Source organism: Neopusillimonas maritima, assembly GCF_003576595.1.
GTDB lineage: Bacteria > Pseudomonadota > Gammaproteobacteria > Burkholderiales > Burkholderiaceae_B > Neopusillimonas > Neopusillimonas maritima.
Window position 1 is genome coordinate 472,364 of the sequence record NZ_NQOU01000001.1, and the last position, 57,671, is coordinate 530,034.

55 protein-coding genes (2 of these 55 running past the window's edge) are annotated in these 57,671 nt (G+C 53.6%); 19 read left to right on the forward strand and 36 right to left on the reverse strand.

The window, feature by feature from the left end; all coding sequences use genetic code 11:
* The 17 genes from era to CJO09_RS02415 form a co-directional block, all read right to left on the reverse strand.
* Window positions 1-211 carry the 5' end (the start) of a GTPase Era gene (gene era / locus CJO09_RS02335; protein ID WP_119440907.1) on the reverse strand. 677 nt of this gene lie to the left of the window's left edge, so the window shows 211 of its 888 coding nt (coding positions 1-211); the start codon lies at window positions 209-211; its stop codon lies off the left edge, out of view.
* Window positions 208-969, reverse strand: a complete 762-nt coding sequence (gene rnc, locus CJO09_RS02340) for a ribonuclease III (RefSeq protein ID WP_119440908.1) — start codon at window positions 967-969, stop codon at window positions 208-210. Before rnc ends, era begins: the two co-directional genes overlap by 4 nt.
* The gene (gene lepB / locus CJO09_RS02345; RefSeq protein WP_119440909.1) at window positions 969-1,856 is read right to left on the reverse strand and encodes a signal peptidase I; all 888 of its coding nucleotides are present in this window, start codon (window positions 1,854-1,856) and stop codon (window positions 969-971) included. The genes rnc and lepB overlap by 1 nt, the downstream gene beginning before the upstream one ends.
* A 33-nt stretch (window positions 1,857-1,889) precedes the next feature.
* On the reverse strand, window positions 1,890-3,683 hold the full coding sequence (lepA, locus tag CJO09_RS02350; RefSeq protein ID WP_119440910.1) for a translation elongation factor 4: 1,794 nt from the start codon (window positions 3,681-3,683) through the stop codon (window positions 1,890-1,892).
* A gap of 120 nt (window positions 3,684-3,803) precedes the next feature.
* Window positions 3,804-5,282, reverse strand: coding sequence for a DegQ family serine endoprotease (locus tag CJO09_RS02355; RefSeq protein ID WP_119441354.1), 1,479 nt, complete (start codon window positions 5,280-5,282; stop codon window positions 3,804-3,806).
* A 23-nt stretch (window positions 5,283-5,305) separates the two neighbouring features.
* On the reverse strand, window positions 5,306-6,304 hold the full coding sequence (locus CJO09_RS02360) for a MucB/RseB C-terminal domain-containing protein (protein WP_158582697.1): 999 nt from the start codon (window positions 6,302-6,304) through the stop codon (window positions 5,306-5,308).
* Between the two features lie 17 nt (window positions 6,305-6,321).
* On the reverse strand, window positions 6,322-6,810 hold the full coding sequence (locus tag CJO09_RS02365; protein ID WP_119440912.1) for a sigma-E factor negative regulatory protein: 489 nt from the start codon (window positions 6,808-6,810) through the stop codon (window positions 6,322-6,324).
* A gap of 12 nt (window positions 6,811-6,822) precedes the next feature.
* Window positions 6,823-7,425 (reverse strand): RNA polymerase sigma factor RpoE, encoded by a 603-nt coding sequence (gene rpoE, locus CJO09_RS02370; protein WP_114419765.1) that lies wholly within the window; start codon window positions 7,423-7,425, stop codon window positions 6,823-6,825.
* A complete protein-coding gene (locus tag CJO09_RS02375) occupies window positions 7,412-7,846 on the reverse strand; it encodes a hypothetical protein (RefSeq protein WP_119440913.1) in 435 nt (144 codons plus the stop codon). The genes rpoE and CJO09_RS02375 overlap by 14 nt, the downstream gene beginning before the upstream one ends.
* Before the next feature lie 12 nt (window positions 7,847-7,858).
* Complete coding sequence (gene fabF / locus CJO09_RS02380; RefSeq protein ID WP_119440914.1) at window positions 7,859-9,088, reverse strand: beta-ketoacyl-ACP synthase II; 1,230 nt, start codon at window positions 9,086-9,088, stop codon at window positions 7,859-7,861.
* A 140-nt stretch (window positions 9,089-9,228) separates the two neighbouring features.
* Window positions 9,229-9,468 (reverse strand): acyl carrier protein, encoded by a 240-nt coding sequence (gene acpP, locus CJO09_RS02385; RefSeq protein ID WP_114419768.1) that lies wholly within the window; start codon window positions 9,466-9,468, stop codon window positions 9,229-9,231.
* A gap of 172 nt (window positions 9,469-9,640) precedes the next feature.
* A complete protein-coding gene (gene fabG, locus CJO09_RS02390; RefSeq protein WP_114419769.1) occupies window positions 9,641-10,381 on the reverse strand; it encodes a 3-oxoacyl-ACP reductase FabG in 741 nt (246 codons plus the stop codon).
* Entirely contained in the window at window positions 10,378-11,316 is a 939-nt protein-coding gene (gene fabD / locus CJO09_RS02395; RefSeq protein WP_119440915.1) for an ACP S-malonyltransferase, read from the reverse strand. The genes fabG and fabD overlap by 4 nt, the downstream gene beginning before the upstream one ends.
* Before the next feature lie 51 nt (window positions 11,317-11,367).
* Window positions 11,368-12,342: a beta-ketoacyl-ACP synthase III gene (locus CJO09_RS02400; protein ID WP_119440916.1), complete on the reverse strand. Its 975-nt coding sequence runs from the start codon at window positions 12,340-12,342 to the stop codon at window positions 11,368-11,370.
* Window positions 12,343-12,370: 28 nt separating this feature from the next.
* On the reverse strand, window positions 12,371-13,453 hold the full coding sequence (plsX, locus tag CJO09_RS02405; protein WP_119440917.1) for a phosphate acyltransferase PlsX: 1,083 nt from the start codon (window positions 13,451-13,453) through the stop codon (window positions 12,371-12,373).
* Between the two features lie 39 nt (window positions 13,454-13,492).
* Window positions 13,493-13,675, reverse strand: coding sequence for a 50S ribosomal protein L32 (gene rpmF / locus CJO09_RS02410; RefSeq protein WP_114419776.1), 183 nt, complete (start codon window positions 13,673-13,675; stop codon window positions 13,493-13,495).
* A gap of 50 nt (window positions 13,676-13,725) precedes the next feature.
* Window positions 13,726-14,256, reverse strand: coding sequence for a YceD family protein (locus tag CJO09_RS02415; protein WP_158582698.1), 531 nt, complete (start codon window positions 14,254-14,256; stop codon window positions 13,726-13,728).
* A gap of 86 nt (window positions 14,257-14,342) precedes the next feature.
* On the opposite strand from CJO09_RS02415, the gene CJO09_RS02420 reads away from it, so the two are divergent.
* Window positions 14,343-14,927, forward strand: coding sequence for a Maf family nucleotide pyrophosphatase (locus CJO09_RS02420; protein WP_119440919.1), 585 nt, complete (start codon window positions 14,343-14,345; stop codon window positions 14,925-14,927).
* A 2-nt stretch (window positions 14,928-14,929) separates the two neighbouring features.
* The gene (locus CJO09_RS02425; protein WP_119440920.1) at window positions 14,930-15,637 is read left to right on the forward strand and encodes an SAM-dependent methyltransferase; all 708 of its coding nucleotides are present in this window, start codon (window positions 14,930-14,932) and stop codon (window positions 15,635-15,637) included.
* A 47-nt stretch (window positions 15,638-15,684) separates the two neighbouring features.
* Here the strand turns inward: CJO09_RS02425 and CJO09_RS02430 are convergent, their stop codons facing one another.
* The 4 genes from CJO09_RS02430 to CJO09_RS02445 are packed head-to-tail and all read right to left on the reverse strand — an operon-like array spanning window position 15,685 to window position 18,909.
* The gene (locus CJO09_RS02430) at window positions 15,685-16,257 is read right to left on the reverse strand and encodes a protein-methionine-sulfoxide reductase heme-binding subunit MsrQ (protein ID WP_119440921.1); all 573 of its coding nucleotides are present in this window, start codon (window positions 16,255-16,257) and stop codon (window positions 15,685-15,687) included.
* A 14-nt stretch (window positions 16,258-16,271) separates the two neighbouring features.
* Window positions 16,272-17,228, reverse strand: a complete 957-nt coding sequence (gene msrP, locus CJO09_RS02435) for a protein-methionine-sulfoxide reductase catalytic subunit MsrP (protein ID WP_119441355.1) — start codon at window positions 17,226-17,228, stop codon at window positions 16,272-16,274.
* A 44-nt stretch (window positions 17,229-17,272) separates the two neighbouring features.
* A complete protein-coding gene (locus tag CJO09_RS02440) occupies window positions 17,273-17,941 on the reverse strand; it encodes an HAD family hydrolase (RefSeq protein WP_119440922.1) in 669 nt (222 codons plus the stop codon).
* A complete protein-coding gene (locus tag CJO09_RS02445) occupies window positions 17,938-18,909 on the reverse strand; it encodes an RluA family pseudouridine synthase (RefSeq protein WP_119440923.1) in 972 nt (323 codons plus the stop codon). The genes CJO09_RS02440 and CJO09_RS02445 overlap by 4 nt, the downstream gene beginning before the upstream one ends.
* Before the next feature lie 501 nt (window positions 18,910-19,410).
* Between CJO09_RS02445 and CJO09_RS02450 the strand changes: the two genes are divergently transcribed.
* Complete coding sequence (locus tag CJO09_RS02450; protein WP_119440924.1) at window positions 19,411-22,365, forward strand: Rne/Rng family ribonuclease; 2,955 nt, start codon at window positions 19,411-19,413, stop codon at window positions 22,363-22,365.
* Window positions 22,366-22,441: 76 nt separating this feature from the next.
* On the opposite strand, the gene accD is transcribed toward CJO09_RS02450, so the two are convergent.
* The 5 genes from accD to pncB form a co-directional block, all read right to left on the reverse strand.
* Window positions 22,442-23,323: an acetyl-CoA carboxylase, carboxyltransferase subunit beta gene (gene accD, locus CJO09_RS02455; RefSeq protein WP_119440925.1), complete on the reverse strand. Its 882-nt coding sequence runs from the start codon at window positions 23,321-23,323 to the stop codon at window positions 22,442-22,444.
* A gap of 29 nt (window positions 23,324-23,352) precedes the next feature.
* The gene (gene trpA, locus CJO09_RS02460) at window positions 23,353-24,189 is read right to left on the reverse strand and encodes a tryptophan synthase subunit alpha (RefSeq protein WP_119440926.1); all 837 of its coding nucleotides are present in this window, start codon (window positions 24,187-24,189) and stop codon (window positions 23,353-23,355) included.
* Complete coding sequence (trpB, locus tag CJO09_RS02465; protein WP_119440927.1) at window positions 24,186-25,385, reverse strand: tryptophan synthase subunit beta; 1,200 nt, start codon at window positions 25,383-25,385, stop codon at window positions 24,186-24,188. The genes trpA and trpB overlap by 4 nt, the downstream gene beginning before the upstream one ends.
* A gap of 93 nt (window positions 25,386-25,478) precedes the next feature.
* Entirely contained in the window at window positions 25,479-27,740 is a 2,262-nt protein-coding gene (locus tag CJO09_RS02470) for a RelA/SpoT family protein (protein ID WP_245961202.1), read from the reverse strand.
* Between the two features lie 14 nt (window positions 27,741-27,754).
* Window positions 27,755-28,930, reverse strand: coding sequence for a nicotinate phosphoribosyltransferase (gene pncB, locus CJO09_RS02475; RefSeq protein ID WP_119440928.1), 1,176 nt, complete (start codon window positions 28,928-28,930; stop codon window positions 27,755-27,757).
* A gap of 187 nt (window positions 28,931-29,117) precedes the next feature.
* On the opposite strand from pncB, the gene fdxA reads away from it, so the two are divergent.
* The 6 genes from fdxA to CJO09_RS02505 all read left to right on the forward strand — a co-directional run bounded on the left by fdxA (window position 29,118) and on the right by CJO09_RS02505 (window position 33,634).
* On the forward strand, window positions 29,118-29,441 hold the full coding sequence (gene fdxA, locus CJO09_RS02480) for a ferredoxin FdxA (RefSeq protein WP_119440929.1): 324 nt from the start codon (window positions 29,118-29,120) through the stop codon (window positions 29,439-29,441).
* A gap of 3 nt (window positions 29,442-29,444) precedes the next feature.
* Window positions 29,445-30,230 (forward strand): ferredoxin--NADP reductase, encoded by a 786-nt coding sequence (locus tag CJO09_RS02485; protein WP_119440930.1) that lies wholly within the window; start codon window positions 29,445-29,447, stop codon window positions 30,228-30,230.
* Window positions 30,231-30,265: 35 nt separating this feature from the next.
* Window positions 30,266-31,498, forward strand: a complete 1,233-nt coding sequence (locus CJO09_RS02490) for a polyhydroxyalkanoate depolymerase (protein ID WP_119440931.1) — start codon at window positions 30,266-30,268, stop codon at window positions 31,496-31,498.
* A complete protein-coding gene (locus CJO09_RS02495; protein ID WP_119440932.1) occupies window positions 31,495-32,130 on the forward strand; it encodes an RnfABCDGE type electron transport complex subunit B in 636 nt (211 codons plus the stop codon). The genes CJO09_RS02490 and CJO09_RS02495 overlap by 4 nt, the downstream gene beginning before the upstream one ends.
* On the forward strand, window positions 32,127-32,771 hold the full coding sequence (gene nth, locus CJO09_RS02500) for an endonuclease III (protein ID WP_119440933.1): 645 nt from the start codon (window positions 32,127-32,129) through the stop codon (window positions 32,769-32,771). Before CJO09_RS02495 ends, nth begins: the two co-directional genes overlap by 4 nt.
* A 92-nt stretch (window positions 32,772-32,863) precedes the next feature.
* Window positions 32,864-33,634, forward strand: a complete 771-nt coding sequence (locus tag CJO09_RS02505; RefSeq protein WP_119440934.1) for an ATP-binding cassette domain-containing protein — start codon at window positions 32,864-32,866, stop codon at window positions 33,632-33,634.
* On the opposite strand, the gene CJO09_RS02510 is transcribed toward CJO09_RS02505, so the two are convergent.
* The 3 genes from CJO09_RS02510 to CJO09_RS02520 are packed head-to-tail and all read right to left on the reverse strand — an operon-like array spanning window position 33,585 to window position 37,232.
* Entirely contained in the window at window positions 33,585-34,349 is a 765-nt protein-coding gene (locus CJO09_RS02510; protein WP_119440935.1) for an ABC transporter ATP-binding protein, read from the reverse strand. The genes CJO09_RS02505 and CJO09_RS02510 overlap by 50 nt on opposite strands.
* On the reverse strand, window positions 34,346-36,190 hold the full coding sequence (locus CJO09_RS02515; RefSeq protein ID WP_119440936.1) for a branched-chain amino acid ABC transporter ATP-binding protein/permease: 1,845 nt from the start codon (window positions 36,188-36,190) through the stop codon (window positions 34,346-34,348). Before CJO09_RS02515 ends, CJO09_RS02510 begins: the two co-directional genes overlap by 4 nt.
* A 4-nt stretch (window positions 36,191-36,194) precedes the next feature.
* The gene (locus CJO09_RS02520; RefSeq protein WP_119440937.1) at window positions 36,195-37,232 is read right to left on the reverse strand and encodes a branched-chain amino acid ABC transporter permease; all 1,038 of its coding nucleotides are present in this window, start codon (window positions 37,230-37,232) and stop codon (window positions 36,195-36,197) included.
* A 222-nt stretch (window positions 37,233-37,454) separates the two neighbouring features.
* On the opposite strand from CJO09_RS02520, the gene msrB reads away from it, so the two are divergent.
* The 4 genes from msrB to CJO09_RS02540 are packed head-to-tail and all read left to right on the forward strand — an operon-like array spanning window position 37,455 to window position 39,455.
* Entirely contained in the window at window positions 37,455-37,850 is a 396-nt protein-coding gene (gene msrB, locus CJO09_RS02525) for a peptide-methionine (R)-S-oxide reductase MsrB (RefSeq protein ID WP_119440938.1), read from the forward strand.
* Window positions 37,847-38,389: a septation protein A gene (locus CJO09_RS02530; RefSeq protein ID WP_119440939.1), complete on the forward strand. Its 543-nt coding sequence runs from the start codon at window positions 37,847-37,849 to the stop codon at window positions 38,387-38,389. The genes msrB and CJO09_RS02530 overlap by 4 nt, the downstream gene beginning before the upstream one ends.
* Window positions 38,386-38,670: a BolA family protein gene (locus tag CJO09_RS02535; RefSeq protein ID WP_119440940.1), complete on the forward strand. Its 285-nt coding sequence runs from the start codon at window positions 38,386-38,388 to the stop codon at window positions 38,668-38,670. The genes CJO09_RS02530 and CJO09_RS02535 overlap by 4 nt, the downstream gene beginning before the upstream one ends.
* 8 nt (window positions 38,671-38,678) lie before the next feature.
* Complete coding sequence (locus CJO09_RS02540; RefSeq protein WP_119440941.1) at window positions 38,679-39,455, forward strand: peptidylprolyl isomerase; 777 nt, start codon at window positions 38,679-38,681, stop codon at window positions 39,453-39,455.
* A 45-nt stretch (window positions 39,456-39,500) separates the two neighbouring features.
* On the opposite strand, the gene ligA is transcribed toward CJO09_RS02540, so the two are convergent.
* Genes ligA through smc form a run of 3 tightly spaced genes read right to left on the reverse strand, consistent with a single transcriptional unit; the run spans window position 39,501 to window position 46,145 of the window.
* The gene (gene ligA / locus CJO09_RS02545) at window positions 39,501-41,543 is read right to left on the reverse strand and encodes an NAD-dependent DNA ligase LigA (protein WP_119440942.1); all 2,043 of its coding nucleotides are present in this window, start codon (window positions 41,541-41,543) and stop codon (window positions 39,501-39,503) included.
* Entirely contained in the window at window positions 41,540-42,571 is a 1,032-nt protein-coding gene (locus tag CJO09_RS02550) for a cell division protein ZipA C-terminal FtsZ-binding domain-containing protein (protein WP_119440943.1), read from the reverse strand. Before CJO09_RS02550 ends, ligA begins: the two co-directional genes overlap by 4 nt.
* 46 nt (window positions 42,572-42,617) lie before the next feature.
* Window positions 42,618-46,145 carry a chromosome segregation protein SMC gene (gene smc / locus CJO09_RS02555; protein WP_119441357.1) on the reverse strand — a complete coding sequence of 1,176 codons (3,528 nt, stop codon included), beginning with the start codon at window positions 46,143-46,145 and terminating at the stop codon, window positions 42,618-42,620.
* A gap of 194 nt (window positions 46,146-46,339) precedes the next feature.
* Between smc and lplT the strand changes: the two genes are divergently transcribed.
* Window positions 46,340-47,644, forward strand: coding sequence for a lysophospholipid transporter LplT (gene lplT / locus CJO09_RS02560; RefSeq protein ID WP_119440944.1), 1,305 nt, complete (start codon window positions 46,340-46,342; stop codon window positions 47,642-47,644).
* Window positions 47,645-47,648: 4 nt separating this feature from the next.
* On the opposite strand, the gene CJO09_RS02565 is transcribed toward lplT, so the two are convergent.
* Together CJO09_RS02565 and tsaB are read right to left on the reverse strand one after the other, a co-directional pair.
* The gene (locus CJO09_RS02565; RefSeq protein WP_119440945.1) at window positions 47,649-48,488 is read right to left on the reverse strand and encodes a uracil-DNA glycosylase; all 840 of its coding nucleotides are present in this window, start codon (window positions 48,486-48,488) and stop codon (window positions 47,649-47,651) included.
* On the reverse strand, window positions 48,485-49,786 hold the full coding sequence (gene tsaB / locus CJO09_RS02570) for a tRNA (adenosine(37)-N6)-threonylcarbamoyltransferase complex dimerization subunit type 1 TsaB (protein ID WP_245961203.1): 1,302 nt from the start codon (window positions 49,784-49,786) through the stop codon (window positions 48,485-48,487). The genes CJO09_RS02565 and tsaB overlap by 4 nt, the downstream gene beginning before the upstream one ends.
* A gap of 144 nt (window positions 49,787-49,930) precedes the next feature.
* On the opposite strand from tsaB, the gene ompR reads away from it, so the two are divergent.
* From ompR to CJO09_RS02585, 3 genes are all read left to right on the forward strand, one after another.
* Window positions 49,931-50,665, forward strand: coding sequence for an osmolarity response regulator transcription factor OmpR (ompR, locus tag CJO09_RS02575; protein ID WP_114419823.1), 735 nt, complete (start codon window positions 49,931-49,933; stop codon window positions 50,663-50,665).
* A 6-nt stretch (window positions 50,666-50,671) separates the two neighbouring features.
* The gene (locus CJO09_RS02580) at window positions 50,672-52,039 is read left to right on the forward strand and encodes a sensor histidine kinase (RefSeq protein ID WP_119440946.1); all 1,368 of its coding nucleotides are present in this window, start codon (window positions 50,672-50,674) and stop codon (window positions 52,037-52,039) included.
* Window positions 52,040-52,111: 72 nt separating this feature from the next.
* Window positions 52,112-52,660, forward strand: a complete 549-nt coding sequence (locus CJO09_RS02585) for a peroxiredoxin (RefSeq protein ID WP_119440947.1) — start codon at window positions 52,112-52,114, stop codon at window positions 52,658-52,660.
* 4 nt (window positions 52,661-52,664) lie between these two features.
* On the opposite strand, the gene ispF is transcribed toward CJO09_RS02585, so the two are convergent.
* Window positions 52,665-53,150, reverse strand: coding sequence for a 2-C-methyl-D-erythritol 2,4-cyclodiphosphate synthase (ispF, locus tag CJO09_RS02590; protein WP_119440948.1), 486 nt, complete (start codon window positions 53,148-53,150; stop codon window positions 52,665-52,667).
* On the reverse strand, window positions 53,147-53,905 hold the full coding sequence (gene ispD, locus CJO09_RS02595) for a 2-C-methyl-D-erythritol 4-phosphate cytidylyltransferase (protein WP_119440949.1): 759 nt from the start codon (window positions 53,903-53,905) through the stop codon (window positions 53,147-53,149). The genes ispF and ispD overlap by 4 nt, the downstream gene beginning before the upstream one ends.
* Window positions 53,906-53,934: 29 nt before the next feature.
* Between ispD and mfd the strand changes: the two genes are divergently transcribed.
* Both mfd and serB read left to right on the forward strand, forming a co-directional pair.
* Window positions 53,935-57,426, forward strand: a complete 3,492-nt coding sequence (gene mfd / locus CJO09_RS02600; protein ID WP_119440950.1) for a transcription-repair coupling factor — start codon at window positions 53,935-53,937, stop codon at window positions 57,424-57,426.
* 61 nt (window positions 57,427-57,487) lie between these two features.
* Window positions 57,488-57,671 carry the 5' end (the start) of a phosphoserine phosphatase SerB gene (serB, locus tag CJO09_RS02605; RefSeq protein ID WP_119440951.1) on the forward strand. The gene runs 662 nt beyond the window's last position, so only the first 184 of its 846 coding nucleotides appear in the window; it begins with the start codon at window positions 57,488-57,490; the stop codon falls past the right edge of the window.

Here is a 57,671-nt window from a genome sequence, read left to right on the forward strand (position 1 = left end):
CGCCATGCCGCGTTTGAAACCCCGGCGTATCGACGAAAACAAACTGTTCGTGCTCGCGCGTTAGCACCCCATTAATACGATGCCGGGTTGTTTGCGCCTTACGTGACACAATGGATATTTTGGAACCGATTAACGCATTGGTTAGCGTCGACTTACCCACATTGGGTCGCCCCACTACTGCAACAAAACCGCATCGAAAGGCTGAACTCATTTATTTTCCTGGGATACGGCGACCGGTAACGTCAGTTGCGCGTTCTTTCGCGCGCGTGCACGCCCTGCCGCCCCTTTAGCCGGCGCCATTTGCTGAATTAAAGCAATAACCTGTGTCGCGGCCAGTTGCTCCGCCGCCCGGCGGCTTGACCCGGACGCAGTCACTTTTATATCAAGCTTGGGTACCGAACACTCAACATCGAACATTTGATTATGCGCAGCTCCGTGCGTGCCGACAACGGTATATTGTGGCAATTCAAGCTTGCGACCTTGGAGTACTTCCTGCAAAAGGGTTTTGGGGTCTTTACCAAGTGTCTTTGGATCAACATTCTCCAGCTTGGGTGCATACAAACCGCCAATAACCTTACGCGCCGCGTCAAAACCCTGATCGAGAAAAACGGCACCAAAAACCGCTTCAAGCGCATCCGCCAAAATAGAAGGACGACGAAACCCCCCACTTTTCAGCTCCCCTTCCCCCAAGCGAAGAAAATTCGACAAGTTAAGGTTTTGAGCGATCTCAGCCAACGACGCCTGTTTAACCAAATTAGCCCGCAGCCTGGATAAATCGCCCTCATCGACCTTTGGAAACTGATGAAACAATAAAGACGCCACCACAAAATTGAGTATGGCATCACCCAAAAACTCAAATCGCTCGTTGTGACGGGCATTATGGCTTCGGTGCGTTAAGGCTTGCTCAAGCAAAGAAGGGTCGGAAAAGGTGTAACCCAGCGCTTTCTCAAGATTTGCAAGTTTTTCCATTAGTTAAACCGACCTATTCGGCCCAGATCACCGAAATTCATCCAGATAAAGAACGCACGACCGACGATATTCTCATCGGGCACAAAGCCCCAATAACGGCTATCGAGGCTATTGTCGCGATTATCACCCATGACAAAGTAATGCGCTTCGGGTACAACACACCGGACACCACCTGAAAAATAGTTGCAGTTCTTTCGGTAGGGGTAGTCGGTAATGGGCATGAGGTCCTGGCGCCGTTGACGGTCGAGAAGAATTCGATGTGTATCCGCCCCCAGCGTTTCAATGAACTCACCCACATATGATGAACGATCAGGCTCGTAAAACTCACCTGCCCGCTCAAGGGGTACCTCTTGCCCATTCAAATAAAGCACTTTATTTCGATAGACCACCTCATCACCGGGTATGCCCACCACACGCTTGATATAGTCTACATCGGTATCAACCGGATAACGAAATACAATTACATCGCCCCGATCCGGATTTCCCAAAGGCACCACTTTGCGGTCGATAACGGGCAAGCGAATACCGTAATCAAACTTGTTTACCAGAATCAAATCACCATTTTGCAAAGTTGGCAGCATGGAGCCCGAAGGAATGCGAAAGGGTTCGACAATAAATGAACGCAGAACAAACACAAACAGAATGACCGGGAAAAAGCTTACGCAGTACTCAATAAACCACGGCACTTTATGTGCTTTCTCGTATGCCTCGCGCCTTAATTTTGCCGCCTCCGCCGATCCAACGCCCGTAGGGGCTGCGTCGTAACGCGCCATTTCCGCAGCAGCACGTTGGCGCCGGCGGGATCGCAAGAAAAAATAGTCTAGAGACCAGACGACACCGGTAACGACCAACAAAACAAACAAAATCAGCGCAAAATCCCAACTCATATCGTTATTTATTCCTATTGCTGCTACGCAACATTACTTGTCGTCGACTTGAAGAATGGCAAGAAACGCTTCCTGCGGAATTTCAACGTTACCCACCTGTTTCATCCGCTTTTTACCGGCTTTCTGTTTCTCAAGGAGTTTTTTCTTACGTGAAATGTCGCCACCATAACATTTGGCCAAAACATTCTTGCGCAAAGCCTTAACACTTTCACGCGCAATAATTTCCGAGCCAATCGCCGCCTGAATGGCGATATCGAACATTTGACGGGGAATCAAGCCACGCATTTTGGCACAGACCTCGCGCCCGCGATACCGTGCATTGCTTCGGTGCACCATCATTGACAAGGCATCGACGCGATCGCCGTTAATGAGCAAATCCACCCGAACAACATCGGATGAGCGATATTCGATGAAGTCATAATCCATCGACGCGTAGCCACGCGATACAGATTTCAAACGATCGAAGAAATCGAGCACGATTTCCGCCAGGGGCATTTCGTAAACCAGTTGTACCTGGCGCCCGTGGTAGGTCATGTCGGCCTGAATACCCCGCTTGTTATTACACAAAGCCATGACCGGCCCCACGTAATCTTGTGGCATGAACAAGGTAACTCTGACAATGGGCTCACGAATGTCGGTTATGGCACCCACTTCCGGCATACGCGACGGACTTTCAACCATAATAACCGTACCGTCACGCTGCTCAACCTCGTACACGACAGACGGCGCTGTCGTGATGATGTCCATGTCGAACTCTCGTTCCAGCCGTTCCTGCACAATTTCCATGTGCAGCAGCCCCAGAAAACCACATCGGAAGCCAAAACCCAGCGCCTGGGAGACTTCAGGCTCAAACATCAGCGAAGAATCATTCAGGCGCAATTTTTCCAAAGAATCACGCAACTGGTCGTATTCGCTGCTCTCTACCGGATACAGACCAGCAAAGACCTGCGGCTTCACTTCTTTAAAGCCGGGCAAGGGCTTATCGGCGGGACGGTTGGCCAATGTAACCGTATCACCCACTTTGGCATTAGCCAACTCTTTGATTCCGGCAATCACGAAACCAACCTGCCCCGCCGATAACTGTTCACACGGTACTGATTTCGGTGTAAAAATGCCGATTTGCTCGCACAAATGTGTGAAACCTGTCGCCATCAGGCGAATTTTGTCTTTTGGCTTCAAGACACCGTTCACAATGCGCACAAGCATCACGACACCCACATAATTATCGAACCAGGAATCGATAATGAGAGCCTGTAGCGGAGCGTCTGGATCCCCTTTGGGCGGCGGCACTTTGGCAACAACCTGCTCGAGAATTTCATCAATCCCCATACCGGTTTTGGCGCTCGCCAACACAGCATCCGATGCATCAAGACCGATTACATCCTCAATTTCCTGACGGGCTGCTTCAGGCTCAGCCGACGGCAAATCCATTTTGTTCAGCACAGGGATCACTTCGACGCCTTGTTCAATTGCCGTGTAACAATTTGCGACGGTTTGAGCCTCGACGCCTTGCGAGGCGTCAACAACAAGCAATGCCCCCTCGCACGCAGACAAAGAACGGCTCACCTCGTAGGAAAAATCGACGTGGCCGGGCGTATCGATAAGATTCAACGCATAGACTTTTCCGTCTTGTGCTGTATAAGACAGTGACGCCGTTTGAGCCTTGATTGTAATGCCACGCTCACGTTCAATATCCATTGAATCAAGTACTTGCGCAGCCATTTCGCGGTCTTGCAGACCGCCGCAACGGTGAATCAGGCGATCGGCCAAAGTGGATTTGCCATGATCGATATGGGCAATAATTGAAAAATTGCGGATGTGGTTCATAAACCTGAATGAATAAAATCCGGGCTGAGATGAGAGCCACGGATAAAAATATAAGCAAAAAGAGGAGCGCACTGGGCGCCCCTCTTGTAGCGACTACCGCATTTTAGCCGGTTTGGCGAATTATTTTGTGGGCGTTACAACAACCCATTGTGTTTGCCCTTCACGATACACCAGTAATGCCGCAGTTTCTGAAGTATCAAGCCCCGCCACCGTTTTGGCGAACTGCTCAGGATTGGTGATGTCTGTTTCATTCACCGTCAGAATGATATCCCCGGGCGCAATACCCGCCATGGCTGCCGGACCTTTGGCCGCCGTCACCATCACACCCTGCTTAAGGTTCTCGCTTTCGAGGATCTCGGCTGGCACCGACTGTACTCCGAGGCCCAGTGCATTGGTTGCCATTTCTTCAGCCTGTGAGCCGGATTCGGACGGGGTCGCCGCATCGTCGGTCTCAAACTCGCCGACGCGAACACGTAGCGATACCTCTTTACCTTTACGCCATACTTTCATGGTTGCACGGGTATCCGGTTTGGTCCCCCCCACAATACGGGGTAAATCCGACCATTGAAGGATTGGCTCGCCATTGAAATCGGTTATTACATCGCCCGCCTGAACGCCTGCCTTATCGGCAGGCCCACCACGCTGGACATGACTGACCATGGCGCCCTTGGCGCTATCCAACCCAATTGCTTTGGCCACTTCCTCTGAAACCGGCCCAATCTGAACGCCAATGCGACCACGCGTAACCTTGCCGTGCTCTTTCAACTGTTCAACAACACGCATGGCTTCATCAATGGGAATGGCCAACGAAATACCCATGAATCCGCCGCTGCGCGATACTATTTGCGAGTTAATACCCACCACTTCACCGCCCAGATTCAACAGCGGTCCGCCCGAGTTGCCGGGGTTCACCGCTACATCGGTTTGAATGAACGGAAGATAGTCGCCCGTATCGCGATTGATGGCGCTAACAATACCCGAAGTAACTGTTGATTCCAGACCAAAAGGGGATCCGATAGCCAACACCCATTGCCCCTTCTTAAGGGTGGTGGATGTACCGATAGGTAAAGGTTTCAAATTCTTGGCATCGATCTTAATGAGTGCAACGTCGGTTCGTGCATCTGTGCCAATTACTTCAGCTTCGTACTCCTGACCATCTGTGAAGGTGACATGAATGTCCGACGCCCCTGCAACAACATGCGTGTTGGTCAGGATATAGCCATCTTCGGAAATAATGAACCCGGAACCCACACCCCTGGGAACAGTACGCTCCTGAGGTTGTGCCCCATCCGGTGCCGGTGCGCCGGGAGGTCCTCCACGACCGGGAGGAACAAAATCGGGGCCGAAAAACCAGCGAAACAACTCATAGGGGTCGGTACCCGGCCCCATTTGAGAGCGCACGGGAATGCTCTCGGTTGTGCGAATATTCACAACCGACCCTTCCGACTGCGCCACCACTTCGGTGAAGTCGGGAACGGTTAGCGTTGGTACAGGAGTGGTTTGTGCCTGTACCGACACACCCGCTCCCGCCAAGACGCAGGCAGCCATGGCGCCTGCAAAAAACCGTTTCACGCGTCCTTCAACGCTGGTTGTTCGCATCATGAAATCTCCTTGAAAATAAATTATTGTTGTCCGGTCGGGGGCTCGACATATTGCGTTTGCTCGGCAATACCCTGCAAGGTGGATGCAGGAATAATACCCACAGCTGTCAGCCAATAATCATCGATTCGTGTACCGTAAACGTTGATTGCGCCATTACGCATTACACCCTTTTGCAAGGTGCGTGTCTGGTTTGCCGCATCGAACGCTTCAATGAACACCGAGACCGTAGCCAACCCATCAGACAACACGACATGCTTTACCGCGTCGCCCGACTTCATGGGGCGAGCAAGTTGCTTCGTAAATGAAAAGCCTGGAGGCGATTGAATACGCCACCCCGACTCTGTAACGTCAATGTCGCGTGTTGAAATTTGTACCTTTTTCCAGTCCGACGTATCCCATGAAGGATCCAGCTCTTCACTGACAACATTTTCACCGGTTTGTAGCATGGTAAAGGCAATTTCATCGATAACATCTTGGTTACTGACGGTTTGAGCCTTGATTAATAATTTAGTTTCCGTGTCGACACAAAATTTGTAACCATATCGGTCATCCGCGCGCGGCTCAACATGAATCATCTGGCATTCACGCCCTGCAACACGTGTCGTGTCTGCATCACTGAAAAACAACTCGTAGTGATCGACAATCGCATCGGTATTACCCAAAAACAGGCTGGGAAAGCGATCTGTACGCGCTTTATCGACCAAGACAAGATTTTTCTCGGGTATCAGACAAAGCTGCGTTTCATTATGCCGGATAAATTCGCGCGGCGAGCCATCAAGTACCTCGAGTCGCTCGCGCTCACCCGTGCCATCGACCAAGTGAACAATACGGGATGAGCGCATGGTTCCACGCTCCGTGTAGGTAAACACACCCGCATAATCAGTATTGCGCGCCGCTTGCTGCGCCTGCTGCAACAACTCAAATACCGCTTTGTATGGCTTCTCGTTCTGTTGCGCCTGGACCGAAGGCAAAACAGCCAGCACACCCACCAATAACCAAGCCATGTGCCAGGCTGACATCTGCCGAGTTACCCTTCTCATTGTACCCCGGCCCCCGCTTGAAACGATACCTGCCGCACTGGGTTCACACCAGCAAACTGCTGATGCGCACTCACGTAGTCGTGTAGGCCTGAATCATCAGCCGTTGCCAATACTGGGGGGCTGTCGTTGCTCTGACCGCCGACAAAGTACGGCAACGCAACCCACACAACCGACGCCACTGCGGCGGCAACCGCCAACCCCGATACCCCTGCACGCCACACAGGCGACGGTTTGCGAAGCCGGGGGGCGACGATGGCGGGCTCATCATCGATTGCTTTTGACACACGGGCATAAAAACGATCCGAGGGTTGCAGTGCCAGCTCGTTGCTGCGCATAACATCGCCAATTAAATGGTAGGTATCCCACAATTGCCTGCCATAAGGGGTATCGAGATCTTCAGCTCGAATTTCCGCTTCCCCATCGACCCAGGTGGAAACACTTTCCTCCCATGAGGGTTCGTAATCGGAACGCGTTTGACTATGCATAATTGTCACTCCTTACCACCGTTGCGTGTCCGCCCCTGTGTCCAGCACAGGGCGCAGCTGCGCCGCAATTGCCTCTCGCGCACGAAAAATACGCGAGCGAACTGTTCCTATGGGACAACCCATCGCCTGGGCGATGTCCTCATAGCTCATACCTTCAATTTCTCGCAGCACAATAGCGGTGCGCAACTCTTCAGGCAGCGCATCGATTGCCTCATTAACTGTACTGATCACCTGCCGACTGGCCAGAACCGATTCGGGCGTGCTGATATCGGTTAGGTTGTCAATTTGGTCAAAAGTTTCATCATCTTCATTCGAAACAATTGAAGAAGACATCGGACGACGTTGACTGGAGGCCTGCCAGTTCCGCGCAGTATTGATCGCAATGCGATACAGCCACGTATAAAACGCGCTGTCGCCTCGGAATTGCGGCAAAGCACGGTACGCCTTAATAAACGCCTCTTGCGCCACATCTTCCACTTCGGAGGGCTCGCGGATCATACGCGACAATAAACGCATAATTTTGCGTTGGTACTTCAATACCAATAAGTCGTAAGCCCGCTTGTCACCCCGCTGAACGCGAGCAACCAGTTCCGCATCTACGTCACGCTCGCTCACGCACACCCCCTGCCGCCGCGATGTGTTGGGCAACCAGCATACCCAGCGCACGCCACGCCTGCTCGGGTACTCGAGATTTCCAGACTGTTAATTCCATAATTTCGTTCGCCCCGGAAGCTTCCTGTGTAAAGCGCAATGTCGTCCAAAACGCATTGGGCCAGACCCGCTTCAATAATACCTGACGTTCACTTCCATGATGGGCGTCGTAGAACCAGCCCCCGTTTTCGAAACGCAAAGAACCCCGTGCGAATAAAGAATGCACAACGCGACGTCGGCAACACAAAAAAGTCGCCAACGTCGCGCTCAGGAACAGCACAAAGCTTTGAAACACAAGAATTAACGACACCAGCAAAAGCACAGTGACAGTGACAAACCAGACCCAAAAAGGCGTCCGGACCTGCCACACGACCGGCTTTTGCATTCCGGTTGCCACCTAAACCCGTCGCACCAGCATCGACCCGTTCGTGCCGCCAAAACCGAACGAATTAGACAGAGCGACATCAATTTTCATGTCGCGTGCCTCGTTGGCGCAATAATCAAGGTCACAATCAGGATCTTGATTAAAAATGTTGATAGTAGGGGGCGACACTTGGTGATACACCGCCAGCGTTGTAAAAACGGCTTCGATTCCGCCCGCCGCGCCCAGTAAGTGGCCTGTCATGGATTTAGTGGAATTAACCACCAAATGACGCGCATGATCACCAAACGCAAGCTTCAGTGCTTCCGTTTCATTTTTATCGCCAAGAGGGGTTGATGTGCCGTGGGCATTGACATAAGAGATCTCGGTAGGATCGATGTCGCCGTTACGCATGGCCAACAACATTGCACGACGCGGACCGTCTTTGTCAGGCGAAGTAATATGATGGGCATCCGAGCTCATTCCGTATCCGGCAAACTCACCGTAAATACGAGCGCCGCGTTTACGGGCATGCTCATACTCCTCAAGAACCAGCACACCGGCACCTTCACCAAGCACGAAGCCGTCCCGGTCGACATCCCAAGGCCGCGATGCAGTTTCCGGATCATCATTTCGAGTAGACAAGGCTCGCATGGCGGCAAAACCACCGACACCTAATGGTGAAACAGTCGACTCGGCACCACCGGCAACCATGACATCGGCATCCCCGTATTCGATGAGACGGGCGGCGTCGCCAATTGAGTGCAAACCTGTTGTGCAAGCTGACACCACGGCGTAGCTGGGCCCCTTCAAACCCAACATAATCGACAACTGTCCGGAAACGAGATTAATGAGCGATCCCGGCACAAAAAACGGCGAAATACGCCGCGCGCCGCGCGCCAGATACTCGGATTGCGTTTCCTCGATGCGAGGTAAACCACCGATACCGGAACCGACGATGACACCAATACGATCGGCATTCTCGTCGGTAACTTCCAGGCCGGCATCCTTCCATGCCTGCACGCCCGCCGCCACGCCGTAATGAATAAAGGTATCCATTTGCTTGGCTTCTTTGGCCGACATGTAGTCCGTGACGTCGAAATCCTTTACTTCCGCCGCGATCTGCGCGTTCAGACCTGAGGCATCAAAACGTGTGATACGACCCACACCCGAACGCCCGCTAACCAAGTTACTCCAGGCGTTGTCGATATCATTCCCCACGGGCGAAATAATACCCAGACCCGTTATGACGACACGTCGCTTCACAGATGACTCCTAGAAATAAAAAAAGCGGTTTAAAGCCAGCCTATCCATGCAGGCGCAATTACTGCCACTGCCAATAGACTCTCTAGAAACCGCTCCGACCCGAGTTGCGCTGAGCGCGACTCCGAGCCTTTTTGTTGAAATTATTCTTTGCTGTGCGAGTTGATGTACTCGACGGCTTGTTGAACGGTCGTAATTTTCTCTGCTTCCTCGTCAGGGATTTCAGTTTCGAATTCGTCTTCGAGTGCCATTACGAGCTCGACCATATCGAGCGAATCGGCACCGAGGTCGTCAAGGAAGGAAGATTCGTTTTTGATCTCGGCTTCGTTAACGCCAAGTTGTTCAGCGACGATCTTCTTGACGCGCTGTTCGATGCTTTCCATGCAGTTCTCCAATTAGGGAAAAATTCCCGCGAATTATAGCCAAACGTATTGAATAATAGGAAACGGCTATGACAAAAAAAACAGTGTTTCAATACTTGCCATACACAAAGCTGTACCGGCGACAGCATTGGAACACCTCGTACCAAAACAGGATTTTAACCTGTATGAATCATCACATGTACATCCCGCCATTTACATGAAGCGTTGTACCTGTAATGTAACCTGCCTCGGGTGCTGCCAAAAAAGCCACGGCATTCGCAATATCGGCCGGTGCGCCCAAGCGTCCCAGCGGAATTTGAGATAAAAGTGCCGAAGTTTGCGCTTCACCCAATGCGCGCGTCATGTCAGTTTCAATAAAACCCGGCGCAACGCAATTTACCGTAATATCGCGGCTGCCCAGCTCACGCGCCAGGGCTTTGGTCATCCCGGTGACGCCGGCTTTTGCCGCTGCATAATTGGCCTGACCAGGATTGCCGCTGGCACCGACAACCGAGGTGATATTGATTATCCGCCCCCAACGCGCTTTCATCATAGTTTTGAGTACGCCTCGCGACAAACGGAAAACCGCAGAAAGATTGGTGTTGATCACATCCGACCAATCATCATCCTTCAGGCGCATCGCCAGGTTGTCACGTGTAATACCCGCATTATTGACCAAAATGTGCGGCCCGCCTTCATTGGCTCCGATATCCGCCAACAAGGCATCGCATGCAGCGCCGTCTGTTACGTTCAGCACGACCCCGCGCCCACCAAAGTCGGCCAGCATGGCCGAAATGCTATCGGCCCCACCTTGCGACGTTGCCGTTCCAACCACCTTCGCGCCCCGTGCGGCCAGTTCAAGGGCAATGGCTTTACCAATCCCACGCGTTGCGCCGGTTACCAGCGCAACCTTTCCTTCCAGTTGCTCACTCATGATGCCCCCTTGATGGTTTCCAACACCGAATCCAGCGACGCGGGATCCGTAATCGACAGACCGACAAGATCTCGGTCGATACGCTTGGTAAGACCTGCCAGCACTTTACCCGGCCCACACTCGACAACATGGGTGACACCCTGAGCTTTCATTGCCTGCAATGTCTCGACCCAGCGCACCGGGTGCCAGGCCTGGCGAACCAACGCATTTTTGATGGCTTCAGGCTCCGCAGGAGAAGCCACATCGACATTGTTGACCAAAGGCACCTGAGGGGGCATGAGGTTGACACCGGCCAATGCGTTCTGAAGCACTTTGGCGGCAGGCTCGAGCAAGCTTGAGTGAAAAGGGGCGGAGACAGGCAAAACCAAAGCACGCTTGGCGCCTGCCTCGCGTGCCCGCTCACAAGCACGTTCCACCGCCGCCTTATGACCGGCAATCACGACTTGCGCCGGCGCGTTGTAATTTACAGCCTCGACGATCTCGCCTTGTGCGGACTCGGCGCATAACCGGCGAACCTGATCATCATCCAGCCCCAGAATCGCCGCCATTCCACCACTGCCCACCGGTACCGCTGCCTGCATGGCATCAGCACGAACACGCACAAGACGCACCGCATCGGCCAAAGTAAGCGCGTTAACCGCTGTCAGGGCGGAATACTCACCCAAACTGTGCCCTGCCACCAGGTGCGGCACCGGGCCGCCGGCATCACGCCAGGCACGGTAAACGGCAACAGACGCGCTTAACATCACTGGCTGGGTGTTGGTGGTTAAATTCAGGTCTTCAGCAGGGCCTTGAGCAATAAGCGCGGCCAGATCCTGACCCAGCGCATCAGACGCTTCGGCGAGCGCAGCCTGCACAATGGAATTACCTGACCAGGCATCCATCATACCTACGGATTGAGACCCTTGCCCCGGAAATACAAAAGCAACTTTCATGACAATTGAATTGATTTATTTGAACGCGAAATATGGCAAATTTGCGTGATTTTACATGCGGGCAAGCACAGAGCCCCAAGTGAACCCGCCACCCACACCTTGCATGAGTACCACATCCCCTTTTTTGATACGGCCGTCACGCCGAGCGACATCAAGCGCAAGCGGCACGCTGGCAGCGGAGGTGTTGGCATGTTGATCGAGTGTAATAACAATTTTTTCTGTGGGAATGCCCAACTTTTTACCCAGGAAATTAAGGATACGGACATTCGCCTGATGCGGAACCATCCAATCGACATCCGCCAAACCAACGCCGGCCGACCGACACACATCGTGCGCAGACTTAGACAATGCATTAACCGCCATTTTAAACACGGCCTGACCATCCATTCGCACAAAGGGATCACCCACTACCTGCCCGGCTTCTATACGACCGTTGGCACATAAAATGCCCTGTTGGCTGCCGTCGGCATGAAGCTCTGCGGCCAGAATGCCCGGCTCATCGGCTGCCTTGAGCACCACTGCGCCCGCACCATCGCCAAACAGCACACAAGTGCGTCGATCGTCCCAATCAAGGATACTGGAAAAGATTTCGGCGCCGATGACCAGCGCGGTACGTGCACGGCCCGCCTGAATAAACGCATCGGCAGTGGTTAACGCGTAAACAAAACCACTGCACACGGCCTGCACATCGAATGCCGCTCCCTGACGAATGCCCAATTGAGCTTGCACCAGGCATGCCGTACTGGGAAAAATGACGTCAGGCGTTGACGTAGCCACAATCAGCAAATCGATATCGGTGGGACCAACCCCCGCATCAGCCATCGCAATTTTTGCCGCCTCAGTGGCCAGCATGCTGGTTTTAACATCCGGGCCGGCGATATGCCGTTGCCGGATACCCGTGCGCTCGGTAATCCATTCATCGGAGGTTTCGACCCCCCGGGTCGCCAATTCAGCGGCCAGATCATCGTTTGACACCACACGAGGCGGCAAATAGCCCCCCGTTCCTGCTATCTTGGCATAAGGCATAGTGAAACCACTTCCATTGGATGGCAGCCTATGCTGCCCGACCCGTTACATCGTTAGACACATTCGCTTGCAGCGACTTGGCTTTGGCAAGGCTTTGATGCAAGTCATGAATTGCCGTCGTCGTTCCTTCCAGAAGGCCGTTATTTACGGCTTCCCTTGCGCGCTGCAAGGCGCAGCCAAAAGCATAAACATCCGCAGAGCCATGGCTTTTAATGACAATACCCCGCAAACCCAGCAAAGCGGCGCCATTGTAACGGCGGTTATCCACTTTCTTACGAAAACGATTCAACACCGGCGACGCAATCAGCCCCGCCAACATCGACAAAATCCCGCTTTTGAACTCAGCGCGAATCATGGTTGCCACCATACGCGCCAGGCCTTCCATGGACTTCAGAACGACATTACCCACAAAACCATCGCAAACAATGACGTCGACAGTACCTTTGCAAATATCATCGCCTTCGACATTGCCGTAAAAATTCAGACCACTGCCACGCAACAACTCAGCCGCTTGCTTAACGACTTCGTTTCCCTTGATGACTTCTTCACCTATATTCAACAAGCCAACTTTGGGCGCACTAGTGCCGTAAAGTGCACTCACCAGAGCCGTACCCATAATGGCGAACTGCAACAGATGCTGCGCTGAACAATCGACGTTGGCGCCCAAATCGAGAACAGTGGTTGCGCCGCCATGCTGATTGGGAATCGACGCGGCGATTGCCGGTCGATCAATGCCGTCGAGCGTTTTCAACACATAACGTGAAATCGCCATCCAGGCGCCGGTATTCCCAGCGGAAATGCAGGCGTCCGCGACCCCATCTTTGACCGCCTGTGCTGCAACCCGCATGGAAGAATCTTTCTTGCGGCGCAAAGCGACCTCGACCGGGTCGTCCATAGCGACGACTTCGGAGGCGGGAAGTATTTGATACCAATCGGCACGGTCGCAACCTAACCGCGCCAACTGAGACTGAATGGCGACGGCGTCACCAACCAGCAAGAAGGTGGTATCGGGAAAACGTTGCGCAAACTGGTATGAAGCGGTAACCGTAACGGAAACCCCTACATCACCGCCCATACAGTCTACGGCGATTCGAATCTTCTTATGTGGCATTAATTAGGCAACCTGACAGCAGATTGCTGAAATACCGGTTTATTCGTCGTTCTTTGTTTTCAGCACTTTACGGCCACGATAGAAACCGTTGGGGCTGATGTGATGACGAAGATGCAATTCGCCTGTGTTTGGCTCGATCGCTGTGGGAGGCGTGGTAAGAGAATCGTGCGCACGATGCATTCCGCGCTTGGACGAACTCTTTTTATTTTGTTGAACAGCCATGATGACTCCTGGTAAAGGGGTGTTTTACCCCCGGGGTTAATTCAAAATAATCAATTCTTTTTAAGCTGCTCAAGCACCGAGAATGGTGATTGACGCCTGGTTTCCTGTTCCTGGGAAGAGGCAGACCGATCTGCCTGAATTCCGTTATCCGACGGGCACTCGTGATGCTTTGGCACATAAGGCATCGCCAGGATCAGTTCGTCTTCAACAAAGCCTAGCACGCTAAACCGTTTTGACCCAACAATACGCTCGATACCGTCATCATCAAGATCGTCGGTCTCCTGCTCAGCCGGTGTTCGCACCAGCTCAACCCGGTTATCGACGTTGATATTGCAAATAAACGGACGCAGGCAACGCTGGCATTCAAGCATGGGTTCTGCGTGCGCGGTAACGTGCAAAAAGTACCGACCGGAAGCAGTGTTTTCACCTTCCAGCGTCCAGTTCACAAAGCTTTTACGCTGTGCATCAGGCTGGGCAAGCTGGCCATCCAGCATACGGGTAAACAACCCTAAAGGCGCCTGACCCTGCAAAAACGACCCCGCCCGCGCAAAACCAAGGGCGTCGATAAGTGAATCACTCACGGGTTGCTCTTTGCCTATTAAAGAAAACATTAGATAATACCGCTTTCACCACTCTTGCGTCAAACCTTCTGGAAGAACCCCGGCCTATGCGTCTGATTCTGGCATCAAGCTCACCTTACCGCCGCGCACTGCTTGAAAGACTGCGGTTGCCATTCGAAACCATTGCACCCGACATCGACGAAACTCCCCTGGAAAACGAAAGCCCGGTTGAGCTTGCTCTGCGGCTGGCGAAGGAAAAGGCAACGGTCATTGCCAAAATCAGCCCAAGTGCCGTCGTCATTGGGTCCGACCAGGTGGCGACCATTAATGGTGTCGCTATCGGCAAACCAGGCAACCATGAGCGCGCAATGAATCAGCTTAAAATGCTAAGCGGCCAGACGGTCATGTTCCACACCGCGCTGTGCGTCTCGCACGAAGGGGTAACGGAAACTGAAAATATCGTTACTCATTGCCGCTTCCGGGTGCTTAACGAAGCCGAAATTCACTATTACCTCGACCAGGAAAAACCCTACGACACGGCCGGCAGCGCCAAGGCCGAGTCTCTGGGCATCACGCTGATGGAACATATCCGCTCGGACGACCCTACCGCCATTATCGGCCTTCCGCTCATCACATTAAGCAATATGCTGCGCCGGTTTAACATTAATCCTTTGCAACCGGATTCGCCGTAACCATGCCACAGACTCTTCATTTGATCCCTGTCAGCCTGGGGGAAAGCCCCGCATCACGCTGGCTCCCTCTCGAAGCACAAACGAAGGCAAGCAAGCTTGATTACTACATCGCCGAGAACGCCAAAACCGCGCGCGCGTTCTTGAAGTTGATCGGCACCGAAAAGCCAGTACAAGACATCACCATCCACGCATTGTCCCGCAACACCGACGCTGCGCAAATACGCCAGTGGCTAAAGCAATCAGGCGTAACCGGCGACATCGGCCTGGTATCCGAAGCAGGATGCCCTGCTGTGGCCGACCCCGGCGCACTGGTCGTACAAACCGCTCATGAAATGGGAATACGGGTGGCGCCCTGGACAGGCCCCTCCTCAATCATTCTTGGGCTAATGGCAAGCGGCCTGAATGGGCAGAATTTTGTATTTCATGGCTATGCGCCTGTTGCCCCCGCTGAACGGGCACAACAGCTGCGCGCATGGGAGGCTGCGTCACGCAAAGCCCGGCAAACACAAATATTCATTGAAACACCGTACCGCAACGATGCCATGTTCGAAACCTTGATCCTGACACTTTCCGGATCTACCCGACTCTGTATCGCACGCGCCCTCACCACCGACCATGAATGGATACAAACCCACTCTATCGATGACTGGAAAAAACGGCCTGCCCCGGTTTTACAGAAACAACCCACTTTATTTCTCTTTCAGGCCTGATTCAGCAAATCATGACATGGCAAGCACCGGTGGGTAACAACCAGCCACTATTTATGGTGCCTCAATTGAATAATACGCGGCAGGCACAACAGAAATACCACGGCCAAATAAATCCACACCTCAAAAAAATCGTTTTTACCGGCCCGAACCAGCCAAAAATGCCATATCGACAACCCGATCGCGGGATAAATGCCGTAATGCAAGCGCTTCCAATTGCGCCCGAGGCGACGCATCCAGCCATAAGTAGACGTTAATGCCAGCGGCGTGAGCAATACAAACGCAACGACCCCCACCGTAATAAACCAGCGTGTCACCACATCAAGCCACATCGCTTCCAAACCAAAACCCTGCTCCCAAAAGGCCCAGCCCAGAAGGTGCAAAATCGAATAAAAATAGGCGAATAAACCTAACATGCGACGATGCTTCAACAATACCGATATCCGGGCATAGCGGCTTAATGGCGTTGCCAGCAGGACAACACATAATGCCACCAGCGCCCACTCACCAGAAGAGCGAATCAGATATTCGGGCGGGTTCGCGGTTAGCCCCCCGGTTAAACCCAGCCCCACCCACAAAAAAACCGGATACAGGCAGGCAAAAAACATCAACACCGAAATCATTATTATTTGTTAGCTTAGTAATAACGCGACAAATCCATGCCTGAATACAGCGACGCAACCTGCTCGCCGTAGCCATTGAACATTTGGGTGGGCAACCGAGGGGCAAACAAGCCTCCCGAACCAATACGCCTTTCGGTCGCCTGACTCCACCGTGGATGCGGAACATCAGGGTTCACGTTGGCGTAAAAACCATATTCGTGCGGCGCGATACGGACCCAACTGGTTTCGGGCTGCTTTTCAGTCAGGCGGATATGAACAATAGACTTGCCTGATTTAAAACCGTACTTCCAGGGGATGGCGACACGCACAGGGGCTCCATTGGCAACCGGCAGCGCTTTGCCATACACACCGAACACAAGCAGGGTAAGGGGATTCATCGCCTCATCAAGCCGCAACCCCTCTAGATAAGGCCAGTCGATAATCCGGCTGCGCAGCCCAGGCATCGCATCGGGTTGCATGTCGGTAATAAATTCCACGTATTTCGCATTGCCCGTCGGCTCCACCGCCTTCAACAAAGCTGATAACGGGTAGCCATTCCAGGGAATCACCATCGACCACCCTTCCACACAGCGCATGCGGTATACCCGTTCCTCAAGTGCCGCGAGCTTCAAAAGATCGTCCAGGTCAAACTCCTGAGGGCGCAAAACTTCGCCATCCACCTTAACTTTCCACGGCTGCAGACGCATGTCCCCGCCATACCGCGCCGGATCCTCCTTGCCGGTACCGAACTCATAAAAGTTGTTGTAGGTTGTGACGTCCTCTTCAGGCGTGAGCTTTTCGTCAGCACCAAATTCGGGATTACGTTGGCCGTAACTTATGCCCTCCCGGCCCCAAGCCTGCAGCGGCAAAGACGACAAAACACCCGCCCCCATCGCTGCTCCAACGTGCTTCAACCAAGTTCGGCGCGAGGTCCAGATGTATTCCGGTGTTATTTCAGACGGAGCAATTTGCGGTATTTTGAATCGAGACATTTCACCCACCTTCGTTTTGATTTCACGAAGCCGGGTCACCCCGACTACCGTACTACTGGAACCAGCCGCCCAGACAGCCAGTCGCTCATTTCCTCAACACTGTGAACCAACACAGTCGGCTCCGCGCCAAACAAAGTATCCACATCGTGTGCGCCATAGCTAACCGCAATACTGTCGATACCCGCGTTATGCGCCATGACAACGTCGTGCGTTGTGTCACCTACCATCACCACCCGATCCGGATCCAGACCCAAACCATGAATAATGTCGAACAACATGGTTGGATCCGGCTTTCCTTTTGCCTCATCGGCACACCGAGTCATGTCAAAATAATGCTGCAGGTTCGAAGCCTGCAACACCCGATCAAGCCCGACCCGGCCTTTCCCGGTCGCCACGGCAAGACTGACCCGTTCCTCTTTTAAGCCCGAGAGCATCTCGGGAATCCCTTCAAACAACGGAATCGTTTGATCATTTTGGAAAAAATGATGCTTGTAACGGTCCACAAATGCAGAAAGCTGGTCAGCCGGCAAATCGGGCGCCACGTGATACAGCGCGCTTTCCAACGACAAACCGATCACCCAGGCGGCCCGCTCACGAGGCGGCACCGGCAGTTGCATATCGGCGCATGCCAACTGAATCGCACTTACAATAGACTGGGTGGAATCCATTATGGTTCCGTCCCAATCAAAAATAACGGCATCATACTGTTTCAAGACATCTGCTCCAGCTCTTTAAGAAGGGCCTGACATGCAGGCGGAAGTGCGGCCTCGAGTTTCAGTATTTCACCGCCGACTGGATGAGGAATATCCAGTTTCCAGGCGTGCAGAAACATACGATTGAAACCATGCCGCGAAAAGCGGGCCCTGACTTCATCGTGGCCGTATTTGTCGTCCCCCACAATGGGATATCCACTGGCCGCCAGATGTACGCGGATCTGATGTGTCCGCCCGGTTTTCAATTCCGCCTCGACTAACGAAAAGCGACCACCGTAACGGTGCATCAAATTAATAATCGTGTGTGCCGGCTTTCCCAGGGCATCCACCTTGACTCGCCGTTCACCCGATGCGGTCAACCATTTCAACAAAGGTTGACGCAAATGCTGTCGGTCATTCTGCCAGTCTCCCTCCACCAAAGCCAGATAACGTTTGCGCCCCTTCCCTTCACGCATCATTTCATGCAAAGCCACCAGCGCAACCCGCTTTTTCGCAATAATAAGCAAACCGGACGTCTCACGATCGAGACGATGAGCAAGCTCGAGAAACTTGGCTGCCGGGCGGGCGGCACGCAACTGCTCTATGACCCCGAAGGAAACGCCGCTACCGCCATGCACGGCAACACCGGCAGGCTTGTCGATAACCAATAGGGCATCATCTTCGTAAACAACCGGAAAGCTGGCTGCCGGCGCAGGCGGCCGGGCGTTTGGATCGGCCATGCGAAACGGCGGAACGCGAACCGCATCCCCCTCCAATAGCCGATATTCTGCTTGGCACCGCCCTTTGTTCACTCGAACCTGCCCAGAGCGGATGGCTTTGTAAATATGACTTTTCGGCACCCCTTTGCAGGTTTTCAACAAAAAATTATCAATGCGCTGCCCAGCTTGCTCCGCGCCGATTTGTAACGTTTGAACGACCATATTCATGGTTTGTAAAGATTCCGGTTTGCGCATAGACAAAACAGGCATATAATCTTATTAGCCTATAGAAGCTGAAACCCACCTGCGTAGAGACGAAAGTGTTACGTCTCCGTGGGTCGCGAAAGACCATATTGTACTGCTTACGTGTTTCAGCTTCCGGGCCAATCGGTCGCCGGAGCGTCATGCGTCGGCGCAATAGCAGAAGAAGAAAAAACTGCTTTTGTGTCAGACACTGCGCCAACCGCGTGCGACGTTTTAGTCTTTGCTTCGTTACTCGAAAGTTTTAATGCACCAGATGCGCGCAAACGGCGCATCTGCTGTTCCCAGCAAATTGTTCGTCAACCACGTTAATTATTGTGAATCTGACCTTCCTGCTGCCTGAACCGTGTGCCAAGTGGCAAGTCATTCCTGCCTAACGAAAAAGGTGGACGCCCCCTGACATCGGTCAGCCGGCACTCCTTTTCTTTGCAAAACTAAACGTCTCACACCGAGTGGTCCAAGGTCGTGCGCCAGCCATGTGGCGTGCCATGACTACGGAGAAATACACTCATGAAACGCATGTTGTTCAATGCAACGCACCAAGAAGAGTTGCGCGTTGCTATTGTCGACGGTCAGAAACTCATCGACCTCGACATTGAAACCGCCGGGCGCGAACAGCGCAAAGGCAATATCTACAAAGGGGTCATCACCCGCATCGAACCAGGCCTTGAAGCATGCTTTGTCAGCTATGGCGAAGAGCGCCACGGCTTTCTACCCTTCAAGGAAATCGCACGCGGCTACTTTAAAGACGGTGTCGATGTTCGGTCTGCGCGCATCCAGGATGCGGTCTACGAAGGCCAGGAACTGATCGTTCAGGTTGAGAAAGAAGAGCGCGGCAACAAAGGCGCCGCACTGACCACTTTTGTTTCGCTGGCCGGACGCTACCTTGTTCTGATGCCGAACAATCCTCGCGGGGGTGGTGTATCACGCCGGGTGGAAGGCGAAGAACGTCAGGAACTGCGCGAAGCGATGGACCAGCTCGATGTTCCTCAAGGCATGAGTATCATCGCACGCACCGCCGGTATTGGCCGAAGCGTAGAAGAATTGCAATGGGACTTATCCTACCTGCTGCAACTCTGGACAGCGATTGACACGGCAGCAAAAGATAACGCGGCCCCAATCCTCATCTACCTTGAGTCCAGCCTGGTTATCCGCGCCATTCGCGATTATTTCTCGCCTGAAATCGGCGAAATCCTGATCGACACTGAAGAAATCGCCGAGCAAGCCACCGCGTTCATGAGCGTGGTTATGCCCGACAACGTGCAGCGGGTTAAGGTTTATAAAGACGACGTCCCGCTTTTCTCACGATTCCAGATCGAACACCAAATTGAAACCGCTTATGCCCGCACGGTACAGTTGCCGTCAGGCGGTGCCGTCGTTATTGATCACACGGAAGCATTGGTGGCGGTCGACGTCAACTCGGCACGGTCAACGCGTGGCGCCGATATCGAAGAAACGGCCATGCGAACCAATCTGGAAGCGGCCGACGAAGTTGCCCGTCAGCTTCGTTTGCGCGACCTTGGCGGCCTGATCGTCATTGACTTCATCGACATGGAAGACAACAAGAACCAGCGTCTTGTTGAACAACGCCTGCGCGATGCCTTGCACTTTGACCGCGCCCGGGTCCAAATGGGCAAAATTTCCCGTTTCGGCCTCATGGAGCTGTCGCGACAGCGGCTGCGCCCTGCATTGAACGAGGGCTCTCACATTACTTGCCCTCGCTGCAACGGCACCGGCGTCATCCGCGACGCAGAGTCCAGTGCACTTCACGTACTGCGCCTGTTGCAAGAAGAAGCCATGAAAGAACACACGGCCGCCTTGCATGCACAGGTACCGGTCGATGTTGCCACGTTCCTGCTGAACGAAAAGCGCGCCGACATCACCAAAATCGAATCGCGCCTGAAGGTTAACCTGGTTCTGATTCCCAACAAGAACCTGGAAACACCTCATCACCACATTGAGCGTTTGCGGCACGACGATCCTCGCCTGGACAATGCCGTCACCAGTTTCCAGCTGGTGGAAGCGCCTGACACCGACATTAGCTATCCGGGCAGCAAAGAAACTGATAGCAAGCCACGTCAGGAAGCCATTGTTAAAAGCATTACTCACGCACAGCCGGCGCCGGTAGTAGCGGTAACGGCTCCTACGGCAGTTACCGGAACGATTGCTTCGGGCCAATCTGCTGCGCAACAGGCAACCAGTTTGTTCAAACGCCTGATGAATTGGCTCAGCGGTACAGGAAGCACCAGTAGTACCCAGGCTGCTTCAACCCCTGAAGCGAGCGAAGAATCGAAAGAAAAAACTGAACACCGGTCACGGCGTCGCGGCGGACGAGGACGTCGTCGTAACGAAAATGACACGACGGCTGAAAAAACATCTCACCAACAAGGTGGGCGTCGGGCACGACATCGGTCGGAAGAAAACGATTCAAAAGAAACGTCCGATACGGTCGTAGCAAAAGACAACACGTCCGATGACAGCCAAAATGAAGAGCGCACCAGCTCAAATCGACGTGGGCGCCGCGGGCGTGGGCGAAACCGGCGTGATCGCAACGACCCCGCGGTTGATCAAAACGCGCAGTCAAACAATGACGCTGCCGAAACAACCGACACGCCAACAGCAGGGTCAGAACGGCCGCAGGCAAAAAACGCGCAACACCACGACAACGAACAAGAAGATCAGGCAATTGAGGCGGATAACGACAACGCTTCTGCCGACACGCACGATACCGGTACCGAACGCAAGCGCCGTCGTCGTCGTAGTCGTCGCGGGCGTCGCAGCTCTGCGGAAACCGGAGCAGCAAGCGCCGAGTCGAATACTGATCTCTCAGCGGATCAGAATACGGAAACACAAACAGCCAAAACCACTTCAGAACCGGTAGCCGTTCCTGCACCTGTTACCAATCAAGAACAGGCAGACACCGCCAAACTTGAAGCGGCTGAAGAAACTGCTAATGCTTCTGAGTCAACCGCTCAGGAAACATCAAGGGTTCAAGAAGCGCCAACGGCTCAAAAAGTACCTGCCGTTGCTCAAGAGGAAACCCCGGCAAATGTTGAGCCTGTTGAAGCTGCCAAGCCTGAGGCACAGCCTGACGCAGCAAAACAGAACGCGGAAGTCGTTCAAACGGGTGAGGTACTCACCGCCGACACCGAAAACGGAACTGAAGTGGCCACAGAAGCCGTCACCGAGCCGTCTGAGACCGAGGCGAAAGAGCAACCGCAACAAGTATCAACGGCAACGCACAAAGCCAATGGCTTGCATCACCCCAAGGTTGCCGATACAGGTTCCTCGCTCAAAGACCTTGTTGCCTCATCGGGGCTGCAACTGGTGGAAACACGTCCTGATGCTGTCAAGCCTCAAAACAGTGCGCCCACTGCAGCATCTGCTTCACTAGGCCGACCACGTAAATCGGCGGTCGTCATTCACGACGAGTCTTTACAACAAGTCGAAACGAGCGCTAAGTAATAATCTTTTGAAGCGACAAAAAATGGCCGGGAAACCATATGGTTTTCCGGCCATTTTTTTACTTAATAACAAACGCTCATTCCGTACGCGCGATTGCCTCAACGGGTTGGCGGGTTAGCAACGCCAGGATATGCGCGAGCTCCTTGCGCATATCACGACGATCAACCACACAATCAATCGCACCTTTCTCAAGCAGGAATTCCGCGCGCTGAAAGCCCTCAGGCAGTTTTTCCCTAACTGTCTGCTCAATCACCCGGGGACCGGCAAAACCAATTAATGCCTTGGGCTCCGCCACCACCACATCGCCCATAAAAGCAAAACTGGCGGATACCCCGCCCATTGTCGGGTCGGTAAGAACACTAATAAACGGCAATCCTTCTTGCGACAGACGTGTGAGCATGGCATTCGTTTTAGCCATTTGCATGAGCGAAAACAAGCTTTCCTGCATGCGCGCTCCACCCGAGGCAGCCACACAAATAAACGGGCAGCGTAAACGAATCGCTTCTTGTACGCCTCTAACAAAACGCTCGCCCACTACCGAGCCCATTGAGCCACCCATGAACTCGAACTCAAAGCACGACAGCACGACAGGTAATGTAAGAATCCGTCCGCTCACGACCACCATTGCTTCAGTTTCACCTGTTTGCCGGGTGGCCTGGATCACCCTGTCGGGATACTTTTTGGAGTCTTTGAATTTCAAAGGATCGACGGGCCGGGTATTTTCACCGATCTCTACCCGCCCATCCGGGTCGAGCAAAGCATCAATACGCCGGCGCGCGCCGATTCTCATGTGGTGACTGCAATTGGGACAAACATTCAGCGTTGCCGCCAGGTCGTCTTTATAGAGTACCGATTCGCAGCCCGGGCACTTAACCCACAAGCCCTCTGGGACACGCCGCGAATTAGCATCATTGTTCCGGTTAATCCGTGGCGGCAGAATTTTGTCAATCCAGCTCATTGTAATTTTCCTGATTGAAGTTTTATTGTTTAACCGAGTGCCTGACGAATCCCCGCCAACCACGCTCCGGCTGCCTTGACTGCGGCCTGATCGGCCTCATGACCATTTGCCCGGGCCACGGCCTCTTCCATGGTTTCAATCAATTTACTGCCAATAATAACGGCATCGCACACCTGCCCCACACGCTGCGCGCTTTGTGCATCGCGAATGCCAAAGCCCACCCCGATAGGAATGGAAACATGACGGCGAATCGCCTGCACACGTTGCTCAACCTCGGAAAGATCGATAGTGGCAGCGCCGGTTACCCCTTTCAACGACACATAGTACACATATCCGCGCGCGATTTCGGCAACTTTTTGAATTCGCGCATCGGTAGATGTGGGGGCCAATAAAAATATAGGAGCAACGTCGACGTCGTCTAGATAGCGGGCGAACTCAAGCATTTCCTCAGGTGGGTAATCAACAACCAACACGCCGTCCACGCCCACTTCCTGCGCTTTCCGGGCGAACTCAAGCTGCCCGTAACGTTCAACCGGATTGGCATAACCCATTAACACCACCGGTGTTGTTTTATCACTTTCCCTGAACGCCTGAACCATGTCGAAAACATGGCGCATCCCAACCCCTTTTTCAATGGCACGCTGGGTTGCACGTTGCACTACCGGGCCATCGGCCATCGGGTCGGAAAAGGGCACACCTAACTCAATAACGTCGGCGCCGGCCGCAACAAGCGCGTGCATGAGCGGAACCGTTGCCTGTGGCGAGGGATCGCCTGCCGTGATGTAGGGGATGAGCGCCGCCCGCCCCTTCGTTTTCGCGAAGGCCGCTGCCAAACGATCAGCTTGGGCTTGTGTTACCTGACTCATAATTTGATTCCGCTCATTTCAGCCACGGTGTGCATATCTTTATCGCCCCGACCGGACAAATTCACCAAAATAATTTTATCTTTCGACAACGTGGGTGCCAGCTTGACGGCGTGCGCAATGGCATGGGAAGACTCCAGCGCCGGCATGATGCCCTCGGTACGGCAGCACGTGTGAAATGCTTCCAACGCCTCGGCATCCGTGATGCCAACATACTCGGCACGCTTTGAATCTTTCAACCAGGCGTGTTCAGGCCCGACACCGGGGTAGTCAAGCCCGGCGGAGATTGAGTGTGTTTCCTGAATCTGGCCATGCTCGTCTTGCATAATGTAAGTGCGATTACCGTGCAGAACCCCCACCACTCCGGCATTAAGAGACGCAGCATGGCGGCCGGTATCAAGCCCGTCGCCCGCCGCCTCAACACCAATCAGCTTCACATTCGACTCGTTGATATAGGGGTAAAAAATGCCCATGGCGTTGGAGCCACCACCGACCGACGCCAACACGTAATCCGGCTGACGACCCGCGTATTCCGGCATTTGTGCAAGACATTCAGTGCCGATAACAGATTGGAAATCACGTACCATCGCGGGGTAAGGATGCGGCCCCGCAACCGTTCCGATAATGTAAAAGGTGTTTTCGACGTTGGTGACCCAATCGCGCATGGCTTCGTTCAGAGCGTCTTTCAATGTACGCGAGCCGGACTCTACCGGCACGACTGTGGCGCCCAGCAGCTTCATTCGATATACGTTGGACGCTTGACGACGGACATCTTCACTACCCATGTATACAACGCACTCGAGACCATAACGTGCTGCTACGGTTGCCGTGGCCACGCCATGCTGCCCTGCACCGGTTTCGGCAATGATTCGAGGTTTGCCCATACGTCTGGCCAACAATATCTGCCCGATGCAGTTGTTGATCTTGTGCGCCCCCGTGTGATTGAGGTCTTCGCGTTTGAACCAGATTTGGGCGCCCCCGAGCTCTTCCGACCATCGCTTGGCGTGATAAACCGGACTGGGCCGCCCCACAAAATGCTTTAGCTCGTAATCGAACTCACGCAGAAAGTCGGGATCTTCTTTGAATTTGTCATAAGCCTGACGCAGCTCGTCGAGTGCGTGCACCAGGGTTTCGGCAACAAACGAACCACCGTAGGGCCCGAAATGCCCTTTTTCGTCTGGGAACTGATAAGGTTTCAAGGAATAACTCTCTGGTTGGGCCGGTATTAGCGGCTTAATAACAACTTAGGGCCATTTTAACAGCGACCGAACTTTCTCGCGGAACCCACGCAGTTACAAGCGGGTCGCGCTAAAGCCTGGAATTTCATTCAGGGCGGTCAACGCGCGTGTGATTTGATCACCATTTTGCACTTCAACGGTAAAAATCATATGAGCCAACGAACGACGGCTTTGCGTATTGACACCAATTACATTTAAACGAAGACGACCGAAAACATCGGTAATGTCTCTCAAAAGATTCAGGCGATCCGGAGCATGAATACTGACGGTAACCGGATAAACGCGATCCTGGGTGTCGCCCCAACTCACCTCAATAATACGCTCCGGGTGCTTGATGGCGAGTGCCGAGAAGGCCTGGCAGTCGGACCGGTGAATCGATACACCGCGCCCTCTTGTAACGAACCCGCGAATATCATCGGGTGGAGCCGGGCGGCAACAGCGTGCCAACTGTGTCATGAGTGAATCAACGCCCACAACCAGTACACCGCTCTTACCCGACCGGGTAACGTTATCCGCCGTGCCTTCCAATTGAAGTCGTTCCGGGCCAACAGGTGTGGTTTCGCTTACGCTCCCATCACGTTCCTGACGAAAATGTTGATCAATATGGCGCAGGCTGAATTCATCTTTCGCCACCGCAACATACAGATCATCAGCACGGGCGAAACCCAATTGGTCTGCCAATTGCTCCTGGTTGACAGCAGTTTTGCCAAGTCGCTGCAACTCCCGCTCAACCAGCGCATGCCCCTGAGCGATACGTTCCTGCAGCTCAATGGCATTAAACCAGGCCCGAACCTTGGCGCGAGAACGGTTGCTGGCCAGATAACCCAGTTGCGTGTTCAGCCAATCACGCGACGGCCCCCCCGACTTTGCCGTGATGATTTCAACGGTTTGGCCAGTTTGCAGATTTGTCAGCAGTGGCACCATCTGGCCATCCACCCGGGCGCCGCGGCAGCGATGGCCCAAATCAGTATGCAGCGCATAAGCAAAATCAACCGGTGTCGCGCCGGCCGGCAACTCAATAACACGCGCCTGCGGCGTTAAAACGTAGATTCGCTCATCTGCCGCAGGTTTTGCAGCACTTGCAGTCGAACTTTTCTCTGGCGACGCCTCTTGTGGGGACGCATCGTCGGCTTTGCCCCAGGACAATAGCTGACGCATCCAGGCCACTTTACGATCGTACTCCGAGGCGGCAACCTGCGTTCCACCTTTGGGTCCCGCCTCTTTATAACGCCAATGCGCGGCCATACCGTATTCCGCAAATTGATGCATCTCGTGGGTGCGAATCTGCACTTCAAACGGCTTGCCATCGGCATCTGCAACAACCGTATGCAAAGACCGGTAACCATTCGGCTTGGGCCTCGAAATGTAATCATCAAATTCTTCGCTGATCGGACTCCACATGGAATGCACGAGGGCAAGTGCTGCATAACAATCGCGCTCATCATTCACAATCACCCGCAATGCACGCAAATCATACAGTTGCCCGAAAGACAACTGTTTGTTGCGCATCTTGTTCCAGATGCTGTAAATGTGTTTGGGACGCCCCGACACATCGGCCTGCACCCCCTCGTCTTTCAAAGCCTGCCTAAGCCGGCTTACGACCCGGTCAATAAACTGCTCGCGCTCAACCCGCTTCTCCTCCAGCTCCTTGGCAATCATTTTGTACGTTTCAGGCTGCAAAAAACGAAAAGCCAGATCTTCAATTTCCCACTTTAACTGCCAAATTCCAAGGCGGTTGGCCAACGGCGCATACAGCTCCATGGTTTCCTGGGCCAGATTCGGAGGACATACTGTTTTGGAACTAGCGAACCAACGCAACGTTTGCAACCGGGAAGCCAGGCGCAACAGAACGATTCGCAAATCGGCCGCCATGGCAAGCAACATTTTGCGCTGCAGTTCTCTTTGATCTACACCGGTTCGTGGGTCATCAGTATTAAGCCTGGCCATCCTGCTCATACCAAGCAGCTTTCGGGCTCCCTGAACCAAAGACGCGATCTCGCTGCCAAATTTTTTTACCAGTGGATCTTTACGCCCCGTTAAAAAAGCGTCTTCCGACGAAATAGATGCAAGCACTGCACTTGCACGCGTCGCCGCATCGGCTTTCATTTCCGCCAGGATACAAACTACGGCCGCGGCATGCGTATCCAGTGGCTCACCAGTGCTTGCACGCTGCCCTTCAAGCAAAGGTTGGGCGGTGCGCACGGCCTGAACCAGCAGCGCATGCCCCGGGGGATCAAGACCTTCGGCTGCTTGTGCCAGCCAAACAGCGTTGAATGGCGCTTGCAGCCCAGCGTTATCACCAGACTCAGACGTCACGCTTCACCTCATGCTCAAACAGGCGGCAATTGAAACACCTGCCGCAAATAAGCCAAGTAGGCTGGGTCATCACACATTGTTTTTTCGGGTGCGTCGGACACTTTGGCAACAGGCTGCCCATTGCAACGCACCATTTTCATCACAATTTGCAGTGGTTCATGACCCAGATCGTTAGTCAGATTGGTACCAATTCCAAACGATACTTTACAACGACCCGAAAACTGCTTGGCCAACTCAATAGCGCGCGGAAAAGTTAATGCGTCGGAAAAAACCAACGTTTTGGTTCGTGGATCGACCCGATTGGCGACGTAATGCGCCAGCAGGCGTTCACCCCACTGGAAAGGGTCGCCGGAATCATGACGCGCACCGTCGAACAATTTGCAGAAATACATATCGAAATCGCGCAGGAAAGCGTCCATACCATATACGTCAGACAACGCAATCCCCAAGTCGCCCCGGTATTCCTTCGCCCAGGTCTCAAGCGCAAAAACCTGTGAGTCGCGCAAACGCGGCCCTAATGCCTGGCACGCCTGCAGATACTCGTGCCCCATGGTACCCAAAGGGGTCACGCCATGCTTTCGCGCCAGAAATATATTGCTCGTCCCGGCGAAATGCGCGCCCATTTGAGCGTGCATCGTTTCCACCACTTCATCGTGCCATTGTTTGGAAAACCGGCGACGCGTGCCGTACTCTGCAACGCGGAAATCCGCCAGTGCCGGATCATCTATCACGAGGTTCATTTTCTTGCGTAGCCGGCGGCGCCCTTCATCCCAGCCGGGTTCTTTGCAGGTATTGCGAAAAAATACTTCATTCACAATGGCCAGAACAGGTATTTCGAACAGAATGGTGTGCAGCCACGACCCCTTCACGGAAATGGCGATTTCGCCGGGAAGCTCGCCATGATCAATATGAATACATTTTTCGGGCAAATGAAACAACCCGAGAAAATCAACAAAATCACTTTTAATAAACCGCAGCCCGCGCAAATAATCGAGTTCATCCTCGGTAAATTCCAATTGACACAAGGCATGCACCTCTTCACGGATTTCATCGAGATAAGGCGCCAAATTGACGTTGGGCGTGCGACATTTATACCGATACTCCACCTGCGCAGCAGGAAAATGATGCAAAACCACTTGCATCATGGTGAATTTATATAGGTCGGTATCCAAAAGTGATGTAATGATCATGTGTTCGCTTGCGCTGCCTACGCGGGTTGCCTTCCGGGTAATTGAATCATTATTAGGTAAAATGACCGTAAGGGGTTTTACCCAATGTATCAAAACAGGCATTGTAATGTTTAACCTGGCATCTCACATTGCGGTCGCGCAAGGTAGTCGTCACAAACCTGAATGTCATTTTTGCCGGAGTCTCTGAATGACCCACATGGTTACCGAAAACTGTATTAAATGTAAGTACACTGATTGTGTCGACGTCTGCCCTGTCGACTGCTTCCGGGAAGGGCCTAATTTTCTCGTTATCGACCCCGACGAATGCATCGACTGCGCGGTGTGTGTACCTGAGTGCCCGGCCAACGCCATTTTCGCGGAAGAAGATGTTCCTGCCGACCAGGTTCGCTTTATCCAGATCAATGCAGATCTTTCCCCGGAATTCGGGCCCATAAACCGCTCGAAAGGCGGCTTGCCCGACGCCGATGAATGGAATGGGGTTGAAGGTAAAGAACAGTATCTGGAAAGATAGGGCATGACTGAACAGAAATACACACGCCAGAAAGTTTTACAAGTTCGTGAGTGGGTACCGGGAAAGTTGCTATCCATCAAGGTAAGCCGCCCAGACAACTTCAAGTTCAAAGGTGGCCAATACGCACGTCTTGGGCTATCGAACAAAATCGAAACAGACACCGAACCTTCAATCTGGCGGGCGTATTCAATGGTGAATGGGCCTGACCAGACACCACTGGAGTTTTATTCCATTGTCGTACCCGAAGGTGAGTTCAGCCCTCGTTTGGCCGCCCTGAATCCGGGCGACACCATTTACATCGACAACACGGTTTTCGGCTTTTTAACGGCCGACCGCTTTGAACCGGGTGGTACGCTGTGGATGATCGCCACTGGAACCGGGCTGTCGGCGTACCTGTCGATGCTGAACGATCCCGCCACATGGGCCGCGTTCGATCAAATCATCCTGATCCACGGCGTACGCACCAAAGACGAACTTGCTTACAGCGAAGAAATACGCCAGTGGCAGGCTAATAGCGGCACGCAAGCCTTGCCGGCAACGTTTGTCTACCTTGCCATCCCAACCCGTGAATCCATACCCGGCGTTCCACAGGAACGCATTACCACGCTTATCGAGAATGGCGAGCTTGAAAAACTGGCACACTGCCCGTTAGACCCTGACCGCAACAAAATCATGCTTTGCGGAAACCCTGAAATGCTGGCCGACGCCCGCGCCATACTGAAGAAAAAAGGCTTTGCCGTCGGCCGACGCGGCAACCCGGGCAATCTTGCTGTTGAAAATTACTGGTAAACCCATACCCTGTCACAAAAAGGAAACCACTCGCAATGCTTTACGACCTACACGAATTGCAACGCACTTTTCTCATGCCGCTCGTTTCCTTTACCGGTCAGGGCTCGCAACTGTTTACCCACCCATACAGCCCCCTATCGTACACGCCGGTTTCGCGCCATATTGCCGCAACATACGAGCTCATGCACCGATTGGGCAAGGCGTATGAGAAGCCAGAATGGGACATTGACCACACGGTCATCGACGGAAAAAAAATTCCGGTAGAACCACAAAGCGTCAAAGAACGCCCGTTTTGCAAGCTCATCCATTTCAAGCGTCAGGAACCAGCCGACCGAAACCTGCCAACCGTGCTACTGGTTGCGCCCTTATCCGGACATCACGCCACGCTGTTAAGAGACACAGTAAAGTCGTTTTTACCTGCGCATGAGGTATACATTACCGATTGGATCGATGCCCGCATGGTCTCGCTGCGCGACGGCCCTTTTCATTTACATGATTACGTAAACTATATTCGTGATTTCCTGCATTACCTGGGGCCCGGCGCACATGTGGTGTCGGTATGCCAACCCACTGTTCCCGTACTGGGCGCAGTGTCGCTTATGGCTGCGGACAGTGACCCATGCCTGCCGGTTAGCATGACCCTTATGGGCGGCCCAATCGATGCGCGGGAATCTCCCACGCAAGTTAACCGTCTTGCCACAACGCAGTCACACTCCTGGTTCGAAAACAACCTGATTCATCGCGTTCCGGCCAAATACCCCGGTGCCGGCCGTCGGGTTTACCCCGGCTTTCTGCAGCATGCAGGGTTTATCGCCATGAATCCGGATCGCCACATGGAATCGCATTACGATTTCTATCTGGACTTGGTCAAGGGTGACGATGACGACGCTGAGTCGCACCGTCGTTTCTACGATGAATATAACGCCGTTCTCGACATGCCGGCTGAGTTCTATCTGGACACAATCGATATCGTATTCCAACAACACCTTCTGCCGCGTGGGTGCTGGGATGTACAAGGAGAGCGTGTTGATCCGGGAAAAATCAAGGGCGTCCACTTGTTAACCATTGAGGGCGAACTCGACGATATTTCCGGACAAGGTCAAACGCATGCCGCACATGAACTGTGCACCGCCATTCCCGCCAAGCACAAACATCGTTACACCGCAGCGGGTTCAGGGCATTACGGTATATTTTCCGGCCGGCGCTGGAGGAATGTTATTTATCCGGAACTGGCTCAATTCATTGCCAATGCACGCCCAGCTTCATGAACCAGAACGCGCTTGTTGAACAAGTCGATGCAATTTTGCCGCAAACGCAATGCACGCAATGCGGGTACAACGGCTGCCTGCCCTATGCGCAAGCCATTGTCACCGAGCATGCACCCATCAATCGATGCCCCCCTGGTGGGGACGCCGGCATTGAGGCGTTGTCTCGCTTGTTGAACCGCGCTGTTACCACACTGGACACAAACTGCGGGCAGCCCGAACCACTGCAAGTGGCCCAAATCGACGAGGCGCACTGCATTGGTTGCACCCTGTGCATCCAGGCTTGCCCAACCGACGCCATTGTGGGCGCTTCAAAACTGATGCACACCGTCCTACCCGACTCCTGTACGGGATGCAAACTTTGCGTCGCCCCATGCCCGGTAGACTGTATTAATATGGTTCCGGCTGAGCGGGAATGGACTGCCGAAGATGCCGACAAAGCACGTACAAACACCCGGCGTCGCGAAGCGCGGCTAAAACGCAAGCATCCTGAAGACCAACCACTGGCTGCACGCACGCTCAGCAACAAGGCTGCACTAACCGCTTCTGCCAACAATGATGCAGAAGCCCGCAAAAAAACTATTGCTGATGCCTTGGCACGTGCACGGGCCAGACGCCGGGGCGAAACAGCGTGAATCAACAAAAACGCAAAGCTATCTTTGCCCGCTTGCAAGCCGCCAATCCCACCCCCACCACCGAACTGGAGTATGACACTCATTTCCAGTTACTGATTGCCGTCATCCTATCGGCGCAAGCAACCGACAAATCAGTCAATCTTGCCACCGCCCGTTTCTTTCCTGAGTTCGGAACACCCGAAGGTATTTTGTCTCTGGGGCTGAAAGGCCTAACTGAAAAAATCAAATCAATTGGGCTTTATCGAACCAAAGCTGAAAATGTGATCAAAACGTGCCGGATCCTTTTGGAACAACACAAGGGCCAAGTGCCTGAAGATCGCGCGGCACTTGAAGCGCTGCCCGGAGTAGGCCGAAAAACGGCTAATGTCGTACTCAACACGGCCTTTGGTCATCCCACTATCGCAGTTGATACGCATATTTTCCGTGTCGCCAACCGCACACGCCTGGCCCAGGGCAAAACGGTGCTGGATGTTGAAAGAAAACTGGAAAAGATAGTTCCGCAGGAATACAAGCTGGACGCACATCATTGGCTGATTTTGCATGGTCGCTACGTATGTCTGGCACGTAAACCCAAATGCAGGCAATGCGGCATTAACGATTTATGTGAATACAAAGAAAAATCAGGGATTGTCCCGCTATGACAAACCCTCATTTGCTTTTGGTTCGAGTCCCGTCATACTGACGTCTGGCTGAACACTGTTCTGTATTTCACAAGCAATCATAAGGGGGTTGCATGGCGCACCCTGCCCTCGAAATCAAAAACCTGAATGCGTGGTACGACGACCATACCCACGTCCTCAAAGGCATCGATCTTACCGTCATGCCCGGCCAGGTTATTGGTTTACTCGGCGACAATGGCTCCGGCCGTACAACCACGCTTCGCTCACTTCTCGGCCTAACGGGCACCAGAACCGGTTCAGTGAAAGTCAACGGTGTTGAGTCCATTCATATGCCCCCACAGAAAATCGCCCATTTAGGTATAAGTTACGGGCCCGACGAACACACGCTTGCCGAAGACCTAAGCTGCGAAGAAAACCTGCTCAAACCAATGCAGGCAACGGAGACACTGGGCGGGGGGATGTCATTGGCGGGCATTTACGAACTCATGCCGCTTTTACGACATTTCCGGCATCACCCCGTGGCACATTTATCAACGCCTGAAAGGCAATTACTTGCTGTTGCAAAAGTATTGCGGCAGGGAACCAACATACTGTTGCTCGACGAAATCAGTGACAGCATTACGCCCAATATTGCTCACATTCTCAGCCACGCCATTAGCACACTGAAAACACAGGGCTACACCATTGTCATGGCGGATCATCAACCGGGGGCTGCCGCCCAGGTTACCGACTATTTTCACGTCATTAAAAATGGGCAGCTACTGAATAGTTTTTCACCGGCGCCTTCCTGGGACGAGCTGGAAACACCACCTGCGCCCCCGCCAGCCGCATCCCCTATGCCGCTTCAGCCTTCTTGTTCCCCAGCCCCAGATAGCTCTCGATAACACGCGGATTGTCGCTAAGCTCTTTGGCCGGCCCCTCAAGAATCACTTCGCCTGTTTCCAGCACATAGCCGTAATCAGCCACCTGCAAGGCAGCACGGGCGTTTTGCTCGACCAGCAAAATCGAAACGCCAGTCTGCCGCAACCGCGCGATAATTTGAAAAATTTCACGCACAATCCGCGGCGCCAGACCAAGGCTAGGCTCGTCAAGCATCAGCAATTCCGGTTGCGCCATTAGCGCGCGCCCCACTGCAAGCATTTGCCGTTCACCGCCGGAAAGCGTGCCGGCATGCTGTATGCGACGCTCCTTCAAGCGGGGAAAAAGCTCGTAAACCTCATCGATTTTATCTTTCCAGCCCGTTTTGCCGGCGCGGTAAAGACGAAAGCCACCCAATAACAGATTGTCTTCAACAGACATACTGCCGAATAATTCGCGCGTTTCAGGAACAAGGGAAATGCCATGCGCCACCCTTTGTTCAACCTGCCAACCGGAAATATCACGGTCGCGATAACGCACTTCCCCCGTGCAGTGTCCATTACTGGGCAAGGAACCCATAAGCGAGTTCAGCAAGGTCGACTTACCCGCGCCGTTGCCCCCGATTACGGTAACAATATGACCTTGGGCCACTTTGATACTCGCCTCATTCAGAGCAGTCACCTTGCCATACTGTGATGTAAGGCTGTTCACCTGCAAGACCAGATTTTCCGTTGCACTCATGCCACACCCCCTGCCGTTGCCGACGCGTGTCCATCGACACCGTCGTCCAGATCAAGCCCTTCTTCAATGCCCCCCAGGTACGCCTCAAGCACTGCCGGGTTCTTCTGGATTTCTTCGGGACGACCCTCAGCAATTTTGGTACCGAAGTCCATTACCACCAAATGATCGGTAAGGTTCATCACGAAATCCATATCGTGCTCAACCAAGAGAATACTCATGCCCTCGTTACGCAGTTGATCCAGCACTTTCGCCAACTCCTGCTTTTCTTTGTAACGCAGGCCCGCCGCAGGCTCATCGAGCAGCAGCAACACGGGGTCCGCCGCCAAAGCACGCGCAATTTCGAGAATACGTTGTTGCCCCAGCGCCAGATTGCCGGCCTCTTCATACAGGTGATCGCCCAGGCCCACACGCTCAAGCTGAACAGCCGCTTCGTGAAGTAGCTCGGCTTCACTCTTGCGTTCGGTATGTAGCGTGGCCGACACCACCCCCACGTTGCGGCGCAAATGCGCACCAATTGCCACGTTTTCGAGGACGGTCATGGTAGGCAGTAACTGAACATGCTGAAACGTACGGCCGACGCCCAGTTTTGCAATTTCGCGTGAACGCAGCTTTTCAAGCTGATGGCCCATAAAATTGACCGCCCCGCTGGTAACCGGCAAAACGCCTGTTATTAGATTAAACGTCGTGCTTTTACCCGCACCGTTAGGGCCGATCAGACCCATGATTTCGCCGGCCTTCAGTTTGAAACTGATGTCGTTAACAGCAACCAACCCCCCGAACTCTTTGCGGGCACCTTCAACCTCAAGCACCAACTTGCCTTGCTCGGGCCGAGTGCGTTGCGGCAGTTGCTCCGCCTTGGGCGGCGGCGCCATGCGGCGGGTTGCGCCTTGCCCAGTAACACTATTCCACGCAGACGCAATCAATGGCCATATGCCATCGCGCGCATATTGCAGCACCAACACCATCAGAACCCCAAACACAACCAGCTCGAAGTTCGCAGTCGTGTCGAGAATAGCAGGCAGGACATTCTGAATTTGGTCTTTCAGTGTGAGGATAGCTCCGGAACCAACGATAGCACCCCAAACACTGCTGCTCCCCCCTACCACGGCCATGAACAAATACTCAATACCGTAGTTCAAACCGAAAGGACTCGGGCTAACCGCACGCTGCATATGTGCATACAACCATCCCGAAAGACAAGCCAACAAAGCGGCATAAACAAAAATAATAATTTTGTACGATGCCATGTTGATGCCGAAAGACTCGGCCATAACCGAACCACTCTTGAGGGCACGAATGGCTCGCCCCGGGCGGGAGCTCAGCAGGTTATACGTACCCCACATGGCCAACAGTACGCAGACCCAGATCAAATAGAAAATTTCGCGTCCGCTGTCCAGCGAGAGGCCAAACACATTAACGGGCTGAATGCCTGCAATCCCGTCGTACTGGCCCAAAAACGCCATGTTCCCGAACAGGTAATAAAGCGACAAACCCCAGGCAATGGTGCCCAACGGCAAATAGTGCCCTGACAAGCGCAACGTAATGGCACCAAGCACATAAGCAACGACCAGCGTCAGTACCAAGCCGATGATAAGCGCCAGCCAGGGAGACCAGCCAGCTGCCGTGGTGAGGTAAGCGGTGGTGTAAGCACCCAGACCCACAAAAGCCGCCTGACCGAAAGACGTTAACCCGCCCACACCCGTAAGCAGCACAAGCCCTAAAACGACCAAAGAGGCGAGGCCAATGTAATTCAACTGCGTGACCCAGAATTCCGGGGTGGCCGACCATTGCGGCACAAACGCCATAAAAACAACGAAGAGAATAAGTATGAGTCGGTTCATGGCATTAATCCTCGTCGTCGTGATGATGAGTGCCGAACGAACGCCACAACAGCACAGGAATGATCAGTGTAAACACAATAACCTCTTTGTAAGCACTGGCCCAGAACGATGAAAATGCCTCGAGAATACCGACAAAAAGCGCACCGACGGCAGTAACGGGGTAGCTGACCAAACCACCGATAATGGCGGCGACAAAACCCTTAAGGCCAATCAAAAAGCCGGTGTCGTAATAAATGGTGGTTACCGGTGCAATGAGCATGCCGGACAACGCGCCAATCGCCGCTGCAAGCGTGAATGTAAGACTGCCCGACATATTGGTGCTAATCCCCATGAGGCGCGCTCCGCGCCGATTCACGGCTGTTGCCCGCAACGCACGACCATACAGGGTTTTACCGAAAAACAGCCACAATGCAATGATGAGGACCGCTGCCGTGCCCAATACGAAGAAGGTTTGTGCCGACCAGGAAATAACCCCCATGGACACCTCACCTTCCAGGAAGGCTGGAGTACGCCACCCTTCGGCACCGAAAAACACAAGACCCAGGCCCAACATGGCGAAATGAACCGCAACGGAGATAATGAGCAAAACCAATACACTGGCTTCCGCCACTGGCTGGTAGGCAATGCGATAGATCATCGGACCCAACGGAATGACCAGCGCCAGCGCAAACACGACATTCAACCAGAGCGGCGTTGTTTCGCTAATGACATAGGGCGCCAATAAATATAATGCAATGGGCAGCACCAGCGAGCCAAGGGCCGCCCGGGGCAGTGTCGACCAGTCTTTATTGCGCGCCGCCGACAAGAGCTGCATCAGGAATGTCACCACCCCCGCAATAAGCAACATGGCTACGGTACCGGGAATTTGCCCATTCACCATGAACGCCAATGTAAGCGCCCCGTAGGCCACAAACTCGCCCTGGGGAATGAAAATAACCCGGGTAACGGCAAAAACCAGCACCAGCGCGAGCCCAAGCAGCGCATACACTGCACCATTCAGAACCCCGTCTTGGAGCAAAATAAGAAAAATTGTTGAGTCCATCTACAACACCAAAAAAAAGACAACAAAGTGTCTTGACGTAGAAAAGTCGCTCATGAAACAGCGTGCACCTAATATTCGCAAACCAGCTTACTTTCTAAACCTAAAGAATTATGCCTAATTCATCACGCAGTGTCTTTACGGGGTTTCCCTGTTGTCTTTATCAAAGTCGTTTAACATTAGAGTTCACGTTGCATCGATGTTACTGGTACTAAAAGGCTCAGAATGGAAAAAATTCGCAAGTCGGAAACCGAATGGCGGGCGCAACTTACGCCCGAAGAATACTATGTTACCCGCGAAAAAGGCACGGAACGTGCCTTCACAGGCCGATATTGGAACACAACCGAAGCGGGAATCTATCGATGCGTGGGTTGCGGCACACCTCTGTTTGCTTCCGATACCAAGTTTGACGCGGGATGCGGCTGGCCGAGCTATTTTGCCCCAATCAATCCCGAACTGATTCTGGAAGAGACGGATACGTCGCACGGCATGCTTCGTACCGAGGTCATCTGCAAAGTGTGCGATTCACATCTTGGCCATGTATTTCCCGACGGCCCACCGCCAACGGGCCTGCGCTACTGCATCAACTCCCTCTCATTAAAATTCGAACCGGAAAAATGAAAAAACTGCTGTTCGACCTGTTCCCTCTGATCCTGTTTTTTATCGCCTACCGGTATGCCGACATCTACTTGGCAACCGGCGTAGCCATCGTAGCGGCCATCGGCCAGTTTGTTTGGTTAAAAGTGATGGCAAAAACAATTGAAGCCACTCACTGGATCAACCTCACCGTGATCGTTCTGTTCGGTGGCGCCACGCTACTGTTGCAGAACGATGCCTTCATCAAATGGAAACCCACGGTTCTCTATTGGATCTTCGGCGTCGTCTTGCTGGGAGGCCGATATTTGTTCAAGCGCAACCTTATGCAAAAACTCATGGGGGCGCAAATTGAACTTCCGTCTGCTGTTTGGGACAAACTCAACATAAGTTGGGCAACATTTTTTATTTGCTCCGGCGCCCTGAATCTTTACGTTGCATTTTCAGGCCAATTTTCAGAGTCGCAATGGGTCAATTTCAAGGTTTTCGGCCTGATGGCTTTATTGCTGGTTTTTGTTGTTGTGCAATCTATTTGGCTTAGCCGCCACATGAAAGACACCCCATGAGTCAACCCGAATCCTCTCAAATCCAAGACCGTATCCAACTGATTCGCGAGCGCTTGCAAACGCTCGCGCCGTCAACTCTTGAAATTATTGATGAGTCGCACTTGCATGCGGGTCATGCCGGTGCAGAAACCGGGGCCAGTCATTTACGCGTCATCATCAGCAGCCCACAGTTCAACGGGCTGCGTCCTCTTGCCCGTCATCGCCTCGTGTATGATCAGGTCCAGGATCTTATCCCCTTTCCCATTCATGCTTTGGCCATTGTGGCCACAGCCAACGCTTAAGGATGTGTATGAAGAAACTTGTTATGTTCGCTGCTGCTTTTGCCATTTCCGCTCCGCTGTACGCCCAAAATGTGGCCACAATCAATGGCAAAGCCATTACCCAAGACCAGCTCGACCAATTTATCAGTTTGCTGGTCAGCCAGGGCGCGAAAGACTCCCCGGAACTGCGCGAACAGGTAAAACAAGAAATGATCGGCCGTCTGGTTGCCGTGCAAGCGGCTGAGCGCGCCGGCATCGACAAGGAACCGGAAGTGCGCCAGGAACTGGAACTGGCCCGCCAAGGTATTCTGGTTCGCGCACTTATGGAAAACTATCTCGAAGAAAACCCTGTAACGGATAAACAGATTGAAGAAGAATATGAGGCTATCAAGAAAGCCCAGTCTGATCGCAAAGAATACAAAATCCGTCACATTCTGGTTGAGGAAGAACAGGCCGCCCGCGACCTTCTCGCCCAAATCGAAGCGAACGAAATAAGTTTTGAAAATGCTGCCAAGGAACACTCAATCGACAAAGGAACAGGCAGCCAAGGCGGTGATTTAGGCTGGTCGACCACCAGTAGCTATGTACCGCCATTTGCCCAGGCTGTTGAAAGCATGGAAAAAGGGCAACGCACCAGCGACCCGGTGCAATCGCAATTTGGCTGGCATATTATTGAAGTGGAAGATATCCGGCCGGTTACTTTCCCTGCGCTGGCTGAAGTTAAACCCCAGTTACAGGAAATGCTGCAACAGGAAAAACTGTCGCAATACCAGGAAGAGTTAATGGAAAAAGCCAAGATCCAATAGGGCTTGAAACACAGTAAAAAAGGGTTAAGCTGCGCTCAGGCGAAGTCAGGCCTGAGCCAGCAGCTCCCTTAAGCCTTGCTCATCCAGAACCGCAACCCCAAGTTCTTGAGCCTTGGTCAATTTGCTGCCTGCCTCGTCGCCGGCAACCACATACGCGGTTTTCTTTGAAACAGACCCACTTACTTTTCCACCGGCAGCCATAATCATGCGCGTGGCTTCATCGCGCGTTAAGGACGGAAGCGTACCCGTTAATACAAAAGTCTTACCGGCCAGCAACTGGCGATTTGGCTCGCTTTCCACCTTGGCCTGTACACCGGCCTGCTCCAATAAATGCACAATATCGCGATTGTGAGCTTCGGCGAAGAACTCCAGAACGGAATGCGCCACAACCGGCCCGACATCAGGAACCGTCATGAGCGCGTCTTCATCGGCATGCATAATGGCCTGTAGCGAACCAAAATGGCGAGCCAGATCACGTGCCGTCGTTTCACCAACATGCCGGATACCTAACGCGAACACCAAACGCCCCAAAGCCGGCGCACGCGCAGCATCAATTGCCTTCACAAGATTTTCGGCCGACTTGCGGCCCATTCGCTCGTAGTTCAACAACTCTTCAACGCGCAATGAAAACAAATCGGCAATGGACTTTACGCGCCCGCTGTCGACCAGTTGATCAACCAGTTTTTCGCCCAAACCTTCAATATCAAGCGCTTTTCTGCCCGCGGCGTGTATCAGGCTTTGTTTACGTTGTGCTGCACAAAAAAGCCCACCCGTGCAACGGGAGACGGCCTCCCCCTCAAGCCGATGAATTGTCGACCCACAAACAGGACACTGTTTCGGCATCACGAAAAAAGCGGCGCTCTCCGGCCGCAACTCAGGCACCGGACCAACCACCTCGGGAATGACATCGCCGGCTCTCCGGACAATCACCGTATCGCCGATACGCACATCTTTGCGGCGAATTTCGTCTTCGTTATGCAACGTGGCGTTCGTTACGGTTACCCCGCCCACAAAAACCGGTTTCAGACGGGCAACAGGTGTAATCGCGCCCGTTCTCCCAACCTGAATATCGATCCCCAACAACACGGTCGTTTCTTCTTGGGCGGGGAACTTGTGGGCAATGGCAAAACGCGGGGCACGTGCTACGAAACCAAGCACCTCCTGAGCCTCAAGCGAATTCACCTTATACACGACGCCGTCGATATCGAAGGGTAAAGAAGAGCGCCGTTGCCCGACGTTACCGTAAAAATCCAACATGCCTTGCGCACCTTTAACCACTTCGCGGTCACGATTAACCGGCAAGCCCAGTTTATCGAACCAGTCGAGCATCTCAGCTTGCGTGGCACACAAGTCGGCGTCGATTTCACCCCACCCATAAGCAAAAAAACGCAATGGGCGGCGGGCGGTAATCCGGGGATCGAGCTGCCTTAAACTGCCGGCAGCTGCGTTGCGCGGGTTCACAAAAATTTTCTCGCCACGTGCTTGCTGGCTTTCGTTCAGACGCTGAAAGTCGCGAATATTGATGAACACCTCGCCACGCACTTCGAGCACACTGGGATAGCCCTGCTTCAACTGCAGGGGCACAGAGCGCAGCGTGCGAATATTGGAAGTGATGTCCTCCCCTTCCTGACCATCGCCCCGTGTCGCTGCCTGCACAAGTCTGCCCGCCTCGTAACGCAAGTTCACGGCCAGCCCATCGAACTTATATTCGGCGTGATAAGCCACATGCTCGCCGTCTTTCAACAAACCGCTGCCCAGCAGACCGTCCGTCACGCGACGGTCGAACGCCTGGATATCGTCTGGGTCAAAACCATTACCCAGCGATAACATCGGCACTTTGTGTCGCACACTATCAAAAGCATCCAGCGGTGCTGCGCCGACGCGCTGGGTGGGTGACTCGGGTGTAACCAATTCGGGATACTGTGCCTCAAGGTCAGCCAGCTCTTGCATCAGCCGGTCGTACTGTGCATCGGAAATCACAGGGGCGTCCAAAACGTAATACCGATGGTTATGCAACGCGATATCGTCGCGCAACCGGGCGACCTTCTTGAGCACCGCTTCCGAAATATCAAACAATGAACCGGTCACGAAAACAACCTTGCCGTACGCTCATCACCCGGCGTAAACCCGGCTTGCTCCAAGCGCTCATAAAGTGGCGTAAGCTGCTCATCGATACGTGCGTCGGCCGACTCAGTAACGGGGCGCCCCTGGTCATCCACCAACTGAGCCTGGAAACGCTGAGCCAGGTCACGCCCCACTCCTGCCATTCTGCTGAATGCTTGACTATCACTGGGACTGTTCGGAATATCAAGCAGCAAATCAAGACGCGAGACGCTCGCACCCTTGAAGCCCGCAGCCGCTTCACCATCAAACATAAGCGCGAAGCGGGCCTGCCCGGACTCCGCCACCCAAACATACTGATTAACCAGCATCACGAAACCGGCGTCTTCCACAACCGAGCATACTTTGCCAAGAGGTTGCGCGCCGTTGAGTTGAACCACCAAGCCCACCTGGGCATCCAGGTTGGCACAAAGCTCGTCCAGCCGCTCAGCACGACTTACAACTTCATCTTGCTCGGGCCCTTCGACGGAGCCATCAAATCGTTCGGCCAAGCCCTGAGCCGCGGTCCAAAGACGGGACCACTCGACATCAGTGAGCGGGCCGGCACGGTTGGCGAGCAAAATCGCCAATTGGATTGACACACACGACTCCTCTGCAGGTAAACCGGCGCGATGAACACCAGTGGTAGTTTCTGCAAAAATACGTACCGGCTTGCTGCTACTGACCGCCAAAGTTCGAGTTGCGTCTTTCAATTGGGCACCGGATACCGGTTGTGCGAAGACAACATCAATTACCGCCTCACACAAGGGATCAACCTCTTCGACATCATCACCACCCGACTCACTTTCAGCAGCCACGTCAAGACTTTCACCCAGACCCGGCTCGCGACGGCCAACGGTTGGCGGCAGGCCTCCGAACAACGGATCTTCATCAGTTTGCGGAAAATTTTCCTGCATATGCCGACGTACACGCCTGTCTTGCCACCAGTTAAAAACCAGCACGGCAAAAATCAGGACAACCCCCAGGGCAACCAGCCCGATCTGCAAATCGCTCATGTACGCACTCCGCTTAGCGGTTTCATGGTTTTCATAGTGTATTCAATTACGCTTCCGCCAATTGCATGGCAGACTCGATATCGACTGCAACAATACGCGAAACGCCCTGCTCCTGCATTGTGACACCAATTAATTGCCGTGCCATCTGCATGGCAATTTTGTTATGTGAGATAAACAAAAACTGGGTTTGCTCACTCATATTGGTGACAAGGCTCGCATAACGTTCGGTGTTGGCATCATCCAATGGGGCATCAACCTCGTCGAGCAAACAAAACGGCGCCGGGTTAAGTTTAAACAGTGCAAAAACCAATGCTGTTGCGGTTAAGGCTTTTTCTCCCCCCGACAACAAATGAATTGTGCTGTTTCGCTTGCCCGGAGGCTGCGCCATTACCTGTACGCCGGCATCAAGAATTTCTTCGCCGGTGATAATCAGCTTGGCTTCACCACCACCAAACAATTTTGGAAACAGCTCACCAAAATGATGATTGACGGTGTCGAATGTTTCCTGCAACAACGCGCGGGTTTCCCGATCAATTTTGCGGATTGCATCTTCCAGCGTTTCAATTGCATTACATAAGTCGGTATGCTGGGAATCCAGATATGATTTACGCTCGCGCGCCTGCCCCAGCTCTTCAAGCGCCGCCAGATTTACCGCGCCTAAGCCCTCTACCTCGCGCGAAATACGCTGGACTTCGGATTGCAGCCAACCCACGCGCTGCCATGAGTCAGCCTGCTCTTCAAGAAAACGTCGTAACGTATCGCGATCAACCTGCTGAGCATCGAGCTGCTCTGAAAACTGCTCAACAGCCAGTCTTGCCGCCTGCTCCTGCAACTGCAATTCGGTAATTTTTGACCGCAGCGGCTCCAACTGACGCTCATTTTCCAGCCGCCTTTCATCGGCTTCACGCAGCCCGGCGGCCAGATTATCGAGTTCGATTCGAGCTTGGCCTAACACCTCCTCACAAGCAGCGCGTTGTTCCAATGCATCTTGCAACCCAGCCTGGGCCGCCGAAGCATCCAGTTCCGCCAATTCATTTTGCAGCGAGGCCAGTTCGTCGACGGCTTTGCTACCCTGCTCCCGCGCCAGACTGAAATTGCGGCGCAAATCGTCGATACGTGTTTGCAAGGTACGTTCTGCAAACTCGGATTCCTGTACCCGGCGCTCAAGTTCACGCACGCGCCGGCGCGCTTGTTCCGCCTCATTGGCAAGCGCCTCCCCCGACAATTGCGCATCCTCGTAACGGCCTTGTTGCTCCGCCAACGACTCATCCAGCGCCTGAAAACGCATTTCGGCTTCTTCGCGAATGCCTTTCAAGGTTTCCGTTTGAGTTGCAATCTCGGTTAACTCGTCGCGAATCTGGTTGGCACGCTGGCCCGACTGTTCGGCAAGCTGAACGAGCCGGGAATGTTCAAGTTGTATATCGTGCAAGCGGCGCGTCATTTCCGCCAGCCGTGTACGTGCCGGAGGCAGCGCCTGGCCCGCCTCTTTCCAGGCGGCCTCCGCGCGGGCCACTGCTGCGACGGCCTGATCGGCCATCAATTGGCGCGCCTTTATTTCCTTTTGCAGATTAGCGATTTCCTTCTGCCGCGCCAGCATGCCCGCCTGATCGGTATCCGGCGCATAGTAGCGAATGCTGTGAGCATCAATAATATGCCCTGACGGCACGACAAAATACCCTTGACCGTTGGGTAAGTCGCTACGCAAACGCATGGCTTGCTCTATCGAGTCGGCGGTATAAACATGGGCCAGCCAATGCTCCAGCAAGCTGCGCAGATCGGCGCTATTGACACGCAACAAACGAGACAATGGTGTTAACGACGCATGATTTGCCGGTGGTTTACCGGCGATAGGATGTTGATAAAACGCTAACTTCGAGGGAGGAGGGTCGTTAACAAACGCCTGAGCCATTTCGAGCCGCCGCATTTCGAGCGCACCCATGACATCTCCCAGCGCGGCCTCCAGCGCCGGCTCCCAGCCGGAGTCGATGCCTAAGTGTTGCCACAACCGCGACATATTCGCCAACCCATGCTTTTCAAGCCAAGGTTGAAGTTTGCCTTGCGTTTGGACATCTTGCTGCAATTTTTCCAAAGCGGTTAAACGCGCCTCAAGGCGTGCCAGCGCGGCCGCTTCCTCGTGAGAACTACGTTGGGCGTCGCGCCGCCCTTCATCCAGCTCTGGCAGACGTTCTTCTAGTTCCAGTAAACGCGCTTGAGCCTCTTCTTGCTGACCCGACAACATTTCCATGTCGCCCGCCAATTGGTCAATACGCTCGGGGTCGGGCGCGTCAAGTGAGCGCAACGTGGCTTCCAGACGCTCCCGGCGTACCATCAACGCGTCAAGCTGACGATCAGCATCACGCTGGGATTGAGCCGCCAAAGCCAAATCCTGTTCAATGCGTGATAAACCCGAACGCATGTCGTCACGGGCGGCGCCGGCCGAACGCACCCGCTCTTCAATACCCGGCAAGGCCGCGCAAGCGTCGTCGACCTGAAGTCTGAGCTCCTCCGTTTGCGCGGCCGCTTCCTCCAGAGCAACTTCAGAGCCGGCGATTTGCTCTTCACAGTGCATTTGCTGCGCCTGCCATTCCTGTTGCTGGGTTTCCAAATGCGTGCGACGTGCCTGCACTCTTGCGCGGGAATCCACAACATGGCGAATTTCAGCCTCAAGACGACTGACTTGCGCCCCCGCCTCGTACAATTTGCCCTGGGCCGCGTGCACACGGTCACCGGCCGCATAATGTGCCTGCCGACGCGACTCAAGCTCAGATTCAATCCGTCTTAAACCGGCCGCCGCCGCCTCAAGTTCGGTTTGTGCTTTTTCAATCGCAACGAATTTCGTTTTCTGATCGTTACGCGCACCCTCTTCTTTCAACAACCACAATGCATGCTGTTTGTGTTCGCCTTCTTCCTGCAACCGGCGATAGCGTGTCGCCACTTCCGCCTGAGCCTCAAGCTTCTCAAGTTGGGTATCGAGCTCTCGCAGAATATCCTCAACCCGACTTAGATTTTCACGGGTATCCGCCAAGCGATTTTCAGTTTCACGACGACGCTCTTTATAGCGGGAAACCCCCGCCGCCTCTTCGAGATAAACACGAAGATCTTCGGGGCGCGCTTCGATGAGACGGTTAATCATGCCCTGGCCAATAATGGCGTAGCCACGCGTACCTAAACCCGTCCCCAAAAAAATGTCGTGAATGTCGCGACGGCGAACTTGCTGATTATTAACGTAATAGCTGCTGGTTCCATCACGCGTCAGCACGCGACGTACGGCAATTTCAGCATACGTGCTCCATTGCCCCGACGCGCGCCCATCGCTATTGTCGAAAACCAGCTCCACCGACGCCCTTGCAGAGGCTTTACGCTGACCTGACCCATTAAAAATGACGTCTTGCATGGATTCTCCACGCAATTCCGACGCTCGGGTTTCACCAAGCACCCAGCGCACTGCATCGATAATATTCGACTTGCCACAACCGTTGGGGCCCACCACCCCGACCAGTTGACTGGGCGTTGGGATGACCGTGGGCTCAACAAACGACTTGAAACCAGCGAGCTTGATTTGAGTTAGACGCACAATGCAAAAGTCTTCAAAACGATTACGGGAAGGTCGAATTTTATCGTTTGTATGATACCCCAGGACAAAGCGCCTCAGTCGGGCGCTATACTCTGTATCCAAACTTTCTCACATAGCTTAAAAGTTCCTTAAAATGCACACCAAGCATGGTTTCCGGCTACCCGGCACTCTAACCCGCAACTGGGGCGTTTAGATTGAAAAAAGGTTTTTATCTGGTCATGGCGGCCCAGGCGCTCTCGTCGCTGGCTGATAACGCATTACTGATTGCCGCCATCGCAATTATTGTTGATCTTCAGGGCCCCGACTGGATGGCCCCGATGATGAAATGGTGGTTCGCACTTTCCTACGTTGTATTGGCAGCTTTTGTAGGCGCCTTCGCCGATTCGTTCCCGAAAGGGAAAGTCATGTTTGCCACCAATGCCGTAAAGGTTACAGGCTGCATCATTATGTTCAGCTATCAGAGCCTCGGTTTTGAAGTTGGCGGCCAGCTTGCGCTTATTTTCTGCGCTTACACGCTGGTTGGCGTGGGCGCAGCCGCTTATTCGCCGGCAAAATACGGCATCGTGACTGAAATGCTTCCCCCCGACCAATTGGTTAAAGGCAATAGCTGGATTGAAGGCCTGACGGTGCTTAGCATTATTTTCGGCACGGTACTGGGCGGCATACTTATTAACCCAAATGTTTCCGCCGTTTTGTTGGCAAACCCCGTTATTGGCAGCGTAGTCGAAAGCCGGGGTGAAGCAGCCATTTTTGTGATTGGCCTTGTGTATTTCATGGCGGCGGCCTGCAACCTTCTGATTCCAAACACCAATATTAGTTACCCCAAACAACAAACGCACCCCCTCAAACTTGTACGCGAATTCAGTTATTACGTTAAAACGCTGTGGAGCGACAAACTAGGACAAATATCGTTAGCTGTAACCACATTATTTTGGGGCGCCGGCGCAACACTGCAGCTGATTCTTATTGAGTGGGGGGCGCAACATTTAGGCTACCGCCTGGATCAGGCTTCGATACTGATGGGCGTTGCCGCTGTCGGCACCGTAATAGGGGCCGTATTTGCCGGGCGCGTACCGCTTAAAAAAGCCTTCTCGGTATTGCCGCTTGGCGTGATCATGGGGTTTGTCGTGCTGCTCATGCCCGTGGTGTACTCCCCTTGGGCTGTTTATGCGTTATTGATTTTAATTGGCGCTTTGTCGGGGTTTTTCGTTGTCCCCATGAATGCCATGTTGCAGCATCGGGGACACGTGCTCCTTTCGGCGGGGCACTCGATTGCAGTGCAAAACTTCAATGAACAATTGAACATTCTGTTGATGCTGGGCATTTACAGTTTACTGCTGTGGCTTAATTTACCCATCAATATCATTATTGTTATTTTTGGCCTGCTGGTTGCCCTGTTGATGATTGTTTTCGCACGTTGGCATTACCTTAACCAGAAACGCGACCCCTCTTTAAAAGACCAAATCGGGCAACATGGTCACGGCCAGGCGTTGCACTAACGCGTTACTTGTTCGTCTGGCTTTCGGGGGCGCTGTCCTTAAGCTGTCGCGCCAATTGCATATCCCGCCAAACCTGGGCCTTGTGTCGACCACGCAACAGTAACGCGGCGGGGTGATAAGTAACCACCACGGGAATTCGTCCGTGCGGCGCGGTATAGGTGTGCACGCGCTCACGTAATTGTTCAATATCGCCCTTTTCCTGCAGCAACGCCTCGGCAGCCAACCAGCCCAACACCAGAATGGCCCGGGGTTGAATCTGCTCAATTTGTGCCTGCAAAAACGGCAAACAAGCCTCTATTTCTTCTTTCCTGGGAACACGCCCCCCGCGAGGCCGACACTTTATTGCGTTCGCATAATAGAACGAAGCATGCGGAGCCAGACCGGAAGCCTCAAAAATCAGCTGCAATAGCCTGCCCGCCGCTCCCTGAAAAGGCAGTCCGACCTGATCATCATGGTCTCCCGGAGCTTCGCCAATGACCATCCAATCGGGTGATGCAGTTTGGCCATTACCAAAGACGGCCTGATGACGCCCGGCATGCAAACCACAACGGGTACATCGGGCTGCCTCCGCTTTCAAGGAGTCAAGATCTGCCGGCAAAATCGCATGCCCAACAACAGCGGGAACCTTTTTCCGTTTGATCGGCAGACCTGACAACTTGGCCGGCTCTGATTCAGGCTTTGTCGACGCTTGCCCCTTCAAACCCTGGGGGGAATCTGCATCTTTATCAGCATCTGTCTGTGTCGCATCAAATGCAACCTGCAACAGGCGTCGGTCGAGACCCAATTCCTGCAACCATGCCATCTGCAGGGGCGTTAAAACGTGAAATCGTTCGGGCTTTGTCATGACGCCCCCGCCGCGCTCAAATCTTTTTGCAAAACCAAAGCATCTTCCCTTTGGCCACGCGCGGCGGGGTAATACCCTTTCCTGACGCTTAAAGACTGAAAGCCGCGATTACGATAAAAATTCAACGCTTTCGAATTGGACTGGCGAACCTCAAGCAACATCGAACCCAGGCCTTTGTCGCGTGCGGCCTGTTCGGCATGGCGTAAAAGCATGTAGCCGACGCCTCCACGCTGTAGTTGGGGGGCCACTGCAATAACCAGCAAATGAGCCACATCGGGCGCGAACATAACCACACTAAAGCCAACTACCTTGTTTTGCTGAAGCGCGACCCAGGCACCATAGCCCGCGTTCAGGGCGTCGGCAAAATTGCCTCGCGTCCAGGGGAACGATTGCACCGCTGCTTCGATATCAACGACCACATCCAAATGTTCCAGACGCATGGGTTCAATACGCAACTTGCCATGCACCCTGGGATTCCCCCCCAGCCCTTTTTCTCTCTCTTGCGTCGTGAACGCGACTTTGTCGCGCACATAGAGCGGCGCAGCTTCGGCAGGTGTTATAAAGTGACCGGACTGAAATAACTGCAACCCCTGCAAGGCAATGGACTTTGCGTCGAGAGGCATGCCCGAGAGCAATTGCAAGGGGTGCGCGTTACCGGCGACCATAACTGTTGCAGTAAACTGCAATGACGGATGGGCTTGAATACCATCGCCCACCATTTCCACATAACCAATGGCACCGGGCAGCGTCCACTCGCGGGTTTGTTGATCCAGCCAATAGTTGAAATCTTCCGCCGCCACCAGCACACACGGTTGAATTTCCTGCCAGGCTGCTTGTGTTTCCCGCGTGCCTGAAGCGAGCCAGTAGGCAGCGACATAAAGTTCGCCCATCCGGGCGTCCTGAACCACGATGCGGCATACTCCCGGCGCCCTGACCGGGCCTGCAGACGCCGCGATTGCCTGCAATGTCGGCACTGGCACAACCGACACCCCCAGCGCGTAAGCCATTCCCTGCGCCACCCCGCACGCCACCCGCAAACCAGTAAACCCACCAGGGCCTTGCCCGAAAACCACCAGGTCCAGGTCGTCACGCGTTAACCCGGCTTGACTCAACAAGCGCTCCGCCAAAGGCAAAACCTGTTCGGCATGCCCCTGCGACGAGTGACTTGCGGACACAACCTTCGGCGTGCCGTCACGCTCGGTCAAGAGCGCCACGCTGCAGGTTGTTGTAGATGTTTCAAATGCAATCAGATTGAAGGCCATGTCGGGCATTTTATGCCAGTTGCGCCCAGGTGCCATGGGGAGATCGCAACGCCGGCCGGGTGCGCTAAAAAAATTACCAAAAACGCCAAGGCGGTGATAAGCTTAAAGAGAATGAAAATTATGTAATATCTTGCTACCGGCTACTATACGGGCTTGCCCGTCCCTGTTACATTTTCGACCATGAACACACAAAACCCGTCTCCTGCACGAAAAATACTGGTCGTCGACGACGATCCACGTCTGCGCGACCTATTGCGTCGCTACTTATCTGAACAAGGCTTCAACGTATTTGTTGCCGAAGACGCCAAGGAAATGAGCAAGCTTTGGCAGCGCGAGCACTTCGACCTTCTGGTGCTCGACCTCATGCTGCCCGGTGAAGATGGTTTGTCGATTTGCCGGCGCTTACGCGGCAGCCACGACAACACACCCATTATCATGCTTACAGCCAAAGCTGAAGAAATTGATCGCATTGTCGGGCTTGAGATGGGGGCCGACGACTATTTGTCCAAGCCATTCAACCCGCGCGAGTTATTGGCCCGTGTGAATGCAATTTTGCGCCGCCGTGGTACTGAAGAGCATCCCGGCGCGCCCAGCCAGGATAACGAGGCAATCGAGTTCGGGCCTTATGTGCTGAATCTGTCTACCCGCACGCTCACGCGCAACAACGAGACCGTCCCCATTACAACGGGCGAATTCTCGGTCCTGAAAGTATTCGCGCGCCACCCTAAAATTCCCCTCTCACGCGACAAACTCATGGAATTGGCACGTGGGCGAGAATATGAAGCGTTCGACCGCAGTCTCGATGTGCAAATATCCCGCTTGCGTAAATTGATCGAACCCAACCCGTCCAAACCCATTTTTATTCAAACCGTCTGGGGGCTGGGGTACGTTTTTATCCCCGATGGCGGTAATTAAACAAAAATGCCGCTTCTGAAAAAACAGTTGCAGCGTTTCACTTCGAAGATCCGGCTGAGCCTTTTCAGCCGGTCTTTTTTGCTCCTCGGCCTTCTGATGCTGGTTAGCCTGGGAACATGGCTGCACGTATTTTTCAGCATGGAAGAAGGCCCCCGCGCCACCCAAATGGCGCAACGGGTCACGACATCGGTCAGTATCACCCGATCTGCGTTAATTTATGCACCGCAAGAAGTCAGACCCGCTCTGTTGCTGGATCTGGCAACCAAAGAAAGCTTGCGTGTCCAACCCCGCGAACCAACCGATGAACTTGAACCGATCCCGGAATCAAGTTATTGGGATCATGTTGTTGAGGAAATAAAAACCCGTCTGGGGCCCAACGCGCAGGTCATGTGGTCGGTTAACCAGGTTCCCGGCATTTGGGTCAGTTTCGATATTGAAAATGACCACTACTGGCTGGTGTTTGATCGCGAGCAACTCGGGCTAACCGTTGGCTTGCAATGGTTCTGGTGGGGCGCTACCGCACTTTTGTTGGCACTGATCGGCTCGGCAATCAGCGTCAGCTTTGTCAATCGCCCGCTGGCCCAATTGGCCAGAGTGGCCCGACAAGTCGCCCGGGGGCAAATACCGTCCCCCCTGCCACAAGCGGGCCCACTGGAAGTGCGGGAAATGAATGACGCGTTCAACCGCATGCTCAGTGACCTGCGTCGTATTGAAGCCGATCGCGAAATTATGCTGGCCGGTATTTCCCACGACTTGCGCACCCCGCTGGCACGCATGCGTCTGGAAATAGAAATGAGCAATGTCGACGATGAAGCCCGACAGGCAATCGATGAAGATCTGGCGCAAGTCGACCACAGCATTGGGCAGCTTATGGAATACGCTCGGCCGGCGGCGGCCCTGCCGGAAAAAGGCATTGATATTTCCAAGGTTCTGCAGGATATCTACGAGCGTGAAAGAACACACACAGAGGCACTCGGTGGCCACCTGACGGCAGACATCCCCGACAAACTCACCGCCCGTATCACCGCGCACGACTTAAAACGTATTGTTGGCAACCTCATCGAGAATGCGCGCCGCTATGGTCGCTCACCCGTCGACGACAGTTGCCACATCCATTTAAGTGCCAGACAAGAGCGATCACAAACCTTTATTGAGGTCAGCGACAAGGGGGCGGGTGTTGAAGCCTCTGAGATCGAACGTCTGTTACGTCCGTTTTCACGCGGGGAAGCGGCGCGAACCGGCGTTAGCGGAGCAGGCCTGGGGTTAGCCATTGTTGAGCGCCTGCTTGGGCATGTTGGCGGCCGCCTAACGCTCATCTCACCGCCCTCAGGCGGCCTTATTGCACGCATTGCCCTGCCCCTGGCTCGCCACTAAAGCCGGCTGAATCGCATACAATCAACTGAGCGGGCGCAAACTTGTGCCCAGAAAAACCTCGCAGGAGTGCACATGAAAACAGTGGGAGACAAACTGGAACCTTTCAAGGTTACCGGCGTGAAGCCCGGCTTTAGTCAGCATGAGGAAAACGGGGTGTCTGCGTTCGAGGACATCACGGAAAGTTCATTCCCGGGCAAATGGAAAGTCGTTTATTTTTACCCGAAAGATTTCACTTTCGTTTGCCCCACCGAAATTGTTGGTTTCAACGACCTGACTGAACAGTTCGATAAGCGCGACGCGATTCTCATGGGAGGCTCGTCTGATAACGAACACGTTAAGCTGGCATGGCGCCGTGAAAACGCTGATCTGGCCAAACTTGCCCATTTCCAGTTCGCCGACACCAGCGGTGCATTAATCGACCAACTGGGCATTCGTGAACGCAACGAGGGCGTCGCGTTACGCGCCACTTTTATTATCGACCCCGACAACGTTATTCAGCATGTCTCGGTTAATACACTCGACGTAGGACGCAATCCGAAAGAAATTTTGCGAATTCTCGATGCCTTGCAAACGGAAGAGTTGTGCCCCTGCGGTCGCGAGCCCGGTGGTGAAACGCTTTAAGACACTAGGGGCGAAATAGCAGCACGCTTGCGTTGGCTGCAATGCCTTCCTTACGCCCCAGGTAGCCAAGACCTTCATTTGTTTTCGCCTTGATGTTGACTTGACCGGCGTCAATTTGAAGGTCATCCGCTATATATTGAATCATGTCTGCGACATAAGGCGCCATTTTTGGCGCCTGTGCATGTATTGTGGCGTCGATATTGCCCACCAACCAACCGGCTTCACGTACCAACTGGTAAGCATCTCGCAACAGTATCCGGCTATCGGCCCCTTTAAAACGTGGATCAGTATCAGGAAAATGACGACCAATATCCCCCAGTCCTGCACCGCCGAGCAAAGCGTCGGTAAGCGCATGCAGCAACGCATCGGCGTCGGAGTGCCCCTGAAGACCTTTTTCATAGGGAATTGTCACGCCGCCCAGAATAAGTGGACGGCCCTCAACAAACGCATGAACATCAAACCCCTGACCAACACGAATAGACAAACTCATAACCACTTTTCCATCAAATCAAAATCACTTGGCCACGTTACCTTGAAATTGCGCGGATCGCCCGGAATCAGGCGTGGCTCAACCCCATAACGCTCCATCGCCGACGCCTCATCCGTGATTTCAACACCAGCCCGGTGCGCCTGCAAAAGCGCTTTGCGCAAAAGCTCAGCAGGAAACATTTGCGGTGTTTGAGCCAACCATAATGATTCCCGGGAAAGCGTTTCAGCAACGGCATAACGGGTTGCGGGCTTGCCGGCAGTGCCGGTTAAAACACAACCCTCGGCCGGAGCAAATGCAGCCGCTTTATGCGCCTTTTTAACTGTGTCTGCAACCGGCAGAGCCAACAAACCGCCTTGTTGTTCATACAAACAGATGTCAATTAAGCGATTTAAACTGGAAAGCGGCAACCCTGGTCGTGCCGCATCATGGACCAAAACCCAAGCGTCATTATCTAAGGCGGCATCAGCCAAACCCGCCGAAACGGTTTCAGCCCGTGTTGGCCCGCCAACCGGACGCACAACCACCCGCGCCAAACCGTCAAGCACTGCCTGGGCGCGCGGATCGTCGACTGCGACGACAACCCTGACTTGCTCCACACGCGGGTCAGCCAACAACGCCTCCACTGACCAGCGCAACATGGGCTTGCCCTTAAGCAATCGATATTGCTTGGGCACGGCAGCGCCTTCGTTAGAGACATCCAAAGCGCGCTTGCCCACTCCGGCTGCGGGCACGATCGCAATAATTTTCTTAGACATAACAAACCGATTTTATAATGCACAGTGAAATGACAACCGAAATATTTTCCGACGCTCACGCCGTCCCCAATTTGCTGCCCTCATTATCTCAACTGCTCAAGGCCGTTAAACCCGGCGCGCGATATGCAATACCACCACCGGCCGGTTCGGGCGACGCCTGGTTGCTTGCCGAACTCAGCACACAGGCCAAACGCCCCATTCTCGTTCTGTGCGCCGAACCACTAACTGCACAACGCCTCGCCGACGAGATACATTTATTCAATCCCAAGTTAAACGTTAGACCTTTACCCGACTGGGAAACACTGCCTTACGATGGCTTCTCACCCCATCAGGACCTCGTTTCAGAACGCCTGCACACCCTGCACGCCTTGATGCAGCAAAACGTCGATATTCTGACGGTACCTGTCAGCACAGCGCTTTACCGCCTGCCTCCGCCCTCGTTCCTGGCAGCTTATACCTTTTCATTTCGCCAAGGGGACTCTTTGAATGAAGAGGCATTGCGCGAACAGCTCATGTTGGCCAACTACGCGCATGTAAGTCAGGTTACCGCGCCCGGAGAATTCAGTATACGTGGTGGCCTGATTGACCTTTTCCCCATGGGGTCGGCCGTGCCGTATCGCATCGACTTGTTCGACGATGAAATTGAGACGATTCGAAGTTTTGACGTTGACACACAACGCAGTATTTATCCGGTTAAAGAGGTCCAGCTTTTACCTGGCCGGGAATTCCCCATGGACGAGGAAGCACGCAATCAATTCCGTGCGCGCTTTCGTGAGGTTTTCGAAGGCGATCCTTCACGGGCGCTGCCCTATCGCGACATTGGCAACGGCATTGCGTTCGCCGGGGTAGAGTACTATTTGCCGCTTTTCTTTGAAAAGACGGCCACCCTGTTTGATTACTTGAGTGCCGATACACTTGTCGTTACCCTGGGCCTGGTTGAAAACGCCATTACCCATTTCACTCAAGACACCCAAAGCCGTTATCAATTCCTGAAAAGCGACCGGGAAAGACCTGTACTACCGCCGTCAACCCTTTTCCTCGATGCAGAGACGTTTTTTCACACACTAGGCGAGTTCGCCCGAGTCAGCGTGGCAGACGAAGGGGAACATGTTGAAATTCAAGCCAACCCGGATGTCGCGGTGGCGCGGCGTGCGGATGACCCACTGGCCAAACTGCGCCAACTCGTTACGCATTCCTCCGGTCAAATCGTCCTTTGCGCCGACTCCGCGGGGCGTCGGGAAACCTTGTTGCAAATGCTCACTGAGTTTGATTTGCGCCCGGATGCGATCGTTGACTCCCTGAACGATGCGTTGCGACATGCTCCCGGTTTTATTCTTACCGTCGCTCCCCTTGATCGCGGCTTTCAACTGCCCCATGTCCCGCTCACGCTCTTAACCGAGAACAATCTATACCCCGGTCATACACACGGAGTGCGACGCCAGCGGCGCGGCCAGGAAAGGGGCAGTAATGTTGAGGCTATGGTGCGTGATTTGTCGGAATTGCGCGAAGGCGATCCGGTAGTACACGTTGATCATGGCATCGGACGCTACAAAGGCCTGATCAACATGGACCTGGGTGAAGGCACCATGGAGTTCCTGCACCTGGAATACGCCTCCGGCAGCACCCTATATGTCCCGGTTTCTCAACTGCACGTGATCTCTCGCTACAGTGGTACCGACCCGGAACATGCCCCTCTGCATCAACTGGGCTCAGGCCAGTGGGATAAAGCGCGGCGCAGGGCTGCAAAGAACGTGCGCGATGCCGCTGCCGAATTACTGGCGCTTTACGCCATGCGCGCCGCCCGACAAGGCCATCAGTTCAAGCTGCCCATTACCGACTACGAAACTTTCGCAGAAGGCTTCGGTTTCGAAGAGACGATTGATCAGGCCAACGCGATTGAAGCCGTGCTTCAAGACATGACCTCCAACAAACCTATGGATCGTCTTGTATGCGGTGATGTCGGCTTCGGCAAAACCGAGGTTGCCCTGCGTGCTGCTTTCCTTGCCGTAGCCAACGGCAAGCAAGTCGCGTTGCTATGTCCCACGACACTATTGGCGGAACAGCATGCGCAAACCTTCTCCGACCGCTTTGCCGACTGGCCGGTCAATATTGTTGAGCTCTCGCGCTTTCGCTCTACCAAAGAAGTCAATGCGGCGATCGAAGGGCTCAAGAACGGTAAAGTCGACATCGTGATCGGCACGCACAAAATTCTGTCAAAAGACGTTAAGTACAAATCTCTGGGGCTGGTCATCATCGACGAAGAACATCGTTTCGGTGTCCGCCAGAAAGAGGCGTTGAAAGCCCTTCGCGCCGAAGTCGATGTGTTGACACTGACCGCCACACCGATTCCCCGTACTCTGGGCATGTCGTTGGAAGGCATCCGGGATTTCTCGGTAATCGCCACCGCACCTCAGAAACGACTGGCAATCAAAACGTTCGTGCGCCGTGAAGATGGCAGTACCATCCGCGAAGCAGTGTTGCGCGAGCTGAAACGCGGCGGCCAGGTGTACTTTTTGCATAACGAAGTCGACACCATCCATAACCGTCGGGCACGGCTGGAAGAATTGGTTCCGGAAGCGCGTATTGCTGTGGCGCACGGACAGATGCCCGAACGTGAACTGGAAAATGTCATGAAGGGCTTTTACCAGCAACGCTTCAATGTTCTGTTGTGCACCACCATCATTGAAACCGGCATCGACGTTCCCAGCGCCAACACCATTATTATTCACCGTGCCGATCGCCTGGGGTTGGCTCAATTACACCAATTGCGTGGCCGGGTGGGTCGTTCGCACCATCAAGCCTATGCCTACTTGCTAACGCCCGGCGAAGATGCCATTACAAGCAACGCCAAGAAACGACTTGAAGCCATTCAGGCCATGGAGGAACTTGGCTCCGGCTTTTTCCTGGCCATGCACGATCTGGAGATCCGGGGAACCGGTGAGGTTCTGGGGGAATCCCAATCGGGGAATATCCAGGAAGTGGGCTTCGCCATGTACTCCGATATGTTGAATACAGCAGTTAAAGCGCTTAAAAATGGCGAAGAGCCCGACCTGGAATCGCCGTTCGACGCCAAATGCGAGGTTAACCTGCACACCCCTACATTATTGCCGGCCGACTATTGCCCGGACGTTCACGCACGCCTTGGGCTATACAAGAGAATGGCGCATGCCACCAGCCCCGACGACCTCACATCGATTCAGGAAGAATTAATTGATCGTTATGGCAAACTGCCCGACGCTGCCCGTACTTTATTGGCCACGCATCAATTGCGTCTGGTTGCAGAGCCATTGGGTATTACCAAAATCGATGCTGGAGAAACGCAGGCGCTTATTCAGTTTTCAGCAAAACCTAATGTCGACCCCGTCAAGATTATCGAACTGGTGCAAAGTCAGCGCCACGTTAAACTGGCGGGGCAGGACAAATTGAAAATTGAAATGAAACCCGTCGAAAAGAACACTTCGCTAGAACTCATTCAAGCCAGAATAGCGGTCTTGCGCAATATTCTGAACGCGCTGGAATAAAGATCCGCCCACCTTTGCGCCACGACAAGCGCTTTTTCTTAAATCGTTATCATCTTTTGTCATGACCCATCTCGTCATTCAAGCACCGAACTTAAATCCTACCCACGTTGAGAAAATCGCAGCGGTCGCTCAGGCGGCAAGCATACAACGCATCAACAGCACGGCCACTTGTCTGCAGAATATCGACGTTGAAGAACAGGAGTTTATTAGGCAAACATGCGACGCATTGGGTGTCGACGGCGCAT

Coding starts and splice junctions, on each gene's coding strand:
- rnc (WP_119440908.1), bottom strand. CDS start 969: ATGGAAAAACTTGCAAATCTTGAGAAAGCGCTGGGTTACACCTTTTCC.
- lepB (WP_119440909.1), bottom strand. CDS start 1,856: ATGAGTTGGGATTTTGCGCTGATTTTGTTTGTTTTGTTGGTCGTTACC.
- lepA (WP_119440910.1), bottom strand. CDS start 3,683: ATGAACCACATCCGCAATTTTTCAATTATTGCCCATATCGATCATGGC.
- CJO09_RS02355 (WP_119441354.1), bottom strand. CDS start 5,282: ATGCGAACAACCAGCGTTGAAGGACGCGTGAAACGGTTTTTTGCAGGC.
- CJO09_RS02360 (WP_158582697.1), bottom strand. CDS start 6,304: ATGTCAGCCTGGCACATGGCTTGGTTATTGGTGGGTGTGCTGGCTGTT.
- CJO09_RS02365 (WP_119440912.1), bottom strand. CDS start 6,810: ATGCATAGTCAAACGCGTTCCGATTACGAACCCTCATGGGAGGAAAGT.
- CJO09_RS02375 (WP_119440913.1), bottom strand. CDS start 7,846: ATGCAAAAGCCGGTCGTGTGGCAGGTCCGGACGCCTTTTTGGGTCTGG.
- acpP (WP_114419768.1), bottom strand. CDS start 9,468: ATGGAAAGCATCGAACAGCGCGTCAAGAAGATCGTCGCTGAACAACTT.
- fabG (WP_114419769.1), bottom strand. CDS start 10,381: ATGAGTGAGCAACTGGAAGGAAAGGTTGCGCTGGTAACCGGCGCAACG.
- fabD (WP_119440915.1), bottom strand. CDS start 11,316: ATGAAAGTTGCTTTTGTATTTCCGGGGCAAGGGTCTCAATCCGTAGGT.
- CJO09_RS02400 (WP_119440916.1), bottom strand. CDS start 12,342: ATGCCTTATGCCAAGATAGCAGGAACGGGGGGCTATTTGCCGCCTCGT.
- plsX (WP_119440917.1), bottom strand. CDS start 13,453: ATGCCACATAAGAAGATTCGAATCGCCGTAGACTGTATGGGCGGTGAT.
- rpmF (WP_114419776.1), bottom strand. CDS start 13,675: ATGGCTGTTCAACAAAATAAAAAGAGTTCGTCCAAGCGCGGAATGCAT.
- CJO09_RS02420 (WP_119440919.1), top strand. CDS start 14,343: ATGCGTCTGATTCTGGCATCAAGCTCACCTTACCGCCGCGCACTGCTT.
- CJO09_RS02425 (WP_119440920.1), top strand. CDS start 14,930: ATGCCACAGACTCTTCATTTGATCCCTGTCAGCCTGGGGGAAAGCCCC.
- CJO09_RS02430 (WP_119440921.1), bottom strand. CDS start 16,257: ATGATTTCGGTGTTGATGTTTTTTGCCTGCCTGTATCCGGTTTTTTTG.
- msrP (WP_119441355.1), bottom strand. CDS start 17,228: ATGTCTCGATTCAAAATACCGCAAATTGCTCCGTCTGAAATAACACCG.
- CJO09_RS02445 (WP_119440923.1), bottom strand. CDS start 18,909: ATGCCTGTTTTGTCTATGCGCAAACCGGAATCTTTACAAACCATGAAT.
- CJO09_RS02450 (WP_119440924.1), top strand. CDS start 19,411: ATGAAACGCATGTTGTTCAATGCAACGCACCAAGAAGAGTTGCGCGTT.
- accD (WP_119440925.1), bottom strand. CDS start 23,323: ATGAGCTGGATTGACAAAATTCTGCCGCCACGGATTAACCGGAACAAT.
- trpA (WP_119440926.1), bottom strand. CDS start 24,189: ATGAGTCAGGTAACACAAGCCCAAGCTGATCGTTTGGCAGCGGCCTTC.
- pncB (WP_119440928.1), bottom strand. CDS start 28,930: ATGATCATTACATCACTTTTGGATACCGACCTATATAAATTCACCATG.
- fdxA (WP_119440929.1), top strand. CDS start 29,118: ATGACCCACATGGTTACCGAAAACTGTATTAAATGTAAGTACACTGAT.
- CJO09_RS02485 (WP_119440930.1), top strand. CDS start 29,445: ATGACTGAACAGAAATACACACGCCAGAAAGTTTTACAAGTTCGTGAG.
- CJO09_RS02490 (WP_119440931.1), top strand. CDS start 30,266: ATGCTTTACGACCTACACGAATTGCAACGCACTTTTCTCATGCCGCTC.
- CJO09_RS02495 (WP_119440932.1), top strand. CDS start 31,495: ATGAACCAGAACGCGCTTGTTGAACAAGTCGATGCAATTTTGCCGCAA.
- CJO09_RS02505 (WP_119440934.1), top strand. CDS start 32,864: ATGGCGCACCCTGCCCTCGAAATCAAAAACCTGAATGCGTGGTACGAC.
- CJO09_RS02510 (WP_119440935.1), bottom strand. CDS start 34,349: ATGAGTGCAACGGAAAATCTGGTCTTGCAGGTGAACAGCCTTACATCA.
- CJO09_RS02515 (WP_119440936.1), bottom strand. CDS start 36,190: ATGAACCGACTCATACTTATTCTCTTCGTTGTTTTTATGGCGTTTGTG.
- CJO09_RS02520 (WP_119440937.1), bottom strand. CDS start 37,232: ATGGACTCAACAATTTTTCTTATTTTGCTCCAAGACGGGGTTCTGAAT.
- msrB (WP_119440938.1), top strand. CDS start 37,455: ATGGAAAAAATTCGCAAGTCGGAAACCGAATGGCGGGCGCAACTTACG.
- CJO09_RS02530 (WP_119440939.1), top strand. CDS start 37,847: ATGAAAAAACTGCTGTTCGACCTGTTCCCTCTGATCCTGTTTTTTATC.
- CJO09_RS02535 (WP_119440940.1), top strand. CDS start 38,386: ATGAGTCAACCCGAATCCTCTCAAATCCAAGACCGTATCCAACTGATT.
- CJO09_RS02540 (WP_119440941.1), top strand. CDS start 38,679: ATGAAGAAACTTGTTATGTTCGCTGCTGCTTTTGCCATTTCCGCTCCG.
- CJO09_RS02550 (WP_119440943.1), bottom strand. CDS start 42,571: ATGAGCGATTTGCAGATCGGGCTGGTTGCCCTGGGGGTTGTCCTGATT.
- CJO09_RS02565 (WP_119440945.1), bottom strand. CDS start 48,488: ATGACAAAGCCCGAACGATTTCACGTTTTAACGCCCCTGCAGATGGCA.
- tsaB (WP_245961203.1), bottom strand. CDS start 49,786: ATGGCACCTGGGCGCAACTGGCATAAAATGCCCGACATGGCCTTCAAT.
- ompR (WP_114419823.1), top strand. CDS start 49,931: ATGAACACACAAAACCCGTCTCCTGCACGAAAAATACTGGTCGTCGAC.
- CJO09_RS02580 (WP_119440946.1), top strand. CDS start 50,672: ATGCCGCTTCTGAAAAAACAGTTGCAGCGTTTCACTTCGAAGATCCGG.
- CJO09_RS02585 (WP_119440947.1), top strand. CDS start 52,112: ATGAAAACAGTGGGAGACAAACTGGAACCTTTCAAGGTTACCGGCGTG.
- ispF (WP_119440948.1), bottom strand. CDS start 53,150: ATGAGTTTGTCTATTCGTGTTGGTCAGGGGTTTGATGTTCATGCGTTT.
- ispD (WP_119440949.1), bottom strand. CDS start 53,905: ATGTCTAAGAAAATTATTGCGATCGTGCCCGCAGCCGGAGTGGGCAAG.
- mfd (WP_119440950.1), top strand. CDS start 53,935: ATGACAACCGAAATATTTTCCGACGCTCACGCCGTCCCCAATTTGCTG.